Source organism: Vibrio sp. 2134-1 (genome assembly GCF_033339495.1).
Genome location: NZ_JAWOUS010000002.1, coordinates 461,372 through 518,577, shown reverse-complemented (window position 1 = coordinate 518,577; position 57,206 = coordinate 461,372). Strand labels below are relative to the sequence as shown.

At 43.4% G+C, this 57,206-nt stretch carries 42 protein-coding genes; 18 read left to right on the top strand and 24 right to left on the bottom strand.

Features of this window, described 5'->3' with window-relative positions:
• On the top strand, nucleotides 1-4,872 hold a 4,872-nt coding region (locus R7R78_RS04655), incomplete at its 5' end, for a cadherin domain-containing protein (RefSeq protein ID WP_225473166.1).
• A 160-nt stretch (nucleotides 4,873-5,032) separates the two neighbouring features.
• Here the strand turns inward: R7R78_RS04655 and R7R78_RS04650 are convergent.
• Entirely contained in the window at nucleotides 5,033-6,694 is a 1,662-nt protein-coding gene (locus R7R78_RS04650) for an electron transfer flavoprotein-ubiquinone oxidoreductase (protein WP_225473164.1), read from the bottom strand.
• A 138-nt stretch (nucleotides 6,695-6,832) separates the two neighbouring features.
• Here R7R78_RS04650 and R7R78_RS04645 point away from each other — a divergent pair, with 138 nt between their 5' ends.
• Nucleotides 6,833-7,798 (top strand): electron transfer flavoprotein subunit alpha/FixB family protein, encoded by a 966-nt coding sequence (locus R7R78_RS04645; RefSeq protein ID WP_017821214.1) that lies wholly within the window; start codon nucleotides 6,833-6,835, stop codon nucleotides 7,796-7,798.
• Nucleotides 7,799-7,865: 67 nt separating this feature from the next.
• On the opposite strand, the gene R7R78_RS04640 is transcribed toward R7R78_RS04645, so the two are convergent.
• Genes R7R78_RS04640 through pdhA form a run of 3 tightly spaced genes read right to left on the bottom strand, consistent with a single transcriptional unit; the run spans nucleotide 7,866 to nucleotide 11,081 of the window.
• The gene (locus R7R78_RS04640; protein WP_165401666.1) at nucleotides 7,866-9,014 is read right to left on the bottom strand and encodes a dihydrolipoamide acetyltransferase family protein; all 1,149 of its coding nucleotides are present in this window, start codon (nucleotides 9,012-9,014) and stop codon (nucleotides 7,866-7,868) included.
• Entirely contained in the window at nucleotides 9,011-9,994 is a 984-nt protein-coding gene (locus tag R7R78_RS04635) for an alpha-ketoacid dehydrogenase subunit beta (RefSeq protein ID WP_005375834.1), read from the bottom strand. The genes R7R78_RS04640 and R7R78_RS04635 overlap by 4 nt, the downstream gene beginning before the upstream one ends.
• The gene (gene pdhA, locus R7R78_RS04630) at nucleotides 9,987-11,081 is read right to left on the bottom strand and encodes a pyruvate dehydrogenase (acetyl-transferring) E1 component subunit alpha (RefSeq protein ID WP_213911985.1); all 1,095 of its coding nucleotides are present in this window, start codon (nucleotides 11,079-11,081) and stop codon (nucleotides 9,987-9,989) included. Before pdhA ends, R7R78_RS04635 begins: the two co-directional genes overlap by 8 nt.
• A gap of 65 nt (nucleotides 11,082-11,146) precedes the next feature.
• On the opposite strand from pdhA, the gene R7R78_RS04625 reads away from it, so the two are divergent.
• The 3 genes from R7R78_RS04625 (at nucleotide 11,147) to R7R78_RS04615 (ending at nucleotide 13,011) form a co-directional block, all read left to right on the top strand.
• The gene (locus tag R7R78_RS04625; protein ID WP_127891143.1) at nucleotides 11,147-11,341 is read left to right on the top strand and encodes a hypothetical protein; all 195 of its coding nucleotides are present in this window, start codon (nucleotides 11,147-11,149) and stop codon (nucleotides 11,339-11,341) included.
• A gap of 396 nt (nucleotides 11,342-11,737) precedes the next feature.
• Entirely contained in the window at nucleotides 11,738-12,058 is a 321-nt protein-coding gene (locus tag R7R78_RS04620) for a DOPA 4,5-dioxygenase family protein (RefSeq protein ID WP_005375836.1), read from the top strand.
• A 326-nt stretch (nucleotides 12,059-12,384) separates the two neighbouring features.
• On the top strand, nucleotides 12,385-13,011 hold the full coding sequence (locus R7R78_RS04615; protein WP_154203902.1) for a hypothetical protein: 627 nt from the start codon (nucleotides 12,385-12,387) through the stop codon (nucleotides 13,009-13,011).
• 350 nt (nucleotides 13,012-13,361) lie between these two features.
• On the opposite strand, the gene R7R78_RS04610 is transcribed toward R7R78_RS04615, so the two are convergent.
• The 4 genes from R7R78_RS04610 to R7R78_RS04595 all read right to left on the bottom strand — a co-directional run bounded on the left by R7R78_RS04610 (nucleotide 13,362) and on the right by R7R78_RS04595 (nucleotide 19,269).
• The gene (locus R7R78_RS04610) at nucleotides 13,362-15,143 is read right to left on the bottom strand and encodes a sodium:solute symporter family transporter (protein ID WP_031781211.1); all 1,782 of its coding nucleotides are present in this window, start codon (nucleotides 15,141-15,143) and stop codon (nucleotides 13,362-13,364) included.
• A gap of 685 nt (nucleotides 15,144-15,828) precedes the next feature.
• Complete coding sequence (locus R7R78_RS04605) at nucleotides 15,829-16,545, bottom strand: 3'-5' exonuclease (RefSeq protein ID WP_005388533.1); 717 nt, start codon at nucleotides 16,543-16,545, stop codon at nucleotides 15,829-15,831.
• A complete protein-coding gene (locus R7R78_RS04600; RefSeq protein WP_132936392.1) occupies nucleotides 16,545-18,407 on the bottom strand; it encodes a putative nucleotidyltransferase substrate binding domain-containing protein in 1,863 nt (620 codons plus the stop codon). The genes R7R78_RS04605 and R7R78_RS04600 overlap by 1 nt, the downstream gene beginning before the upstream one ends.
• Nucleotides 18,408-18,549: 142 nt before the next feature.
• Complete coding sequence (locus R7R78_RS04595) at nucleotides 18,550-19,269, bottom strand: FadR/GntR family transcriptional regulator (protein WP_005388529.1); 720 nt, start codon at nucleotides 19,267-19,269, stop codon at nucleotides 18,550-18,552.
• Between the two features lie 560 nt (nucleotides 19,270-19,829).
• On the opposite strand from R7R78_RS04595, the gene R7R78_RS04590 reads away from it, so the two are divergent.
• The 3 genes from R7R78_RS04590 to R7R78_RS04580 all read left to right on the top strand — a co-directional run bounded on the left by R7R78_RS04590 (nucleotide 19,830) and on the right by R7R78_RS04580 (nucleotide 23,266).
• Nucleotides 19,830-20,546, top strand: coding sequence for a FadR/GntR family transcriptional regulator (locus tag R7R78_RS04590; protein ID WP_017634231.1), 717 nt, complete (start codon nucleotides 19,830-19,832; stop codon nucleotides 20,544-20,546).
• A 189-nt stretch (nucleotides 20,547-20,735) separates the two neighbouring features.
• On the top strand, nucleotides 20,736-22,025 hold the full coding sequence (locus R7R78_RS04585) for an MATE family efflux transporter (RefSeq protein ID WP_239933141.1): 1,290 nt from the start codon (nucleotides 20,736-20,738) through the stop codon (nucleotides 22,023-22,025).
• A 197-nt stretch (nucleotides 22,026-22,222) separates the two neighbouring features.
• Nucleotides 22,223-23,266 carry a polysaccharide lyase family 7 protein gene (locus tag R7R78_RS04580; RefSeq protein ID WP_225473160.1) on the top strand — a complete coding sequence of 348 codons (1,044 nt, stop codon included), beginning with the start codon at nucleotides 22,223-22,225 and terminating at the stop codon, nucleotides 23,264-23,266.
• Between the two features lie 228 nt (nucleotides 23,267-23,494).
• Here R7R78_RS04580 and R7R78_RS04575 read toward each other — a convergent pair whose 3' ends face one another.
• Nucleotides 23,495-25,240, bottom strand: coding sequence for a hypothetical protein (locus tag R7R78_RS04575; protein WP_033906977.1), 1,746 nt, complete (start codon nucleotides 25,238-25,240; stop codon nucleotides 23,495-23,497).
• Nucleotides 25,241-25,810: 570 nt separating this feature from the next.
• Between R7R78_RS04575 and R7R78_RS04570 the strand changes: the two genes are divergently transcribed.
• Both R7R78_RS04570 and R7R78_RS04565 read left to right on the top strand, forming a co-directional pair.
• Nucleotides 25,811-26,584 (top strand): oligogalacturonate-specific porin KdgM family protein, encoded by a 774-nt coding sequence (locus tag R7R78_RS04570; protein ID WP_225473158.1) that lies wholly within the window; start codon nucleotides 25,811-25,813, stop codon nucleotides 26,582-26,584.
• Between the two features lie 76 nt (nucleotides 26,585-26,660).
• Nucleotides 26,661-28,226, top strand: coding sequence for a polysaccharide lyase family 7 protein (locus tag R7R78_RS04565; RefSeq protein ID WP_017634226.1), 1,566 nt, complete (start codon nucleotides 26,661-26,663; stop codon nucleotides 28,224-28,226).
• Nucleotides 28,227-28,695: 469 nt separating this feature from the next.
• On the opposite strand, the gene R7R78_RS04560 is transcribed toward R7R78_RS04565, so the two are convergent.
• The 3 genes from R7R78_RS04560 to R7R78_RS04550 all read right to left on the bottom strand — a co-directional run bounded on the left by R7R78_RS04560 (nucleotide 28,696) and on the right by R7R78_RS04550 (nucleotide 35,103).
• Nucleotides 28,696-30,447 carry a polysaccharide lyase family 7 protein gene (locus tag R7R78_RS04560; RefSeq protein WP_225473156.1) on the bottom strand — a complete coding sequence of 584 codons (1,752 nt, stop codon included), beginning with the start codon at nucleotides 30,445-30,447 and terminating at the stop codon, nucleotides 28,696-28,698.
• 322 nt (nucleotides 30,448-30,769) lie between these two features.
• The gene (locus R7R78_RS04555; RefSeq protein ID WP_225473155.1) at nucleotides 30,770-32,935 is read right to left on the bottom strand and encodes a heparinase II/III family protein; all 2,166 of its coding nucleotides are present in this window, start codon (nucleotides 32,933-32,935) and stop codon (nucleotides 30,770-30,772) included.
• Nucleotides 32,936-32,937: 2 nt separating this feature from the next.
• Entirely contained in the window at nucleotides 32,938-35,103 is a 2,166-nt protein-coding gene (locus R7R78_RS04550; protein WP_225473154.1) for a heparinase II/III family protein, read from the bottom strand.
• 421 nt (nucleotides 35,104-35,524) lie between these two features.
• On the opposite strand from R7R78_RS04550, the gene R7R78_RS04545 reads away from it, so the two are divergent.
• The 4 genes from R7R78_RS04545 to R7R78_RS04530 all read left to right on the top strand — a co-directional run bounded on the left by R7R78_RS04545 (nucleotide 35,525) and on the right by R7R78_RS04530 (nucleotide 39,737).
• A complete protein-coding gene (locus R7R78_RS04545) occupies nucleotides 35,525-35,860 on the top strand; it encodes a cupin domain-containing protein (protein ID WP_005450851.1) in 336 nt (111 codons plus the stop codon).
• A 34-nt stretch (nucleotides 35,861-35,894) separates the two neighbouring features.
• Nucleotides 35,895-36,827 carry a sugar kinase gene (locus R7R78_RS04540; RefSeq protein ID WP_167415983.1) on the top strand — a complete coding sequence of 311 codons (933 nt, stop codon included), beginning with the start codon at nucleotides 35,895-35,897 and terminating at the stop codon, nucleotides 36,825-36,827.
• 78 nt (nucleotides 36,828-36,905) lie between these two features.
• Nucleotides 36,906-37,529, top strand: coding sequence for a bifunctional 4-hydroxy-2-oxoglutarate aldolase/2-dehydro-3-deoxy-phosphogluconate aldolase (locus R7R78_RS04535; RefSeq protein WP_005388506.1), 624 nt, complete (start codon nucleotides 36,906-36,908; stop codon nucleotides 37,527-37,529).
• Between the two features lie 450 nt (nucleotides 37,530-37,979).
• The gene (locus tag R7R78_RS04530; RefSeq protein WP_225473153.1) at nucleotides 37,980-39,737 is read left to right on the top strand and encodes a sodium:solute symporter family protein; all 1,758 of its coding nucleotides are present in this window, start codon (nucleotides 37,980-37,982) and stop codon (nucleotides 39,735-39,737) included.
• 483 nt (nucleotides 39,738-40,220) lie between these two features.
• Here R7R78_RS04530 and R7R78_RS04525 read toward each other — a convergent pair whose 3' ends face one another.
• The 4 genes from R7R78_RS04525 to R7R78_RS04510 form a co-directional block, all read right to left on the bottom strand.
• Nucleotides 40,221-41,117 carry an NAD(P)-dependent oxidoreductase gene (locus R7R78_RS04525; protein ID WP_372051950.1) on the bottom strand — a complete coding sequence of 299 codons (897 nt, stop codon included), beginning with the start codon at nucleotides 41,115-41,117 and terminating at the stop codon, nucleotides 40,221-40,223.
• 414 nt (nucleotides 41,118-41,531) lie between these two features.
• Complete coding sequence (locus tag R7R78_RS04520) at nucleotides 41,532-42,287, bottom strand: SDR family NAD(P)-dependent oxidoreductase (protein ID WP_137282568.1); 756 nt, start codon at nucleotides 42,285-42,287, stop codon at nucleotides 41,532-41,534.
• Nucleotides 42,288-42,892: 605 nt separating this feature from the next.
• Nucleotides 42,893-43,366 (bottom strand): copper chaperone PCu(A)C, encoded by a 474-nt coding sequence (locus tag R7R78_RS04515; RefSeq protein WP_053349958.1) that lies wholly within the window; start codon nucleotides 43,364-43,366, stop codon nucleotides 42,893-42,895.
• Between the two features lie 93 nt (nucleotides 43,367-43,459).
• Nucleotides 43,460-43,921 carry a hypothetical protein gene (locus R7R78_RS04510; RefSeq protein ID WP_053349957.1) on the bottom strand — a complete coding sequence of 154 codons (462 nt, stop codon included), beginning with the start codon at nucleotides 43,919-43,921 and terminating at the stop codon, nucleotides 43,460-43,462.
• A 439-nt stretch (nucleotides 43,922-44,360) separates the two neighbouring features.
• Between R7R78_RS04510 and R7R78_RS04505 the strand changes: the two genes are divergently transcribed.
• Nucleotides 44,361-45,410, top strand: a complete 1,050-nt coding sequence (locus tag R7R78_RS04505) for a Preprotein translocase subunit SecY (protein ID WP_206949039.1) — start codon at nucleotides 44,361-44,363, stop codon at nucleotides 45,408-45,410.
• Nucleotides 45,411-45,886: 476 nt separating this feature from the next.
• Here R7R78_RS04505 and R7R78_RS04500 read toward each other — a convergent pair whose 3' ends face one another.
• From R7R78_RS04500 to R7R78_RS04485, 4 genes are all read right to left on the bottom strand, one after another.
• Nucleotides 45,887-46,165, bottom strand: coding sequence for a hypothetical protein (locus R7R78_RS04500; RefSeq protein WP_080996836.1), 279 nt, complete (start codon nucleotides 46,163-46,165; stop codon nucleotides 45,887-45,889).
• 3 nt (nucleotides 46,166-46,168) lie between these two features.
• Nucleotides 46,169-46,801: a hypothetical protein gene (locus R7R78_RS04495; RefSeq protein ID WP_225473152.1), complete on the bottom strand. Its 633-nt coding sequence runs from the start codon at nucleotides 46,799-46,801 to the stop codon at nucleotides 46,169-46,171.
• Between the two features lie 271 nt (nucleotides 46,802-47,072).
• On the bottom strand, nucleotides 47,073-47,369 hold the full coding sequence (locus R7R78_RS04490) for a hypothetical protein (RefSeq protein WP_017634219.1): 297 nt from the start codon (nucleotides 47,367-47,369) through the stop codon (nucleotides 47,073-47,075).
• A 149-nt stretch (nucleotides 47,370-47,518) separates the two neighbouring features.
• Entirely contained in the window at nucleotides 47,519-48,718 is a 1,200-nt protein-coding gene (locus tag R7R78_RS04485) for a DUF5666 domain-containing protein (RefSeq protein WP_225473151.1), read from the bottom strand.
• Between the two features lie 89 nt (nucleotides 48,719-48,807).
• Here R7R78_RS04485 and R7R78_RS04480 point away from each other — a divergent pair, with 89 nt between their 5' ends.
• The 3 genes from R7R78_RS04480 (at nucleotide 48,808) to R7R78_RS04470 (ending at nucleotide 51,756) form a co-directional block, all read left to right on the top strand.
• On the top strand, nucleotides 48,808-49,476 hold the full coding sequence (locus tag R7R78_RS04480; RefSeq protein WP_225473150.1) for a response regulator transcription factor: 669 nt from the start codon (nucleotides 48,808-48,810) through the stop codon (nucleotides 49,474-49,476).
• Nucleotides 49,448-50,689 carry a sensor histidine kinase gene (locus R7R78_RS04475; RefSeq protein ID WP_054578981.1) on the top strand — a complete coding sequence of 414 codons (1,242 nt, stop codon included), beginning with the start codon at nucleotides 49,448-49,450 and terminating at the stop codon, nucleotides 50,687-50,689. Before R7R78_RS04480 ends, R7R78_RS04475 begins: the two co-directional genes overlap by 29 nt.
• 137 nt (nucleotides 50,690-50,826) lie before the next feature.
• Nucleotides 50,827-51,756, top strand: coding sequence for an SRPBCC family protein (locus R7R78_RS04470; protein ID WP_149192222.1), 930 nt, complete (start codon nucleotides 50,827-50,829; stop codon nucleotides 51,754-51,756).
• Nucleotides 51,757-51,902: 146 nt separating this feature from the next.
• On the opposite strand, the gene R7R78_RS04465 is transcribed toward R7R78_RS04470, so the two are convergent.
• The 4 genes from R7R78_RS04465 to R7R78_RS04450 all read right to left on the bottom strand — a co-directional run bounded on the left by R7R78_RS04465 (nucleotide 51,903) and on the right by R7R78_RS04450 (nucleotide 56,664).
• Nucleotides 51,903-52,358 carry a hypothetical protein gene (locus tag R7R78_RS04465; protein WP_054578979.1) on the bottom strand — a complete coding sequence of 152 codons (456 nt, stop codon included), beginning with the start codon at nucleotides 52,356-52,358 and terminating at the stop codon, nucleotides 51,903-51,905.
• Between the two features lie 12 nt (nucleotides 52,359-52,370).
• On the bottom strand, nucleotides 52,371-54,149 hold the full coding sequence (locus R7R78_RS04460) for a S8 family peptidase (RefSeq protein ID WP_054579021.1): 1,779 nt from the start codon (nucleotides 54,147-54,149) through the stop codon (nucleotides 52,371-52,373).
• 249 nt (nucleotides 54,150-54,398) lie between these two features.
• Entirely contained in the window at nucleotides 54,399-54,740 is a 342-nt protein-coding gene (locus tag R7R78_RS04455; protein WP_017820239.1) for a hypothetical protein, read from the bottom strand.
• Between the two features lie 10 nt (nucleotides 54,741-54,750).
• Nucleotides 54,751-56,664: a tetratricopeptide repeat-containing diguanylate cyclase gene (locus R7R78_RS04450; RefSeq protein WP_086047335.1), complete on the bottom strand. Its 1,914-nt coding sequence runs from the start codon at nucleotides 56,662-56,664 to the stop codon at nucleotides 54,751-54,753.
• Nucleotides 56,665-57,206: the final 542 nt, after the last annotated feature.

Below are 57,206 nucleotides of genomic sequence, written 5' to 3'. Positions count from 1 at the left end.
GGTCAGTGGACGTATACGCTGGACCAAAGCCAGGTTCAACAGCTGGACGAGGGTGATCAGGTGCAAGACACCATCACCCTGACGGCAACCGATGGCACCCAACAAAACATCGTGATTGATATTACGGGCACTAATGATGTTCCTGAATTTGTTAGCGGAAATAATGACAACTTTGGTCTGGATGCCCAAGGTAAAACTGACATCGATAGTTACCAGTTTAACGTTGATGAAAACAGTCAATCGGGTGTAATTGGAAAAGTAAATGCATTCGATGTCGATCAGGACAGTCAGATAACGTATCACTTAAACAGTCATAGCGAACTGTTTGAAATGAACAGTCTTACCGGTGAGATCAGTGTCAAAAATGGTGCAAATCTGGACCATGAATCTATCGATAACTACCAGCTAGAAGTGGAAGCTCGTGACCAGTTTGGCGTTAAAGACACCGCTCAGGTCGAAGTGTTGGTTCGTGATATTAATGAAGCCCCTATTGCTGAAGATGATAAGGGTATTGAAAAAACAACCAAGACAATTGACCAGAGCAACTGGGATGATAGCACTGATATCACTGTCGATTACTATGTGATTGATACTCGATCTGGAAACAAGGTTTCTGATGCATCGAAAGCTGATTATATTGGTGACGGTGACCACAAATATGGCGTTAGTTCTGCGCTAGACAGCGGCTCAGACCGGGTTCAAGATGGTCAGATTCGATATGATGATGCAACTGGACAAAGTGAAGCAATGCGCTTCTCCTTTACTAAAGGTCAGGTTGCCGATCATGCTGAAGTTGAAGTGAAAAACCTATGGACAGACACTTCGAACGGTAGCTGGGAGCCTGGTATTGAGCGCGGTGTTTGGAAGGCTTACTACAAAGGTGACTTGGTTGCGACAGGTGTGTTTGAAGGTACCCGTGGTGGTAATCAAGTAGTCAACATCAATGCAGATGGGCGTTTCTTCGATAGTATTGAAATGTCTACTACCAGCTATAAAGACGGTGTCATTGATCCTAAAGGCTCAGAGTACTTTATTACTCAGGTATCAGCGGACCTGACGACCTTTGATGAAGCTTACCAGACCAACGGCTCAGGCACTTTAGAGCTGGATGTTCTAGCGAATGACAGCGACCCGGATGGTGACGCTCTGACTATTATCGACTATCCATCAGAAAGTTTCCTCAGTCTGCAAGATGGTAAATTGGTCTTTGATGCGGCCAAGTACCTAGAGTCACTGCCAGCTGATCAACAAACCCTGAAAACGGGTGAAGTGAAAGATTATACCTTCGAATACACCATTCGTGATGACGACGGCCTGACTGATAAAGCAGAAGTTACCGTTAGTGTGATGGGTGAGCCTATGTCGCTCAGTGATGCGCACGCAGCATTGGATGAATCTCAAGTTGGCACGGATACTGGCGTACATGCTGAAGGCAACTTTATCGCAAACCTCGGGTCTGCAACGGAGGCTGAATATCACTTCAACGCCGATCAAAACCTAGGTGGTTTCACCAGCGATGGTAAAGAGGTTGTGTTTGAAGTGAGTGCAGATCAGAGCACTCTAACTGGTTATACTGGAACAGGTGCCGACCGCATCAAAGTAGTTCAAGCCAACATAGATAGCAAAACGGGTCATTTCACAGTTGATCAACATATGCCTCTTGATCATTCGGAGCAGGGGGCGGACATGCTGGATATCCGCGCTAGGGTCGAGGTGGGTGCCGGAGGTCAGTCTGAGAGTGCCACCTTGCATCTGAATGTGACGGATTCATTACCGTCATCGTCTTCAGCTCACTACGAAATAAATGATGTTGATTCACAAAGTAATAGTGTTGTGATTGCACTTGATGCGTCAGAATCAATGCTCGACTGGGTAACAGATGCAGACGGACAATATGTTACTCGCTGGCAACTTGCTCAAGACTCTATTAAGTCAATGTTTGAGCAATACCAAGATTTGGGTCCAGTAAGTTTTAGAATTGCAACTTACAGCGGACAACCATCTGGCCAGATTTCTGAGTGGCTAGATTCTGCCGAGGCCATTGATGCCTTTATCTCTGGTATACATCCATATGCATCGACGCCATATAACCAGGCCGTTGACCAAATAAATGAAATACTTAGTGATCCAGAAGATGATGCATTGCTTAGTAATACCGATACCCAGCTTTACTTTATCTCAGATGGTCGACCTTCCGATTTTACCTATTGGACAAATCAAACGAACGTGGGAGAAATTCAAACCCGTGAAAACTTGATTAAGTGGTCAACATCAGATGATTTTGAAAGTGAACAGCGTTATCAGGACATAGTGAATGGTCGGGTTCAGCCTACTTCTGAAGAAGAGGGCATCATTCTGCAAAATGCGATGGAAAATGGCATCAGCAGTAGCGGTCAGGATGTTGAAAATATCTGGTCTGTCGGTATCGGTAATGGTGCGTCTCTGGAACATCTGGAGTCGATCGCGACAGATAAAGGCAGTGCTATTGTCGTTGTAGATGATTCTCAAATTGTGGATTTGCTTAGTAAAACGGTCTCAGGCCAGTTGCAAGGCAATCTTTTGGATGACAATGGCGGTGATGCTCAGTGGGTAGATCACATCACTATCGATGGCGAAATATATTACTACAACAAAGTAAACGGTGATGTCACTACCAGCGATGGAGCGAAAATATCGGATCATTCTCTCGCTCAGATTGATACCAACCACGGCAAGCTAACCATTAACTTTGAAAATGGTCACTACGACTATCAAGCGAGTAATGTTGTAGGTCACCAACAAGAGAAGCTTGACGTTACGGTTATTGATGCTGACGGTGATACTACAAATAGCGAAGTTACCATTGATATCCGAGATCGGGCACCAGAATTCATCAGTGTCGGTGATGCAGATCAAACCCACGGCACCGATGCCAACGGTATGCCAACAGAAGATACAGCAAGCTTTGACGTCGCTGAGCAAGAAGTTGGAGTATTAGTCGGCCAGGTGGAAGCGTTTGATCCGGATGGTAGTGACACCATAAAGTATGAATTGAGTGGTGGTGATGCTGATCTATTCCGTGTTGACTCTAAGAGTGGCGAGATTTGGCTGAAAGATGGTGTAAAACTGGATCACTCAACTCAGCAAACGTATCAGTTGGAAGTGTCTGCAAGTGATGGTGTGGATACCGATACAACTCAGGTTATCCTGAATGTCACTGAGAACCATGCCCCAACCTCATCTCCAGTTCAGGGCTTTGCTCAGATGGAAGACTTACCGATCAATAAAGTGACGGTAGTGTTCGACCATTCGAACAGTATGACCCGTACCTTTGACGGTGAGAATACCGTGGGTCGTGATGCAACCGCACCGAAAACTGAATCGAGAGCTTACAAAGCAGCTGCTGCGTTACATTCCATGGTTGAAAACATGACTGCCGATGGAGGAGAATCAAACACCTATATCCGCCTGGTACGTTTCGACGGTGATACATCCACACATAGCTGGCTGACCTTGAGTGAAGTTGAGTTGATGACACGCCCACCAGAGATGAATGGCCGTGATCCAAACGACTTAAGTTTCCAAAATGAAGTGTCAGAATATGTGCGTAACTGGTGTGACGTAGAATACGGTACTAATACGGATTACGATAAAGCTTTAGAAGCTGTAATGGAGCCTGGTGAGGCAAGTAATGCCGTTTACCCTTGGCAGGATGGTTGGGACTATTTCGGTCCAGAAAAACCGTCAGAGAGTAAGGACACTATATTCTTTATCTCAGATGGCGAACCTAACCCTAGCGAGGGCGCTGTTACTTCTCCTGATCTAGCCGAGCGCTGGGAGGATTACAAACAGACTCATGACGCCAAAGTATATGGAATTGGTATCGCTCTCTCTGATAATGTAAAAGCAGCAGAGGCTCTAGATGAACTTAGCGACAAAGTGGTGTTTATCGACTCAGGTGAAGACTTGGGGCAGTACCTAAACCAGTTCTCTCCCGATCCAATTGCCGGTGAGTTACTGGCGGGAAGCCAGGACGCTGATGGTGACAGCATGACCGTTTCTTTGGCAGAAGGCGATTTCACTCTGTTGGGCGCAGACCTGCACGGTGTAAGTGTAAATCAGCCGTTAGTTTCTTCGTCCAGTGAAGTAGATGGTCAGCTTCATATCCAGACAGCGTTCGGCACCTTGGAAGTGTCATCCAATGGCAGTTATAGCTTTACTCAAAGCGATGAACTTACTCTACAGGGCGACCAGCAGGCGGATTTACATTTCTTGTTTAAAGTGTCTGATGGTAAAGGTGGCATAAGTGAAAACGTCTTTACACTTACATTAAACGATTCTGGTACCGATATTGTCCAAACTGAGCGCCATGCGTCGGTGGGAGATGAGTTTGCGAATAGCATCACTGGTGGCGAAAGTATTGATATTTTGCTAGGACAAGCAGGTGGAGATACGTTGAGTGGTGGCGCAGGCGATGACATTCTGGTTGGTGGGTTTGGAAACGATATCCTGATGGGAGGTCTAGGCAGTGACATCTTGACAGGTGGAGAGGGTATTGACACCTTTACCTTTACTCAAGAAGCACTGGACATGACGCCATCAAGAGATGTGATTAAAGACTTTAGGCTGGATGAAGACAAGTTGGATTTGAGTGATATTCTTGAGTTTGTCGGTGACGACACAACGGATATGGATAACTTGTTGGAACACGTAAGCGCAGACTACGATAGTGACCAAGATACTCTGAATTTGACGATTACTGGAGAAGGCAGCAACACAATGTCAGTGGCATTAGAGAACTTTGATTTATCAGGGTTGGAGCTAGGGTCGTCATCGACATCTCATGAAATCGTTGATCAGCTGTTCCATCACCAAGTTTTTAGCGTGGATTAATATTACCTGAAGATAACGTTATTTTAGTAAACAGCACCTGATTGAATCATCAGGTGCTGTTTTTCTTTTCTGCCGCTGTTAACTACTGACTTTTTGCTTAACCACTTCAAAAATTAGCAGTAGTAAATGCACTGCTTCTGCACTATAAGTGGTTCTTCGATTACATGTTTTGATAGCTCGGTCCACCGCCACCTTCTGGTGCTTTCCACGTGATGTTTTGCGAAGGATCTTTGATGTCACAGGTTTTGCAATGCACACAGTTGGCGGCATTTATCTGAAACTTCAACTTATTGTTCACTTCCACCACTTCGTAAACCCCTGCTGGGCAATAGCGCTGGCTCGGCTCGTCATACATACCTAAATTCACATCAATTGGAATGTGAGGGTAAGTCAGAACAAGGTGACAAGGTTGATTCTCTTCGTGCTGTGTTCCCGACAAAAATACCGACGAAGGCTTATCAAAACTGATTTCACCATCTGGTTTTGGGTATGCAATTGGGTGGCACTCTTGTTTAGGTTTTAACTGCTCATGATCGTGCGAATAGTCCTTGATAGACCAAGGTAACGGCTTTTTAACCAGTGGTTGCCACAGGTTGTGTTCAAAAGTCGAAAGAGCACCGCCCAGTATGCTGCCAAACTTATGAATGTTCGCACCAAAGTTACGCGTTTCAGCGAGTTCGTCATACAACCATGATGATTCAAACAACGACTGGTAGTCTGGCTCAGAAGCTCCAGTTTGTCGGGCCGTATGTACCGCTTCTGCTGCAATGATTCCGGATTTCATTGCTGTGTGGCTGCCTTTAATTTTAGCAACGTTCAAAGTCCCCGCATCACAACCAATCAATAAACCGCCAGGGAATTGTTGTCTCGGCAGAGAGGAAAGCCCACCTTTCGCAATGGCTCTTGCGCCGTAAGCGATGCGCTGAGCACCTTTCAAATGTGGTTCAATAGCAGGATGGTGCTTAAAGCGTTGAAATTCGTCAAACGGACTCAAGTAAGGATTGCTGTAATTCAAGTCGACAATAAGCCCGACGGCGATTTGGTTGTTCTCCATGTGATAGAGAAAACCGCCGCCTGTGGTATTTGTTTCACTCAAGGGCCAGCCAGCGGAGTGGATAACACTGCCAGATACATCCTTACTGTCAGTGGGTAACTCCCATATCTCTTTTAGGCCAAGCGCGTAGTGCTGTGGTTGCTTTCCTGCGTCTAGGTCGAACCTTTGAATAAGTTCTTTACCCAGATGTCCGCGACAACCTTCAGCAAAAAGGGTGTATTTTGCCCTTAGCTCGATACCTGGTTCAAAGTTAGGTTTGGCCTGGCCGTTCTTATCTAGTCCCATATCGCTCGTGTTAATGCCTGTCACTGCGCCAGTCTGATCATAATTGATGCTTGCAGCGGCAAAGCCCGGAAAAACTTCCACCCCAAGATTTTCTGCTTGGTTAGCGAGCCAACGGCAAAGGTTGGCAAGGCTAATTACGTAATTATTCTCGCCATTTATCATTGGACGCGGTGTAAGCAAGTGGGGAACGCGAATATGGTTTTGTTCAGTAGTAAGATAAAGGAAATCATCTCGTTGAACTGAGGCTGCTAGCGGGGCGTCCATTTCTTTCCAATTGGGGAAAAGCTCATCTAAGGCACTAGTTTCAAAAACAGCGCCAGATAGAATATGTGCGCCCACTTCTGAGCCTTTTTCTACAACGCAAATTGAAAGAGCGTCACCTTCACTGTCTTGGTTGAGTTGAGCTAGCCGACAAGCGGCGCTTAAGCCTGCAGGTCCGGCCCCCACGATCACGACATCAAACTCCATGCATTCTCGTTCCATCTTTATGCTTCCTTTCTATTATCGTCATCTGCGTGACAGGTTTTTGGTTTCTATACAGAAAACTATAGCTCAGTTGACGTTAACGTGAAGTGGACTAAGCTCAAGTAATGGATCTGATGTGTTATATGAGGCATGACCATGGAAGACCGACCATTAGCAACACTTGTGCTCGCAGAGCATGACAACCAATCGTTGGCTGTAGGGACGCTGTGTGCAATTAAAGCGGCATTTGAGATTAAGGATGATGATAAATCGCTTCCTGTTTCTGTGTTGCTTATTGGTTATCAGTGCCAATCAGTTTTGGATGAGTTGAATTGCGTTCAGGGTGTTGCAGAAATTATCTGGGTTGATGCGAAGGGATATGAACATGGATTAGCGGAAAATATCGCACCTTTGATCTCACAAGTAGCCAAAAACTACTCACACATTCTTTCTCCTGCCAGTACATTTGGTAAGAATGTGATGCCTCGTGTGGCGGCGTTGCTTAATGTTGGTCAACTTTCTGACGTGATGACAATCGAGTCTATCGATACGGTGATTCGTCCAATTTATGCTGGAAATGCATTGGCGAGAGTCACGTCGAATGATCCCTATAAAGTGATGACCATAAGAAGTACGGCTTTTGATGCCGCAGAGCTATCTGACACGCCAGTTGTCCCTAAGCTTACTCAAGTCGACACGGTGATTATCAATAAACTTAGTGAGTTTGTTTCGCAACAAACGCCAGAAAGTGAGCGACCAGAATTGCCAGCTGCTAGAGTAGTAGTGTCGGGTGGTCGTGCATTCGGGAGTAAAGAGAAGTTTGTTTTAGTAGAACAATTGGCTGACAAGCTAGGTGGAGCGGTAGGGGCGTCACGAGCGGCGGTCGATGCGGGCTATGTGTCTAATGACCATCAAGTCGGGCAAACCGGCAAAATTGTTGCACCGGAGTTATACATTGCCGTCGGAATTTCTGGCGCGATCCAGCATTTGGCGGGAATGAAAGATTCCAAGGTGATTGTTGCAATTAATAGCGATCCTGATGCGCCTATTTTTGACATTGCAGATTATGGATTGGTCGACGATTTGTTTGTGGTAATGCCTGAGCTGTTAGAGAAGCTGTAGATATAGTCTTGCTTCCTAAAACAAAAGGCTTCCGGACTGGAAGCCTTTATCATTTGATTTTTATAAGTTACTTTTCGCTCGGACGTTGCAGGTGCTCTGCAAGTACTTTCGTAAACCTTGCAGCTTCACCACCAGTACAAGCGCGATGATCAAACGTTACGGATAGCGGCATTGCTTTCACCGAAATTGCCTGACCATTTCTTATCACAACTCGGTCGAGTATTCGGCCCGCACCTACAATAGCGACTTGTGGCGGTGTGACGACAGGTGTTGCGTAAATACCGGCAATCGCGCCGAAGTTGGAAAGCGTAATCGTCGCGTGCTGCAATTGCTCACGACCGATTTTTCTCTCTCTGATCCCTTCAACGGTTTGATCGAGCCAACGACGGACATCTTGTGGCTCGTATTCATCTGCGTGGCGCAAAACTGGTACGTACAATCCATGACGGCTATCTACTGCAATTCCTACATTGACCGTTGTGTGTACACAGCGTGTCATGGTTTCGGCATCAAACCAAGCGTTTAAAGCAGGCTCTTCTTGACACGCATGAACAATCGCTTGAACAAGGCGGATACTGATATCTTCGTTTGGCAGCCAATCTTCCAACAACGCTTCTTCCGTAATGGTTACGGCGGCAACATGTTCGTGCGACTCGGTCATAGACGATACCATGGTACGTCGAGCGCCTTTCAAAACTTCGGTGCCTGGACGCTGTTTTCCGGCTTCGTCGTAAATATCGGCATCTACGATAAGTCCGTTCGGGCCACTACCTGACACGAGGTTAAGATCTACCCCAAGTTTTTGTGCCAACAAGCGAGCCGAAGGCAGGGCGGTAACGAGGTTACTTTCTGTCGTGTTGTGGTTGCCACCAATCCAGAAATCATCAACGTTAACATGATGCGCTTGGTGAGAAACGCTACCGACGACGGTTGCGGCGTCAGCAGTGGCTTTTTTCTCTGCCGTTACTTCTCTCTCGGCACCTGTTTCATCAATCTCTAGCAGTAATGCACCAATATTGACGATTTCACCTTCATCACCATGACGGCTGACCACACGGCCAGAGTAGGGGGCCGGGACGTCTACCGTCGCTTTTGCTGTCTCTACGGTTAAGATCACTTGATCTAACTTAACCATGTCTCCGACATTAACGTGCCATTTGACAATTTCTGACTCAGCGAGACCTTCACCGAGATCGGGTAAATTAAACGTCTTCATTTCCAATCCTCCACGAGTTCGCGCGCCGCGGTCACAATGTCTTCTTCCTGAACCATGAAATAATCTTCGTTACGGTAATAAGGCATAATGGTGTCCATTCCAGTTACTCGTTTAGGTGGGGCTTTAAGTAAGCACATGGCGTGTTCAGCTGTTCGAGCTAATAGCTCAGATCCCACACCACAAGTTTTACTCGCTTCATGAACAACGAGTAAACGTCCAGTTTTTTCTAGTGAGCTGAAAATCGTCGCGGTATCAATTGGCTTAATACTCGCCAAATCAATCACCTCGACTTCAATTCCCTGACTAGACAAGGTTTGTGCGGCCTGAAGTGACTCTACGACGCATGCGCCCCAAGTAACGAGCGTGATATCTCGCCCCTTACGTAAGGTGAAGCAGGTGTCGAGTGGGAGTGCTTCGCCGTTATCGACGACTTCAGATTTAACGGTGCGATATATGCGCTTCGGTTCGAAGAACATGATGGGATCATTGCTTCTAATTGCGGCGAGAAGTAAGCCGTATGCGCGTTGTGGTGAAGAAGGAATCACCACTTTAAATCCAGCAGTGTGAGCAAATAGCGCTTCCACGCTTTCTGAGTGGTGTTCCGGAGCGTGGATACCGCCGCCAAATGGCGCACGGAAAACCGCGGGACAAGTGAGCCGACCGCGAGTTCTGTTACGCATTCGAGCCGCGTGGCACATTAAGTGCTCCATCGCAGGAAAAACGAAACCTTGAAACTGAAATTCGGCGACAGGTCGTAATCCTTGCGTTGCCATACCGACCGCAACCCCGCCGATTAAGGCTTCAGCGAGTGGCGTATCGATGACTCGTTTAAGACCAAACTCTTGCTTGAGTCCAACAGTGGCACGAAATACACCACCATTATCGCCAACGTCTTCACCTAGTACGACAACATTGGGGTCTTGTTGCATTTCGTGGTGCAGGGCAAGGTTTACTGCTTCAACCAACGTTAGCTCAGCCATGTCTGCCTCCCTGCATTCTCATTGCCTTGTTGATGAGTTCATCTCTTTGTGCATGAAGCTCTTGAGGTAGCGATTCATACAAATAATCGAAACCGGTTTCTGGTGCTTGTGGCGGTAAGCTCAGATAGCGTTCAACAGCTAACTCTACTTGCTCTTTACAGTAATCTAGCCATTGCTGTTCTTGTTCGTCGCTCCAAGCGCCTTGATTAAGGAGGTACGTTTTAAGACGTGCGATAGGTTCGTATTGCCATGCAGTTTGAACATCATCTTCTTTACGATAACGAGTCGCATCATCGGCCGTAGTGTGGTCACTCAGTCGGTAACTCACCGCTTCGATGAGTGTTGCACCTTTCCCTTTTCTTGCTCTCTCAAGGGCGGTTTTAGTTGCATCATAAACGGCGACGACATCGTTACCATCGACAGTAATACCCGGTATACCTGCACCTTGCGCTTTTTCTGATAAGAAATCGGCGGCACATTGGAGACTACGCGGCACTGAAATTGCCCACTGGTTATTGTTTACGACGAAAACAAGTGGAATATTCCAAGTACCTGCGCAGTTTATTGACTCAAGAAAGTCCCCTTTGGATGTACCACCATCGCCGCACATGACTAGCGCAGCTTCATGGTTACCTTGAATTTTTAGCGCGGAAGCCACCCCGACAGCATGCGTACATTGCGTCGCTATGGGTACACAGTAGGGAAGGTCTCGGCTAGGAACCGGACTTCCTTCAGGAGCAAAATCACTCCCGCGCTCATCGCCACCCCAGTATTGAAGGTTCTTTTCCATGCCAATGCCACGACACCACATCGCAGGCATATCGCGGTAGTAAGGGACAAACACATCATCGGCTTTAAGTGCTCTGCCGACCGCAATGCCTATGGCTTCCGCGCCTAAGTGTGAGGGATAGGTCCCTAGCTTACCGGTGCGTTGCAAGGCAACTGCTTTGTTGTCGTAAGTGCGAGTTAATACCATGTCTCGGTAAAACCCGACCAATGTTTCATTGTCAGCCCAGTTGGGTAGTTGGCCGACTAGGTCCCCACGATGGTCGATAAACCGATGCATGGGTAATGCCTGAACGTTCATCTCAAGCTCCTTTTGACGCTGCGGGTCTTTTGGACTGCAGCTGTTCATACAAAACCAGAGTTTGTATGGGTACTCAAACTCTGATATCAGCGCAAAGGCCATACCTAAGGTTGCGTGTGCTTTCGATAGCGGTAGGCATCTGTTCGTCCCTTAAACTATTTGTCGATAACATCGCTGCGACTATTTCACCGCAAGATACAGAGAAAGGCTTTTCTGTATCTAACCCTCTAACTAAATCGTGGTATAGCCAGATACAATAAGTGTAAACAAATTGTTAAATTATGCTTCATTTTGACTTTCGCTCAGTAGTAAAGTTTTGCTTACACCCTGATTTTGCAGAGTAATATGCTGCTATTTTGTTGGTGGTATTTTTAAACTCGAATTTAATTACTGGTTAATGAAACATATTTGCAACAAAATTTGGCTGTAAAATTTGACAAAGTGAGTCATTATTAATGAATCAACTCAAACAGTTGCTATATGATGAATTGCAAATTTTTGTTGTGCTCGAAGCCTCGACCTTATGAGAATGCATAACTTCTTCCCAACTGAGTGGAATCAAGGTAGGGTGACGGCATTACAAATGTATACCCTCGGCAGTCCTTGAGCTTATCCAAAGTAGGTGGTGCTCAAGCGGAAGTGATTATGGAGAAGTTATGTACCACGCTCATGTTTATTTTCCCCTAAGAGAACAAGATAAAGCGCAAGCCTTGAACGAGATCATCCGTCAAGAGCGTCAAGATGTGCTGCGTGTGTTTCCATTAGTTGGAAGGTTAGTTGGCCCACACAAGATGCCGATGTTTGAAATTCACCTAGAATCATTGAGTGAAGAGTTCTTGGCGTGGCTTGATACGATTCGAGGCGATTTTTCTGTGCTTATTCACCCAGTAAGCGAAGAAGAGTTGCTCGATCACACAGAACGCGCGATTTGGTTGGGCAGAGAGATTGGTGTATTTGAAGAAAAGTTAGAGAAATAGTTGCTCTTCTCGCCCATGCATGACCGCTTTGAATCCTTCTCTTCTCATTGCGGTCGCAGCTTCTGCTTAACGCCTCATCTTCATTGATGGGTGCGGAATCCCTCTCTTACGCTTTGCTGTAGTTATTTTTGTGCTAAACCTAAAAGTAGGCTTTCGAACTTCACGCACAAAGCGTGAAAATGTTGCTGTTTAGCATGCCATTAAATGAATTTTGGTGGTAATAAAATAATAAGTCTTTGATAAATCAAATAGGTATAGCAGGGAAGTGCAGTTTACGACCCCAACGCCATTGGCAGTGGCGCCGATAATTTATGAGGGGGAAGGGTATGTTTTCAATACTCTTGGTTATACTTGCACTCTATATATTTTGGCTGTTGTTTCGCAACGGGCCTGCGTTTGCCGGGCGTACCGCTCAAAAAAAACGTGACTGGGTTGGGCCTACCGCCAACAAAGAAGAGTGGCGAGGATTTTGTACGGATGTATTTCAGCCGTTCAGTTCTCAAACGACTTTCTACGCCATTGCTTATTTTGCCAATTACGTAGCAGCAGCGAACGCAATATCTTGGTCAACGATATACGAAGGCGATTATCCGGTCATCATAAGCCGATTTGGTAGCTACTTCATTTTAAGCACGCATGATGCACTGGTCGTAGCTGGGTTTATTGCGCTTGCTTTCTTTATCATTAATTGGCAACTTGCCATGCGCTGCTCTGGTATTCTTAGCCAGTATCTAGTGCGGATTCTTATTATTAATCAAAAGCGCTTTGTCGCGATTAGCTTGGTGTTTTGCAGCTACTTTTCGTACCTACTGACGCTTGGTATATTCTGGCTGTTCCATGATGGGTATTCAATCTGGCATGGATTAATGCTTAGCCCAGTGTTCCTGTTGTTAGCTTTATTGGTAGCGGTTGTTGTGCCATCTGCAAAAAGAGAAAATAGTGTACCTAAGTAATCCCGAGATGGTTTGTTCAGCGGGAATAGTTTGGCTTGTAGACTAGGTAGTGAGGTAAAGGACTAGCGAGTCTAAATCACGAAGTGGCAACAAAGTATACGAGCCGAGATCTTTACTTCATCAGATATTTGGATGGCTTTGGGGCGTTTACTTAAGCAAGGTAGGCTGCACTTTTAACTCGATCAGATTATCACGTTCTGGTTTAGCCTTATCGAATGACAAAATAAAGCTGCAATTCGATAACCCTAGACAAGATGATATGTCTTCGTAAAAGGGTGAAGTGTTCGTACTGGGAACTTAGAATTAAAAAACGCGGCCAAAGAATAGCCGCGTTTATTAGAATAAGAGATTTAACTTTCTGTCACAGGTTCAGAGGCTTGTTCAGCGCTTGAATCCACAGCTTTTACAAGTAGTAGACCAACACCTCCGACGATGGCACCACATAGAATAAACACTAAGCGCCCCCATACTGGGTTAGGTAGCAGAGCCATAAACATGACACCTATACCTGCGACCGCGATAAGTTTACCCAGCATTTGACGTTGCTTGTTATCGAGTTTTCTCTGTGCCACTGATTCCGCTACAAGAGGCGTTGATAGGTTTTCAAAGAACTTATCGACATCTGCTTGACGTTTGTCAGTTAGAGGCTTGTAGAATAGAGTCGACAACATGAAGAAGCCACCAGTTAGCGTCATGTGTCCGATTAGACCTATTGCTACTTTCACATCAGACCATTCTCGGCTAGTCAACTCCTCAAGGCCAAACGCCGATGACACCATATCAGCTGTGATAACAAACCCAACAAGGTAGGAAACGATGCCACCCACGACTAGAGTTCCCCAACCTGCCCAGTCTGGAGTTTTCTTGATAAAGAAGCCTAAAAACGCTGGAATTGTCATTGGGAATCCGATGAGCGCACCAACGTACATCATAGTGTCGAATAGACTCAGACCTTTTAGAGAGTTTATAAACTGCGCGATTAGAATAATTGCAACGCCAAATACCGCCGATGTTGCTTTAGAAACTGCGACTAGCTCTTTCTCTGATGCTTGGCCTTTACGAACGATCGGTTCATAAAAGTTCTTTACGAAAATACCTGAGTTGCGGTTAAGACCAGAGTCCATAGAGGACATCGTAGCAGCAAACATTGCAGCGACCAGAAGTCCAACCATACCTGCTGGCATGTATTCTTGAACGAAGTATAGGTACGCGAAGTCGCCTGCTTTGTTACCAGCATCTGGATAAGCTGCCGCTAAATCAACACCTTGGCCTGCAATATACCAAGAAGGCATGAACCAAATGAAAACTCCACCCAGCATCAATACACATGCTAGCAAAGCTGCTTTTTTTGCATTTTTAGAGTCTTTTGCAGCTAGGTAACGGTAAGAGTTCAACATATTGTTTGTAATAGAGAACTGCTTAACGAAGATAAAGAACGCCCAAATACTAAAGATGCTTAAGTAGTTCAGGTTGTTACCTGCAACAAAGCTCCCACTTTCTGCGACTGGGAAGTTAGAGATAATTTCAGTAACGCCACCACCTTGAACAATAGCAACGGCTGCACATGTGATTGTTACCGCCATGATGATGACCATTTGCATGAAATCGGAGGCGATAACCGCCCAAGAGCCGCCAGTTACCGACATCGCAAGTACAACTAAACCGGTAATCCAGATGGTTGCTGTCATATCAAAACCAAAAATACCTGAAGCTATAATAGCAAGGGCGTTAAGCCATACACCTGCAGAGACAACACTGTTTGGCATCGAAGACCAAGTAAATACTTGTTCGTTTGTTGTACCAAAACGCATACGAATGGCTTCTATGACAGTTACGACGCGTAACTGACGAAATTTCGGTGCAAAGTAAGCGAAGTTCATGAAGTAACCAAACGCGTTTGCAAGGAAAATAATAGCGACAGCAAAACCATCATTGTAGGCTTTACCAGCGGCGCCAGTAAATGTCCAAGCAGAGAATTGAGTCATAAACGCCGTTGCTCCAACCATCCACCAAAGCATGTTGCCGCCACCTCGGAAGTAGTCGCTTGTAGTACTAGTAAAAGTTCTGAACATCCAACCTATTGCGATTAAGAATAGAAAATAGATGCCCACAATGAGAGTATTGAGTTCCATCTTTAGACCTTTGAAGTAGTTTATTGTCCTGAGTAATAGTAACGTTCGCCTCTCTTATTTGTAGTACAATAACTCAAAATCGTGACCAGTAAGGCGTAATAAACCCTTTAATTAATCATACAAGTGATCGGTGTCAGATATTGCTTTTCTCTGAAGATGCTAAAGGTGTCGAGTTTAGGTATGGGTTCTATGAATATACTTATAAAGAATCTTAAGTCCTCTAATAAGAATGGACGCGGATTTGCATATCTGGCAGAGGGATATAACATCGATTGATGTAGGATTGTTAAAAAAAAAAGCCCATGCAAGCCTGTACTGCATGGGCCAAACGGTACTAGTACCGCGAGCTGTCGGCTGAAGTTCGCAACAGCGGCTTTACATGATTACTAACCACTTAAGATGACGTTCGAGGGGACATCACCTGAATTCGGTTGTTTATGTAACACTGCTAGATCTTCGACAATCATTGCGCACATGCAATGCTAAGCTCTCTAAAATGTAGTTATGATATGGAGCAACTAATCAGTTTACACTCGCTCTGATGTTGGCAAGTGACAATGGCTATTCGCTGCATTTTGCTAATGTCGCCCCATTAATGATATTGTATTATTAATTAAGGTAAATGCTGATGATACCAAATTGTGACAGAGAACATGTTTAGCAAATAGGCCTGTGATCTGGATGATTACAGGCTAAGCCGATAAAGGGGCCCGACTGTCGCTTTTGTCTGAGGTGCGATACGGGTTTGTTGAACTAATAGTAACTCTGCAGTTGCAATTGCATCTGCAAGTGCATTATGGCCGTTGTAAGCGGGTAACCCGTAACGTTCCCTTGTCGCTGCTAGAGTCACATCTGATTCATCGGAAGCATTGATAGCTCTTTGTAACCTTTTTTCTATTCGCAAGGTGTCTATCCAAATGAGCGGCAACTCTTTTATGTTGAAAACTCGCTGTAAATATTGATTAATAAAGCTAGTTTCGACTATACATCCGTGCGCAACAATAACTTTGTTTTCTGCTGCTTTAAAGAATGTCCGCATTGCTTCATGAATAGAGATTCCATCAGTCAGCATTTGTTGGGTAATATGGTTAACAACTATGGTTTCGGGCTTAATTTTTGAGTCGCTATGTACATAAAGGTGTTGGCTTGTTGCTAAGTCAATATGGCCTTGTCGAATCTCTACCCAGCCCATGGAAAGAATGACTTCTTCCTCACTGTCTAAGCCAGTTGTTTCAAGATCTAGAACGATGAACTCAGTGTCAAAAGCTCGTTGATTTACGTCCAGATTTGGCGAGCGAAGCAGCTTTTTAAGATAAAGAGGGATGTGCTTCTTTTTACAGTGCTTTTGTCTCTGACGATTTTTTCGTGTCAATGGATGAAAGTACTCAAGTAAGCGCTTCATTATCGGCTCCCAAAACGGAGTTTGGCGACTTCTTGTAGATCTGCAATGATGCGGAACGCGTCTTTTAAATGTTGACGTTCAAAACTACCGAACGTATTGGGGTCAATGTGGTTATTTGGCTCATCTCCACTTTTTAGTGCTTCTAATTGATGGGCAAATCGAAACGACAAGATGAATTGATATGCGTTTATTATATTTTTGTACGCGTCATGGCTGAGCAGCCCTTTTTCGTTAGCTGCTTTAAAACGCTCATCAGTTGCAGTGAGGTCGCATTCAACTGCCAGACCATAAATCCTTGCAAGATCAATGATTAGATTAATCGCGTATTTTTTTACGTCGAGCGTTTTCTTGTTCTCTCCCGATTTTTGTAATACTAGGCTATTGAATATTCCTAACGGTGGGTTTGTTTTCACCGCATCGTTAACTAACATCGTAAGGAATTCTCTATTAGCGTTGATGTTAGAGTGAAGCTCATCGCGAAGTATCTGTTCAAAGTCTTTGTTTCCATAAACGGTTCGGATTTCTAAAAAGACACTGATATTGAGGAGGCGCTCGTATTCAGGATTTGCCACCCATTTCTTATAGTACTTTTTCCAAACAGAGAGAGGCTGGCACCATTTAGGGGTCGCTGCCATAAACTTCCCTGGACACAATGGATAGTTACATTTATTCAGGCCATTACTTACTATCATTGCTAAATGTTTGAAGTAGATACGGTCGTTATCTGTTGCCGAATCATCTAATACGATGGCGCTATCTTGATCTGACAGCATATGTACTTCTTGGCGAGCATGAGAGCCTGCCACAATCCAAGAGAAGTCACAGGGAGGTGTTCCCAACTTATCAATGGCTATTTGTATTAACCTACGAGTGTACGCATCCATAATCATGGTCATCACTTTACCAATGATTTCTGGTGAAACCCGTCCTTCGACTAATGCTTCAAAAATAGCTTGGCGCTCAGACGTAAAACTAGACAAAGCTTTGACACTGCCAGCATATTTGATCTTTTCAATTAAAAATATTGCTTGGACTCGATGGTTTTGAACCAAGTGCGTTGTTGTCAAAACGCCAACGACGTTATTGTCTCTGACTAGGGGTAAATTTCTTATGTTGTGCTGCATCATAATGGAGGCTGCGTGCAGAACTAAATCGTCAGGATGAATTGTTTTAGGATCAGGCGACATGACTTCGACGACTGGTGTTGAGATGCTTAATCCTTTGGCGATGACTCGCTTTGTCATATCTCGGTCGGTAATCAGTCCAACTATTTTTTTATCACGATAAACGACAGCGCAGGGAGAGCACTTATCGATCATCTCGTTGGCGACTGACTGAATGGATTGCTCAGCGGTTACAATTGCAACTCGACCACTAGCAACTTCCTCTACACGCCGAATAAACAACCCTTTTTCTTTGTTAGACCACACGACATCTAATGCTGACTTTAGCCGTACCTGAGCTTGTGATGCAAAATGTTCAGCACATTCAGGATGAGAAGTGCACAACTTTTTCAGCGCAGCATTTGGAATTACATAAACTAATGAATTTTCGATTGCAATTGCTTTGTATTCTTTCCCGCTTTCGACTTCGTTACCAAGAAAAGTGAAGCCAAACAAATCTTCCGGACCAAGTTTAGCTCTCAATATGCCATCAGATTTACGCTGTTCGATAGAGCCAGTTCTAATAATATAAAGTGACTTTTCGTTCTTAGAAGAACATTGATCAACAACATCCCCCTTGCTTAAATAAGTGATCTTAACAGATGAAGCAAGCTCGCGAAGTGCACCTTTAGGTACCTTGTCAAACGGATCAATCTGGCTGATAAACTGTATGATATTTGGCAGTAGCGAGTCGGTCATAACACAACATTCTCAAAATACATTTGTATTACTATATATCAAAATATTGATGGTGTGCCATAAAGAATTGGAGGAAACGAAATTAAAAAAGCACGCGAGATGCGTGCTTTTGCCTAGTTATTAGATCGCCCAAGCCCTAAGCTTAACTGGCTTCGGGTAAGCGATGTTTTGACTCCAACAAGTGGTTAGCCGAAGCTTGACGTGCTTTTTCAGCATTGCCTGCCATTATTGCTTCATAAATCTCACGATGTTCTTCGATGCACGTATTGCCTTCCTCAGATGAGTGAGCAATAAAGTTAATGAACATTGTAGTCAGAACATGCCCAAACGGTAAGAAAAAGTCGTTTCCGGTTGAGTTAAAAATAATGCTATGGAAACGAATATCTACATCCATCCAGCGCGCTTTGTCCAGTTCGTCTGCTTTAGCGACTTCCAACATATCTTGGAATGCTTCTGATAGCTGAATTCGCTGTTCCGCAGTGGCATTTTTCGCTGCGAGTGCACAAGCTTCAGGCTCTATCGCGCGTCGTAACCCCAAAAATTGATGACAGAACTGATCTATCTCTGTTAGACCGTCCATCCATTCAATTAATTGTGGGTCTAAAAAGTTCCAGTACGCTCGGTTGATGACTCGAGTACCAACTTTTGGACGTGACTCGAGTAAACCTTTTGATGTTAAAAGTTTTACGGCTTCACGCAAAGCTGTGCGACTGATACCAAACTGTTCACACAGGGACATTTCTCCTGGAAGAATGGACCCTTGAGGGATCTTGCCTGACAAAATGCTACGAGCAATTTCGCGAGCTACTTGTACATGTAAGCTGCGCTTGGAACCGGAGATAGAATGAAATTCACCAGACATAAAATCACTTATCGTTAAAATTGTATTATTTAAGCTTGGACTATATCATCCAAAGTGTAGCTCACCAAGAAGATGTTTACGTAATAACAGCTGTCTTCACAAATCCATTTTGAATCTCCGACTGCTTTATGAAGCCTTCATGATTATGATACTTAGCGTATAACAGATGAGGCCACCGATTCTTACATCATTCCTTATTTATTTGTTAGCTCAATATGTTAGTTAACTCTAGTCGCGCCTACTTATTGTACTCACTGATTTTCAATACACAGCACACAATTTGAATAGAAGATCAGGTTTCTTGTTAAATAAAGTGATATTGTATTATTATATACTAAAGATCGGTGTGCATGATGTTACTACTCGACCATTCAATATTGAGTTTGGCCAATATACCTCGCGAGTAAAAATCATATTCATAAGATCGTTAGATTTTAGACGCTAAATAACAGTGCTTTACATTTACACAGAAAGTCTCCGCCTTCAAAGCGTGTTTCATTTGGCCTTTTCTAATTATTAGCTAAACAAGTCGTTTAGGCTGCTGGCAATGAGGAATATAGATGGCAGAGTTTTCACTTCTCGGGAATTCAAATCACAAGATACATGTACAAGTAGCAAGACAGATTTCTCGCAAAATATTGTCAGGAGAATTAAGTCAAAATGAGAAGCTCCCGAGTGAAATAGAACTGTGTAAGTTGTTTGGTGTTAGTCGGACAGCACTACGAGAGTCGACGAAGTTGCTGTCTGCTAAAGGCTTAATTATCTCTAAACCAAAAGTTGGAACTACGGTACTACCAAGAAACTATTGGCATTTTCTTGACCCTCAACTCTTAGAGTGGATCCAAGATTTAGAAGATACTAAGCCGTTTTTATCTCAGTTTTTAGGATTGCGTAAAGCCATAGAACCAGAGGCGTGTGCGCTGGCAGCCCAAAATGCCAATGCTGAGCAAAGAAAGCTGTTGTCAATTGTATTTCAAAGAATGACGATGGCAGCACGATGTCACGATTATGATGAGTGGATTGCTAACGATCATTTGTTTCATCAAACGATATTCCTTTGTACCGATAATCAATTCTACGTTCCCTTCAGCAATATACTCTCGACCATATTTAAGGTGTTTATTGACAAGTCAGTTGAAGGAGGGAGGTTCTGCCTTAATGAGCACCGTGCAATTTATGATGCAATTATGGTCGGAAACTCATTTCAAGCTCGTTTAGCCTCTCAAACGCTGTTAAATGATGAGAATCAGAGGCTTTCCGACGCCGTGAATAGTTAAGAGCTTGCGTACATTTTTATTGACTAAAAAGAGTTTTCTGTCGTTTCTTTTTGTCATGAACTTTGCCTAATGACAGAGCTCTTTAGTTTAAACGTTTAACCTCATTACAAAGGTTTACTAATGTTTTCCCAACCATATATAAAGAAAAACTTATCTCTTGCTTGGCCGCTTGCTCTTAATGCTTTGTTGATGCAATCAATGCTTATGATTGATACGCTGCTTGTTACGCCATTAGGTGAAGTTTCACTTGCTGCTATGGGGATTGCTACAACAATAGTTTCTTTTGTTTTAGGTATCCAAATGGCTCTAGCAAATGGGTCTCAATTGGTACTTAGCCGTGCCGTAGGCTCTGGTCATTATCTATCGTTAAATAAAGGTTTCTGGGCAGCTTTAGTTATCAACGTTCTAGTCGCATCCTTATTCTGGCTGTTGATTACTGTCTTTGATGAAGCGTTAATCAGTAAGTTGACGGATAACGTTGATCTCTATGCGGAGACAAAATGCTACCTTGCAATTGCTAAGTTCATCCTCATATTCAATGCCATTACTCAGGTTATGATTGCGGTGTTCAATGCGCTTGGACGGACCAAAGTTCCATTTAAAGGCTATTTGATTGAATTGCCAGTCAACGTGGCGATGTCTTATGTTCTGATTCACGGCCTGACTAATTTTGAAGGTATTGGCGTTCAAGGCGCCGCGGCGGGTAGTTTGGTTGCTATTAGTATTCGGCTGTTATATTTAACCATGTGCATTAAGCTTGATGATTCTATCATCTTGTCTATTAAGAAGCTTGATGCGTCATTGAAAAGCAATATACATAAGCATTTTAAAGAGATTTTCCCCGTCGCGGCGAACGTCACAATGTTACAAACTGGCGCAACGATATACATGTTGCTGTACTCGCAACTGACCTTAAATGCTTATGTCGCTATGACTATCGTGATGCCTTGGATCAAAGCGGGTACTCAGTTCATTACTGCTTGGGCGCATTCATCGGCAATCACGATTAGCCAAGCAATTGGATCAAGAAAAATGGATGAGCTGCGTAACAATGTCGATATTAGTATTGATATGGCCGTGATGATCTCGTTCGTTTCAGCATTTTTCTTTTTTGCACTTAGTTTCGTGCTTCCTGATTTGTATCCCGACTTAGACCCGAGTACTTACAAAGCGTTATCCGCGATTGCTCCACTTTACATACTGCTACCGATAGTACGTGGCTATAACACCGTTCATGGTCATATTTTGAGAGCGTTAGGTAAAACAACGGAGGTGTTTAAGATTAACTTTACCGGTCAGTGGGTAATCTCAATACCGTTATGTGCTTTGATGATTTTATACTTGGATCTTTCAGTATTTTGGGTGTTTGCAATCATGCCGTTTGAAGAAGTTGTTAAGGTATGGCCATTTAGGCATTTAGCACGTAAATCTCTGAAAGATTTCGATATTAATAAGGCAGACAAGCTAATGTACGATTGATCCTATGACTTTTGGATTAGGTCGAAAAGATTCGTAGATGCTATGGACTAAAGAGGAGTATGTCTAGCTTATCATTTTGGGGTTTATCGAGTTTATAAATTGTGATCAATAGAGCACATCATAACTTCTTTCCTCGAATCATTCCTTTGCAAACCTTATTATATGTATGACAATATTACATATAATAAGATTTGAACATGAAACTCAATCTACTCGTAGCCGCAATGGCTGTTACCTTACCAACTCTTGCTATCGCTTCTGATTTAAATAATGGCGTTGATTATCCAGTCCCTGCCGATAAATTTGATATGCGAAACTGGAAGATCACTATTCCTTCCGATATCAATGAAGACGGAAAAGTGGACGAAATCGAGGGTGTGGCGATGCTGAGTTATTCACACAAAGACTTCTTCTTCTTGAACGAAGAAGGCAACTTGGTATTTGAAGTGCAGAATAAAGCGGTAACGACAAAAAACTCGAAGAATGCACGCTCTGAACTACGTGAAATGCCTCGTGGCGCTGACTTTTCTATTCAAACCGATGATTTAGCAAACCATTGGGCTTTATCGAGCCACCCTCAGGCTGCTAAACACAGTCGCGTAGGTGGAACGTTGGAAGCGACCTTGAAAGTGAACCATGTTTCTGAACACGCCAAATTTCCAGAAAAAGGGCCTGCTCATTCTGTTGTTGTCGGTCAAATCCACGCGAAAAAAATTGATGCAAGAATAAAAGAGGGTAAAGGTTATGGACATGGAAATGAACCCATTAAAATCTTCTATAAAAAATTCCCAGAACACAAAATGGGCTCTGTATTTTGGAACTACGAGCGTAACCTAGCGAAGGAAGATCCAAATCGTATTGATATTGCATATCCAGTATGGGGAAATACTTGGGATAACCTTGAAGAACCAGGCCAAGCAGGTATCGCTCTTGGTGAAGAGTTCAGCTACAAGATAGAAGTTCAAGGAACTATGATGAACTTGACGTTTGAAACAGAACGCCACGAGACAGTGACTTATTCCATAGATCTCAGTAAGGGGATTGATAGTAAGGACTTTGAGCATGGCTACGCAGAAGACATGTTCTATTTTAAAGCAGGAGCTTATGGTCAATGTAGCGTCAGTGGGTCTCACCCTGTGTGGGGTACAGGATGTGCGGGCACCGGTGATTTTTCAGTCGACAAGAAAAACGGTGACTATAACAGCGTGACATTTTCTAAGCTCAAGCTAAATCAAAATTGAAACTAATAGAAAGCTAAGAGCTACTCGATTTCTACTTAAGCCTCATCGATTTGATGAGGCTTTTGTTTTCAGTGGAATTCTTTAAAAGGTAAGAAACAAGATAGAGCAAGCAATCACTGGGACTGGCTTGAATTTAGAGTATTGTGTTGAATTTTGTTCTTCTGAAGAGGTAAAAAAATAAAGCCAGGCTCGAAAGCCTGGCCTAGTATCAAGTGCTACAAAATAACACTAGAGTTGCTTTGAATCGATGTTATCGAAATATGCTTTTGTTGAAGCACCACTTGTGTCCCCTACATAAATAGTCAGTTGTGATGGTGTATTCGTTGCGTCTAAGCCTGTTTCGGACTGACTTGGCGCATCAACCGTTTTTCCATTAATAGAAACGTTAATCTCATCACCATCCCAAGCTAGGGACATTGAGTTCCAAGCGTCAGTCGTAATAGTGCCTATTTCTACGTCATCTGATCCTGCTTCTGCTTCAACTTTACCACTGCCCGAAATTCTCAATTCGTAGTAACGATCTGAGTTGTTTTTACCTGAGCCAACATTAATGTATGTAGTTTTTTCGTTGTCTGACGGAATGTAAACATCGAATGACACGCTACCGTTTGATGTTGCTCCGTTTGAAAACTCGCGCGTAACGTATGGTTTGTTGGTCGTATCTGTGTCGGATATTAGCAGAGAGTTAGCGCCGCTCTTTGATACGTCATCACTTACTACAGCCACGGACGTCAAGGTGGAGGAGTCATCAGCAACCGTATTGTATTCTTTCCAACTAGAGTTTGCTGAACTGATATTTGTTCCTACTGGGTATGAGTCAAAGTTTTCACTCACGTCTTCTGACGGTTTATCAGGATTAGAACTTCCGTCTGAAATGACAACCGCTTCGCTTGATGCACTGTTGTAAATTGTCGCGAGGTCTAAGCCTGGAATGTAGTTGTCAAAATCCTCTTCTAGAACCAACACTTCAGAGCCCGAATCACTAGAGTAAATCTTCAAGTTGTCTGCATTTAATTCAAAGTTTGTAGTGTTGCCATTATCACCTAGTCTCAGTGATACATAAGTTACAGCGGTACCATCAGCGACAGGTAACATTTCACCTATTTGTTTACCGTTAACCGAAAAAGAGAAGAAGTTTTCTATCCAACTGACTTCTATCGCGAGGTTTTCACCTAACTCAAACGTGTCGCCTGTTTCCGTCAAGTTTCCACTTGCATCGCGGTATTTGATTTTGCCGTTTTCAAATGCCACTTCGCCATGCAAGTTGGAATTCGAGGTTTTTGCTGCATAAAATGAGATGTAAGCATTGTCACCAGAACCGTCGGCTTCCTGTTCTGTTTCTTCATGATGCTGGTAAGTTAGATCTACAGTTAGTCGGCCTGTTGAAATTTCTGAAACACTCGTTGAATCAGACAGCTTGATTCGTAACTCACCGGTGTCTTCTTCTGTTCCACCTTTATTGGTATCCAAAATTTGTACGACGTTGTTATCGCCAGCGTCATTATTTGCCGCTGCAACTGCATCTTTCACCGCATCGTTTTCTGATTCATCGTTACCGGTGAAGTTTCCGTCATTTGTCCCTGAGATGGTTAACATGCCGTTTGAAACTTCATAAGTCCCTGTTAACTCGGTAGGGTTACCTAGATCGCTCTCGTCATAAAGGTTGAATGTAAGCGTCTCTGTATCTTTATCTTCGGTATAAGTTGAAGTGTAGATTGTGTAAGTACCGAAGTTATCATCATCGTTATAATACTTTTGCGTACCGTCTTCAAAGACATAGACGTTTGGCAGGTCGTGCTCATCATCGGATTTCGCCACAGTGGCTGGTGTTGAAATATCCCACATACCTTGGCTCAACTCAGACTCAGTTTCTGTTGGTGGGGGAGCCGATGGTGCATCCCTTAAATCAGTGTTACATCCGGTTAACAAACCTGTGGAAATAGCAATTGCTGCTGCAATTTTTGTTACTTGCATGGTAGGTACTCACTTCTATGTGTTTTTATTTATGTAATATTGTTAGACAAATAATTTCTGTCATCTAGATGGTTTTATCAATAGAATGATCCGACTCACACTAGATACAATGATTGCTCACTGAAGTGATGAATAAGTCACACAAAATAGTTGAATATCAACATCAATAAGAGCTGAACCTTTATGAGGTTGACAGCTTTCTTTATAGAGGAACAGCAAAAACTAAAGGTGATTTAGCAAGGGGATTTTGATTTCATGTCAAGATTTTTGTTTTAAGTTATTGAAATTGTTGTGATTTATATTTTTTAAATCTTCTTCTTTATCATATGAAACGAGTTAAAACATTTCTCTGTAAGTGATGTCTACAAAGGTCGTTTTAGAATCAGACATAGCTAACACTTTTGAATATATAATAATACAAATTGTTAGTTGAGGGGCACTTACATGATTAATATCACAGAACTCTCATGATGAATTAACTAGTATTTGTCATACATTAATTCAATAGTGTTGAATCAAATCCAGGGATTTAAGTGGTATCCCAAAAAATATATACAGAGAGATATAATCATGAAAGCAGTTACAACAATGTCCCTATTAGTTGCTTCCACATTAATGGCGGGAGCGGTTTCCGCAGCAACTTTAGACTATCGCGCAGAATATAAGCATGAGAGTGAAACTTATGCCCAACGTATCAAAATTAGTGGTAGTTCTAAAATTAACGATCAGACCAAACTGAACTTTGGTGTTGAACAAAAATTCCATAGTTACGACAACTCGCATTTTTGGGATCAACTCGTTGCTGGTGATTCTGAGTTTGATTGGGGAGTTCGCTACCAAATAAATAAACAATGGTTTATCCAACCAGGGATGCCTATTACTTTTGGCGATGATGACGAAAAAACCACTTATAAACCACAAGTTCGTGTTGGTTACAAATCCTCTTTTGGCTTAAGTACCGCTTTACGTTACCGACACGAATTTCAAGTTTATTCAGATGGTGCAGGTAACAAAACACTAACGGATGGTACTTCGGTAAGCGTTGCTGGAAAAACAGTTGAACAAGGTAAGTGGACACTGACAGGCTCTTACGATATGCGTCAGTTTGATAACGAGTACCTTGATAACGTCAAGCTGAGCTATGAGATCAACTACAACAAAAACTATGACGAAGTGCGTTTATCTGATTGGAAAGATTCTGAGTGGGATGCTGGCTTAATTGTTGGTTACCAAATGGGAGATTTCCGTCCTTACTTTGAATTGTGGAATGTCAAAGGTAAGGATGGTTCAACCACGGATGACCGCCAATTGAGAACACGCCTTGGCCTTAAATACAGCTTTTAACCCGAGTGTTATTGCCTAATTGTTGTTACAGCAAAAGAGCTGTTAATTCATTTTTATATTGTAGGTGTTAGATTACATGAAGCATATTTTCTTCAAAAGCTTGTTAGCTTCTTCTATTTTACTTGCTGTGGGCTGTAATAGTACGACGACCATGGTAGATCCATTTCCAAACAACCAAGAAACTGGTGCTGATATTCTGACTCCCGTTACGATAACGGCGAGTAGTCATGATGGTAATGTTCCAGAGCAGTTGTTTGACCAAGATATTATGACACGTTGGTCAGCAAATGGTGATGGTGAGTGGGCGATGTTGGATTACGGCTCGGTTTATGAGTTCGACGCAATTCAAGCCTCGTTCAGCAAAGGTAACGAACGCGTCAGCAAATTTGATGTTCAGTTTAGTACTGATGGTGAAAACTGGGTGACGGTTATTGAGGGTGCGCAAAGCTCTGGTCGTGCACTTGGCTTAGAGCGCTTCCAGTTTGAGCCTGCAGTAAAAGCACGCTATGTTCGTTACGTTGGCCACGGTAATAGCAAAAACCAATGGAACTCAGTTACTGAGTTAGCTGCAGTTAATTGCGGAATTAATGCCTGTCCGGCAAGTCACATCATTACTGATGACGTCGTTAACGCTGAAGCGGCTATGATTGCGCAAATGAAAGCGGAGCAAAAGGCACAAAAGGATTTACTCAAAAAGAATCGTAAAGGCGACTTTGGAGCACCAATCGTCCGTCCTTGTGAAACGACTGTGACGTGTGATCTTTCTAAAGCGATGCCTTACCCTACGTTACCGAAAGAGCCACTCGCTACAAATGCACCGGGTGAAAACTTTGACTTAACACGTTGGAAACTGACGACACCTTTCGACCATGACAAAGATGGTCGTGCTGATGATATTGATGAGTGGGACTTGGCTAACGGCTTCCAACACTCTGATATATTCTACACAGCAGATGATGGCGGAATGGTATTCAAGAGCTATGTGAAAGGCGCTCGAACTTCTGAAAACACTAAATACGCGCGAACTGAGTTACGTACCATGCTTCGTGCTGGTGATAAGTCTTACAGCACAAAAGGTGTAAATCCTAATAACTGGGTATTCAGTTCTGCACCAGTTGAAGATCAAAAAGAAGCGGGTGGTGTAGACGGTACGCTTGAAGCGACTCTGAAGATTGACCACGCAACCACAACTGGTCAGTCGCATGAAGTTGGCCGCTTTATTATCGGCCAGATTCATGACAAAGATGATGAGCCAATTCGTCTTTATTATCGTAAGCTACCAGACCAACCAACAGGTACAGTTTACTTTGCTCACGAAAAAACCAAAACTGGAACAGAGGATTACTACAGCTTAGTGGGTGATATGACTGGTGAAATCGGTGACGATGGCATCGCGCTAGGTGAAAAATTCAGCTACATCATTGATGTGAAAGGCAACACAATGACAGTTACGGTAAAACGTGATGGTAAAGATGATGTTGTTCAAGTCGTCGATATGAGTGACAGTGGCTATGACGAAGGTGGCAGATATATGTACTTTAAAGCCGGTGTCTATAACCAGAATATGTACGGTAATCCAGATGATTACGCACAAGCTACTTTCTATAAATTAAAACAATCTTTTGGTAAGTACCAAGGCTAGTTCTATCACTTATAGTTGATTGAAGTCCTTTGCCCTCAGCTTTGTAGCTGAGGGCTTTTTTCTATAGAAGAATAAAACAGCTCAAATATTATTTTAATTGACATAGATAAATTAATTTAAAAATTTATCACTATAGATAGGTAATAATTATTGATTGCTTTTATCTTCTGACAATGTTTATTTTTAAGTGCGAATGTATATTAGAGTAGTTTAATTGGTTAAATTTAAAATAACTCTGCGTTAGGGTAGATAAGTATCTCATGAAACTATAGAAGCTGTTTTTAAGCTGCCTAAGTGGAGGTTGATTTATATATTTATCGTAGAAGGAAACACTATGCGTGAAGCGAGTTGAATTGTGGTGTTCTAAAAGAAGAGGCCACGAGAAAATAAATTTCCCGTGGCGGCAGTATGAGCTTTGTTCGTTGCTTTAGAGCATAGTAGCAAGCCTATTGCTAAGAGATTGAAATGACTATTGATGAAGAGTGCTCAAAGCACTAAAGCTCACATCAAAGATTTCTCCTCGATATGCATTATCAGGTTTAAACTGAGGGTAAATTCCGGCTTTGAAGTAAAACGCAATATCAGGCGACGCCCATCTTTCAGTAAGAGTATAGGACTTGTTGTTAGCGGTGTCTGAGTATGCTTCTCCCCACTTCAGTGTGTGCGAGACCATATTACTGCCATCTGCATCGTAGGTGGCTAAAAACAGTCCTTCCTTATCGGCACGGATCGTATATTGCCAGTCTTCGTTTACCGCGTAGGTACCAAGCTTAACACTGAATGCGTTGCAATCAGTACAGTCTTTGTTGTTATCAAGTTTGTAGTTATCGTTCAGAATAACTCGGACTGGCTTATTGTCACCTTCCCAAAGTAGCTTCACGAGTGCTTGGCTGATTTTCCAACCATGTATCTGGCCTACCACGACTTTTGGTAATTGACCGTCGATTTTAGGGTATTCGTTGATTCTTAGTGTTGCGTTTAGCGTATGCGAAGTTGCACCGGTACGACTATCTTCAATATACCAACTTGTCTCTTCATCGCTGGTGCTGCAATCCGGGGAGTTAGTACTGATGTAGAGCTCTCGCAACTCTGAACGGATGTAACTGGAGTTGGCCGTTGACGTGCCGTAACCCATATCGGCACGGAAATGCATGCTACCGTCAATAACATTGAAGTATGATAAATCAATATCGCGTTGGTAAACGCTCTCTTCGTTAGACAGAGGATCTTTACTTGAATTACAACGCTCAGGCTCTAATTCAGCCGCGCTGTCACCGCCAAAACCATACCAATCATTTTTGCTTGCAGGAATGGTTAATTTCCAATCGTCAATATTCCAGGCTATTGAATCAGTATGGTCAGTTTTGGTTAGTCCTAGCTGCTTAAATTGTACCTTTGCTTCACCGTTTTCAAACTGGTTGTAAACTCCGGCTTTAAAGTAGCTCAGGAGGTGCTGCCAGTAGGATACATCTACATTTACCTTTTGCTCATCGTTCACTTTAATGGTTAATGTGTTTTCTCCGATTTTTACTTCGAATCGCGTGAATGCGTTGAGATCGGCTTTTCCTAAATCATAACGATCATATGATGTTGCATAACAATCTGATGCGCTAGAAGGTAGACTGCAATCTATGGCATTGTTCTTTACTACCGCCCAGTAATGACCAGTGATACTGTTTCGTTCTTGTTCCCAAACGATCCGTAACAAAGGGTGTGGGATAGCACCTATACCAGAAGTATCTGTGCCTTTGTTATGAATTTGCAGGAAAGTGACTTCATCGTGGTTTGCAGGGGAGCTAGCCATTGCAAGGTTAATCTCTGGTAATCGAACATCTGCATACAAAGTTCTAAAGACGCCTTGTTCTGAAATGTTAAAGTTTTCTCGCTCACGAACTTCTGAGCGCATTTTGTAGTTCGACATTTTAAAGACAAGGTAATTGGAATCCTTTTCTGCGTAAAAGTGGTCACTCTTATAATCCGAGAATGCTCCATTTTTGACGTCACTGTTTTTGTTTCCCTCCTCCCCATTGGGATCTGATACTTGTAAATCTGAATTACTCAATATGTTTTGAAATTTTGCTATTGAGTATGGTGCTACATGCTCTTGGTGTGGAATATTTGGTTTATCATCTTGGCTTGTAGGGGAGGTATTTCCTCCACACCCTATTAATCCAAGCCCAGAGAAGCTTATTAGAAGCAATTTAGTTGATTTTATAAACACAGTAGTACGTCTCTTACACCATTTAATATTTGTAATACAATATCATTTTAGTGTTATTGGGGAGTAGTTTAGTCATAAGTTAAATAGTAAAAGTGTTAATTAAATCTCAGAAGAGTTCTATATCTATAAGTGGTGTCTTTGATAAGGCGTAAGGTTAAGTTATGTCTGTTTTTCCTAAGAGTTATTAACGGTTTTACTATGATTAAACGCTAATTGATAAGCTCATGTAGAGTCATGTAAACAATCAAAAAAAGCCGAACATGACGTCCGGCTTTGAATTAGTTCCCGATTTTTACATTAATTTTTAGTGACTAGCTAAAGATTAAATTTGTGCGAATGCGCCTTCCCAAGTGTAAGTCACACCGTCGAACTCAACGCGATGTGCCGCGTTTTGCTTGTCTTCGTCTAGATTGCAGATAGCGAAGTGGTAAGCGTTGCCTGTGGTAGTTTGCAGACGAATCACGGTACCCACTTCGTTGTTGCCAATGACGGTTACTGACTCTACTAGGCCACGAGCGCCAACCGATGCTTCGATAGACTCGTTGAAGTAACCGTGTGTCTCTAGCACAGAAGCAAACACGTGGTTCTGACCAGATTGACGTAGGATCAGTGCAGGCTCGCTCTTCAAGTTGAAGTCTGGATCATTTGCGCCAGTGCGAGTGAAGAACACTTTGCCACCGTTTGTTGCGCTTGTGATTAGCGAGTAGTAACTGTTGTCGTGCAACCAACTAACAAGCGAGCTGCCTTGAACTTGGCCTGAACCTACATTCCATAGATGTTGGTAACCGTTGTCTTCGCCCATTGGACGCAGCGTACTTTCTACATCGTATTCAAAGTCCGTACGGATGATTTGACCAGAGTAGTGCACTGGCAGGTCGTATTGGTGCTCTTGATCTGCTTCGATGCGGTAAACATCAATCACAAGTGGTTTTTCGAATTCTGGCAATTCAGCAAGAATGATGCTGCGCTGCATGTCTACACCGTTGTAGTAACCAGAAATACGACCGCTCATGCCTTGCAGCTTTTCGTCATCAGCTTTGAAGAAGTGCTTAGAACCGAATTTGGTTTCTGCTAGTGCTGTGTCGAAGTTGTTTTGTGTCTTTTGGTCAACCGTAACTGTGTTGTGCGCGACTGTCTGCTTACAGTAAGACTTGTTCTCTGGGATGTAACGGCCGCCAAATTTAGGCTCAACGTTTACCCAGCGACCAAAGCCGTAATCGTGCAGCACTTCATGACCGCGGTTAAACACGCTTAGGTGCAGACCATCGTAGTGACCGTGGTCTAGCGCTGAGTGGTACTGGTGATCGCTGCCGTGTTGACCAAACCAGATAAGCGCCATCGTATCGTCATCTTGTTCGTCACGGTGACGAAGAATGCTTACGCCGCCTTTTTCGCCCTCTGGACCGTCAGTCACGAATAGGCTACCCCAGTTGAACGGTTTGATGTTATCTGCAGCTGTAACCGCGTCAGACAATGTTTTACCTGAGATATGAACCCAAACGTCTTGTTGGTGGTCTGCCATGCCAAGTAGCGTCTCAGACTGCTCGTAACGGTGGAAACATACTGACGTAGCCATGATTACGCCTTCATCGTTGATCGAAATCGTCTTCGATGAATCGTTCAATGCTGGCAAAGTACCATCTGGGAATGCCGTCTTAAATACTGCGTAAGACGTGGTCTTGATTACCGAGTTGTTGAACTCGTAAATACCAAGCTCTGGCTGACGACGTTCAATCGCTTCTGCGAATAGGTAGATTGGACGCAGCGAGAAACGGTGGTAGTAAGGACCTTCCATGTAGTAGCCGTCTGGCGAGAACAGTTGGTCTAACTGAGCTAGGAAGCCGCCGCTGACTTTGTCCAGTTTCAAGCCGTAAAGCGCTTTGTCTACTGCATCTTGATCGTTAATTGCGTAACCACAGATACCTACTGCTGCTACTGCCCACAGACCGTGGTTGTGTACGATGTCGAAGTCGTGACCGTAAGTAACTACGAACAGCTCAATCATTTGTTTGAACAGGTCGTTTTCAATCAGTGTTTTTTGCTCTTCTTCCAACGTGTGGTAAACGCAGCTGTACGCACAAGACGCGTATAGCATCCACATGTTCTCGTTCAGAGTTTGGTGGAAGATCTTACCCGGAGGGTTAGAGTCACGGCTGGTGTTGCTTTCTAGCGTCGGGTAAACCTTCGCATAAGCCGTTAGCATGTCCACGATGTAATCGCGGTACTTCTGTTCGCCAGTGATAAGGAATAGGCGACCCGCTAGATCAATGTGGATGTAGTTTTGCTTGTGGCGGTTGTGCTCGTAACCGCCGCCTTCGCCGTGACCTGGAACTTCAATGCCGACCTCGGCCATGTAAGCGTCAGTTTGTTTGATGTCACGTGCTAATGCATTTCCTAATAGGCTATCCGTGCCAAGTGCTTTGCTTAGTTCTGCCGCTTCTTCAAAGTTCATTAATAGCGGTTGGTAAGACTGGGTTTGGTAGCTCATTATTATTTCTCCTGCCCGAATGCGTTCACTTCTAGAGAGTAGAAGCCATTCCAGCTGTAGGTTTTACCGTTCAATTCTACTTGGTGTGGGGTTTGGTCGTCAGCGCCTAGCACATTGCTGATCATCACAGTAACCAGTGATTTTTCAGTCGTGATTTCTACTATGCTGCCAACGGCGTTGTAACCCACGACGCGGATATCTTTCACCTGACCACGCGCATTCACCGATTGTTCAAACTCTTCGTTGAAGTAGCCGTGTGTTTCTAGCACAGAAGCAAATAGTGTCGATTCGCCCTTGCTGCGCAGAATGAATGCTGGTTCGCTACGTAGGTTAAAGCTCGGGTCATTGGCGCCAGTGCGAGTGAAGATCACTTCATTATCGCCGTTCTGTTTCGCGCTGCTGCTTGTGCCTAACCAAGTGTAGTAGGTGTTGTTTTGTAGCCAGCTAACCAGCGCCGTATCTTGCACTGTGCCGCTTGCTACTTTCCAAAGGTGTTGGTAACCGAAGTCATCGCCAAGCGTGTTCAGTTCACCAAAGCTTTGGTAATCAAAGTTAGTGCGTACGATTTGACCATCGTATTGATGAGAGTAGTCGTACTGATGCTCGCCTTCACCTTCGATGCGGTAAAGGTCTAGCAGTAGCGGTGCTTCAAGCTCATCGAGGTTAAGCATGAACACACTGCGCTGCATGTCTGTATTCGGGTAGTGGTCGTTAGCAAACGCACTCATACCGTTGATTTCAGTTCCTTCTACTTTGAAGAAGTGAGGCAAACCGTGCACTGAATCAGCGCGGTCTACATCGAAACCATTCTGACATTGCTCATCAATCGTTACCGCGTTGTGCGCGATAGTTTGACGTGCGTACGATTTGTTTTCGTCTAGGTAACGACCGCCAAATTTAGGCTCTACGTTTACCCAGCGACAGAAGCCGTATTCACGCAGCACTTCTTGACCACGGTTGAAGAAGGTAATGCCAAGCGTATCGAAGTTACCATGTCCCATGCCGTGTTGACCGTAGTTCATCACAAGCTGTGACACATCACCGGTTTTATCCTGCATACGGATAAAGCCTTGTGCACCGTTGTTACCAGTTGGACCTTCGTTAAGCTCCACACTCGGCCAGAAAGGCATGCCGATTTCACGGTCTGCGATGGCTTTATCGTAGGCTTGAGAAAGCTCTAGACCACATGGGTGCATCCAAACGGCGTTTTGAATCTTCGCCATGCCTAGGATGTTGTCATCCATACCGTAGTGTTTGCTGTAAACGCTCACTGCAACTTGAACACCCATGTCGGTAATGCTCATGGTACGAGATGCGTCGTTTAGGGCAGGGAACTCACCATTCGGGTAAGCCGTTGCCAGCATCGCTTGTACAGTGTTGCCAATCACTTTGTCTTTGTAGCTGTAGATGTCTACTTCAGGCATGTGACGGTGTACTACTTCTGCAAATACACAAGTTGGACGAATCGCATAACGATGGTAGTACGGACCTTCCATGTAGTAACCAGAAGGGGCGAACAGTTGCGAGATTTGCGCTAGGAAGCCACCGGTATCATCACGGTCTTGACCGTATACCGACATCTCTAGATATTCAGGTTTGCCAATGGCTAGGCCACAAATACCAACGGCCGCCACTGCCCAGATACCGTGGTTGTGAATGCGGTCGAAATCGTGCGCGTATTTCACTGTGAACATGTCTAGCATTGGTTCGAAAATGCGCTTAACAACGGCTGTGCGCTCTTCTTCTGTCATCACTGATGCCACGCAAGAGTAAGCAAGGCTAGTAAACATTAACCAACAGTGTTCATTAAGGATCTGGTGGAAAAGACGACCTGTTGGGTTAGTGTTTTTCTGTACGTGGAAATCAAAAGTGAGGTACTTCTCTGCGTAAATAGCGAGAAGATCTTTGACGAACTGCGCGTACTTTTCTTCTTGAGTGATCAAGAACAAACGACCCGCTAAGTTCATGTAGGTATAGTTTTGTTTGTGGCGGTTGTGCTCGTAGCCACCCGCTTCGCCGTGACCTGGTACGTCTAGAGGCAGACGCATAAAGGCTTCAAGTTCCTTGCGATTCGCTTCAATGGATTTGCCCATTAAGCTCGGCTTTCCGACTTCCTTTCTTAGTAGTTCGACTTCTGCTTCAGTCAACAAAATCGGTTGTGTAGTCATTTCTTTACCACCCTCAGATGAAGTGTGTTGTTTTCTTAAACTCTCTATAAAGTAATACAATATTAAGTTTTGGTGTAGTTTTTGTGGCAAAAAGGGAGAGTGAAATCACGCGAATTTAGCTAACTTATTGATTTATATTGTTGTGGTAATCCTTGTTGTGGCTGATGTTTCGGCGTTATCAATCGTTAAGTGGAATGCTTTAACGAGCACCGTTTGATGAATATCACATATTTTTAGATATATTGTATGACAATTAAAATAGATCGGATATGCTCGTTACCAATTCGACAGCAGACCCTTTCGCTTCGCGTTTCACTTTTATCAATACGACGCTTTTTTAAGAGAACCTTTTAATAAAAGCATGGTTAAGAATGAAGTGCCGTAGGGTTCGCTTTAATAGAGACTTTTTAGGAGTATGACGATGAATTCTTTCTTTGTATTAGATGAGAACCCGTGGGAAGAGCTAGGCGGCGGTATCAAACGTAAAATTGTTGCTTACACAGATGACCTAATGGCGGTTCACCTATGTTTCGACAAAGGTGCGATTGGCGCTCCGCATACTCACGAAATCCATGATCAAATCGGCTACGTAGTACGTGGCAGCTTTGAAGCAGAAATCGAAGGCGAGAAGAAAGTACTTAAAGAAGGCGACGCATACTTTGCTCGTAAGCACATGATGCACGGTGCGGTTGCACTAGAGCAAGACAGCATTCTTCTAGACATCTTCAACCCAGCTCGTGAAGACTTCTTAAAATAATCTATAGCGCAACCTCAGTTGCTAAGGTGACAACATGAAATCATTAAACATCGCGGTCATTGGCGAATGTATGGTTGAGCTACAGAAAAAGGAAGGTCAGCTAAAGCAGTCATTCGGTGGTGATACGTTGAATACCGCACTGTATTTATCTCGTTTGACCAAAGCTCACGATATTAAAACCAGCTATGTAACGGCTCTGGGTAACGATCCTTTTAGCCAAGAAATGCTATCAGCATGGCAAGAAGAGGGCATCGATACTAGTCTGGTTCTTTCCGTTAAAGAAAAGCAACCAGGTATTTACTACATCGAAACCGATGAAACTGGAGAACGTTACTTCCACTACTGGCGTAACGAAGCGGCCGCTAAGTTCCTATTCGAGCAAAATGAGTCTCCGCAATTAGTCGACAAACTTTACTCGTACGATGCGGTTTACTTGAGCGGTATTACATTAGCGATCCTTACTGAAGAAGGTAAGACGCAACTGTTTGGCTTCCTTGAGCGCTTCAAGGCACAAGGTGGTAAGGTTATTTTCGATAACAACTACCGTCCTAAATTGTGGGAAAGCCGCGAGAATGCCATGTCTTGGTACCTTAAGATCCTTAAGCACACAGATATCGCACTGCTCACATTTGAAGATGAGCAAATGCTTTACGGTGATGAGCATTTAGAACAGTGCATCGAGAGAACCTCTGCACTGGGCGTGGATGAAATCATCATCAAACGTGGTAGCAAAGATTGCTTAGTTGTCGCGAATGGCGAAGCGCAATACGTGGCGCCAAACAAAGTCGACAACGTGATTGATACAACAGCGGCTGGTGATTCTTTCAGTGCGGGCTTCTTGGCGAAGCGTTTGACTGGCGGCAATGCAGCGGAATCGGCTTACTCTGGCCACTGTATGGCTGGCGCGGTAATTCAACATAAAGGTGCCATCATTCCACGTGAAGTGATGCCAGATCTTCCTTTGTAATTCTTTTGCGGAGCGTTGAGTAATCGGCGCTCCGCAGTGATTTATTGAACTCAAGTTAACGACGACGAGTACACTCTTATGACGACATTAAACGAACAATTAGCAAACCTAAAAGTAATTCCTGTTATTGCCATCAACAAAGCAGAAGATGCGATTCCACTGGGCCGCACTTTGGTTGAAAACGGTATGCCTTGCGCTGAAATCACGTTCCGCACAGAGTGTGCTGCAGAAGCGATTCGTGCTATGCGCGCTGAGTTCCCAGAAATGCTGATCGGTGCAGGTACGATCCTAACTAACGAGCAAGTTGACCAAGCGATCGAAGCTGGTGTGGACTTTATCGTAAGCCCTGGCTTTAACCCTCGCACGGTTCAATACTGCCTAGACAAAGGTGTGGCTATCGTACCTGGCGTAAACAACCCAAGCCTTGTTGAGCAAGCGATGGAAATGGGTCTGCGTACACTTAAGTTCTTCCCTGCTGAGCCATCTGGCGGCGTTGGTATGCTTAAAGCATTAACGGCGGTTTACCCAGTGAAATTCATGCCAACAGGTGGCGTGAGCCTAGGTAACGTAGACGAGTACCTGTCTATCCCTTCAGTACTGGCATGTGGCGGCACTTGGATGGTTCCAACAAAACTTATCGATGAAGGTAAGTGGGATGAACTAGGGACACTGGTTCGCGACGCAGTAGCTCACGTAGCATAAGTGTCGTAACACCCCGATAAAACTAGCGAAAGAATGAAAAGCGAGCCTCAGTGCTCGCTTTTTTGTGTTTGAAAGTTTGAAAGAGGCGAGAGTTAAGAATCGCATTCATATAAATCCTACTTTCTATCAAATTTTTTCGAAACATCTCATTACGTTTCCTTCAAAGAAATGCCGCGCATTTTTGATCTTCAGACAAAGCGCGAAGAAGAAAAATATTCCATACTCTAATAAATTTCAATTAGACAATTTGTATTACAATATATTGAGGTGTTCTGAATGGCAATTATCTCCTAGAAAGCCATTGGTCTAAGAAAGTAAGGGGTTTGACGTATTTTTTTCGTTGAATAACTTATGCTTTAGATCACAATTAAAACTTATTGTAGTACAAATAGAGTTATGAGGAGAGTAGTCTAGACGTTAGAAAATGATCAAACTTGAAAGGCTGAAAAAATGACTATTGATACTCTTGTTGTTCTTGCCTACTTCTTCTTCTTAGTTGCAATTGGTTGGATGTTCCGTAAGTTCACTACCTCGACCAGTGACTACTTCCGAGGGGGCGGTAAGATGTTATGGTGGATGGTAGGTGCTACCGCCTTCATGACGCAATTTTCAGCATGGACGTTTACAGGTGCCGCAGGACGCGCGTTCAACGACGGTTTCGTTGTTGTAATCCTATTCTTAGCCAACGCATTTGGCTACTTTATGAACTACCTCTATTTTGCTCCAAAGTTCCGCCAACTACGTGTAGTGACGGCGATTGAAGCAATTCGTCAACGTTTTGGTAAGACTTCAGAGCAGTTCTTCACTTGGGCTGGTATGCCAGACAGCTTGATCTCGGCCGGTATTTGGTTGAATGGTCTTGCGATTTTCGTGGCAGCGGTCTTCAACATTCCTATGGAAGCGACCATCATCGTTACGGGCTTAGTGCTAATGCTAATGGCGGTAACAGGCGGCTCTTGGGCGGTTGTTGCATCTGACTTTATGCAGATGCTGGTTATCATGGCAGTGACGATCACTTGTGCGGTGGCGGCATACTTCCATGGTGGCGGTATTGGCAACATCGTGTCGAACTTCCACGGCGACTTCATGCTGGGTAACAACCTGAACTACTTCAGTATCTTTATCCTTTGGGTTGTCTTCATCTTTGTTAAACAGTTCGGTGTCATGAACAACAGCATCAACGCTTACCGCTACTTATGTGCAAAAGACAGTGAAAACGCACGTAAAGCTGCAGGTCTTGCATGTGTGCTGATGATTGTTGGTCCTATCATCTGGTTCCTACCACCTTGGTACGTTGCGGCATTTATGCCTGATTTCGCAGAGCAATACGGCTCAGTAGGTGGTGATGCAGCATACCTAGCATTCGTACAAAACGTAATGCCAGCAGGTATGGTGGGTCTTCTGATGTCAGCAATGTTTGCGGCGACCATGTCTTCAATGGACTCTGGTCTTAACCGTAACGCGGGCATCTTTGTGATGAACTTCTACAGCCCGATTGTGCGTCCACAAGCGTCGCAAAAAGAACTGGTTATCGTGAGTAAAGCAACGACTATCGTGATGGGCTTCATCATCATTGGTATCGGTCTATTCATTAACTCACTACGTCACTTGAGCCTGTTCGATATCGTACTGAACGTCGGTGCATTAATTGGCTTCCCAATGCTGATTCCTGTACTACTTGGTATGTGGATTCGTAAGACGCCGGATTGGGCTGGTTGGGCAACACTGGTTGTTGGTGGCTTTGTTTCTTACATCTTCGGTATCTCACTACAAGCAGAAGATGTAGAGCGCCTATTCGGTCTAGAGCAAGCGTTTACAGGACGTGAGTGGGCAGATCTGAAAGTTGGCTTGAGCTTAGCGGCACACGTTATCTTCACCGGTGGTTTCTTCTTGCTGACAACGCGCTTCTACAAAGGTCTATCACCTGAACGTGAGAAAGAAGTGGACCAATTGTTCGAGAACTGGAATACGCCACTTGTGGCTGACAGCGAAGAGCAGCAGAACCTAGATACAAAACAGCGCGGCATGCTTGGTAAGCTTATCAGCGTAGCGGGCTTCGGTATCCTAGCTATGGCTCTAATTCCAAATGAATCATCTGGTCGACTACTGTTTATCTTGTGTGGTGCGATTGTTCTCTCGGTGGGTGTTCTATTGGTGAACGCAGCCCGAGGGCCTAAAAGCCCAAAGTTAGCTAACGCGAAAAGCTAACCAAAGTTAAAGACTCTCAATGAAAAATCCCGCGGTGTTAAAGCCGTGGGATTTTTTGATCAAGCTGACTGAGAAAGCGTGGCGCATCGTTTGTTGTTATTCGTTGTATTGGGGAACTCCCAATAAGTTGCGACTATATTCACATTAGAGTCGTCAGCCTAAAGCGAAAAAGCAATCTAACTTTCTTTGCATGCCGTGTTTACACTTTACACCCCAAACCTGATGCTTTGTCTATTTAAATAAATATGTGTGCCTTCTTAGCAAAGAAAAAGCATTAAATCAGACGTAGCTTTAATGAGGCGTACGCCAGAAATAGGAGAGAGGTTTTGAAGTGTGAGTGGAAAATATATAAGAGAATTGGAAGAGGCTGCCCTGCAAAACTTTAAAGGAGTGGCTAGGGTATCAAGGAGTGATGAGCGTTTGGGAAAAACAAAAAAGCCCAGCTACATTGGTTGCTGGGCTTATAGTTGCAACTGAGTGTGACTAAGCTTCTAGCTCTGCAAAGTAGTCGAAGATGACTGGAACGTCATTTTGACCAAGGCCTTTATCAACTGCCGCTTGTAGACTCTTAGAAGTGCCCTCTGCAATTAGGGAAGTTGTACCAAGCTCTTCGCATAGAGCAAGGAAGTAACCGAGGTCTTTGTTTGCGTTTGCGACAGAGAAGCCTAGTTTTTCTTCGCCATCTACGGCGTAAAACTTACAGAATTGCATAAATGGTGAGTTTGATGGTCCTGCAGACATGATGTCGAATAATTGTTGACCATCAACACCAGCACGTTTAGCAACAGCAAATGCCTGAGACATGGTTGCTACGGTTGTCATACCCATAAAGTTATTCACAAGCTTAGTTACGTGACCAGAGCCTAGTGCGCCAAGGTGGAATACGTTTTCACCTTGATCGTCCAGTACGGGCTTAACCTTATTGAATGTTTCGACGTCGCCTGCGGCCATGATGTTCAGTAAACCATCTTTTGCGTGGGCAGGTGTACGACCTAGAGGCGCATCAATCATACCAGCCCCTTTCTTAGCAAGGTCAGCGCCAATCTTCTTCGTTGAAGCTGGAATAGATGTACCGAAGTCGATGAGTGTTTTACCTTCTGACATGCCAGCTAGAACACCAGTGTCTCCGTAAACAACTTTTTCGACAACTTCAGATGTTGTTAGGCACAGCATCACGATATCACTTTTCTCTGCTAGCTCTTTACCTGAAGAAGCTTCAGAAGCGTTTCCACGAGCTAGTACTGCGTCAACAGCATCTTTATTGAGGTCCATTACAGCAACTTCGTAACCACGTTTCTGTAGGTTTTCAACCATGTTTCCGCCCATCAAGCCTAGGCCGATGAAACCAATGATAGGTTTAGTCATTTTAACTCCAAAAATACTATTGTATGATTATATTGCTTGTTAGTAATCATAATGACTATTGTGGCTTTTGCAATTGAAAATTATGAGCATAGCGGTCTTGGGATGAATTTTTTCTAAAAGTGAGATGTAAGTAAGGTTTGTGGGGGTTTTATTCATCAGTGTATATAAGAAAAGCGGATTCATCACGCTTCCATTTTATCGTGAACAAATCCTTTAGGAGGCTTAAATAACGTAAAAATAAGATTTATTGTAATACAAGTGATTTTGTTTCAGCTAGAGGAATACTGTCTATACCAAAAATGGGTGAAACGTTCCAGATGGGGTGAAAGGCGAGGTGGTATAAGGATAAGCCGCAGTACAAACATACTGCGGCCGTTATCAAATCAGTACTAAAGCGTACTTACTGATAGGTAAAAAGACTTATTGGTACTAAATGCCTAAAGCTTGACCACCACCAATTTGCAGTGTTTCTGCGGTAATGAATGATGCATCTTTACTTACCAGAAAAGAGATAGCAGAGGCGACCTCCTCTGGCTGGCCTAGGCGTCCAAGCATAATACTGTCTGCCCAAGAAGCAAATACTTCAGGCTTGGTTGCTTTGATTTGAGCATGGAATGGTGTATCGATAGTGCCAGGAGATACTGCATTGACACGAATTCCAGCCGGAGCTAACTCTTTAGCTAAAGCGCGAGTTAATGTATGAACGGCGGCTTTTGATGTACCGTAAATACCTGCACCTGGACCACCTGCATTCCAAGCAGCGTTTGAAGTGAAGTTGATAATTGATGCATTATCAGACTTTCTTAGAAATGGAATCGCTGCGCGTGATACGAAGAATGCACTATCGAGGTTTAAAGCCATGACTTTACGGAAAAAATCAGTTTCCATACCTTCAATAGGACTACGACCACCAAGACCACCTGCGTTATTAACGACAACATCGATTTTGCCGTATTTTTCACCAATAGCATTGATGTTTTCATCGACGGCATGTTCATCTGTAACGTCAAAACCGTAGTATTCAGCCTCAATTCCTGCGTTATGTAGTTTGGAGATACACTCCGAACCTTTTTCATCTTCAATGCCGTTTAGAATGACCGTGTATCCATCCTGACCAAGACGCTTTGCTACTTGGAAGCCGATACCGCCAGTAGCACCAGAAATAAATGCAATTTTAGTAGACATAATGGTGTTCTCTCATGTTTGTAGAGTTGGAAAGGATTTTTATTTAACATAGAGTATTATTGTAATACAAATAGTTTTAATAAACAGAGAAACACCAACAATGAGAAGTCGATCACGTACTTTCTTTAGATGCTGACTCATCCAGTGGCATATATCGACTTTACGGTCGTGCATGATTTGTATCTAGTCAGGATAATCGGGATATATAAACAATTGAGCTTATAGCTGCGGGCTTAGCTCGTTGGGCCGAGGTTTGTTGCAAGTAGAAAGAAAGCCGATTAACGGTGGGTCTTTGTTGCCAAACTTATGATTTCATTTAGGCTTGCCAAGTGATGGTTGGATAACTTTGTCGAGAGGTTGAGTTTTAAGCGGTTAGGGAACCTTTTTAGGATCTTAAGTCTTTCAAGGTCATTCTGAATAGCGAGGAACGAGCGTGATTTAGAATCTCTTGCCCGAGCACGCTGTTATGATATATGACGCCGTTTCGCCAAGCGTTATTTATCACCATTGTTCTGAAGAGTCGAGTTAGGACCTATTGGATAATGATTTTGACTAAGCTGAGATAAAAATGCCCGCTAAATCAGCGGGCACTTTTGTTTGCGTCATTAATGATGCATGTGTTTTTCCATGTGGCCTTGTTTCTCAACCGCCATTTCCACTTCAACCTTACCTGCGTTTTTAAAGGTTAATGTCATAGGGAAGCGGTCACCCTCTTTAAGAGTTTGTGTTGGGTTAAAAATCATTAAATGGAAGCTGCCTGGTTTAAACAACACAGATTCATTGGCTGGAACGCGCACTTCGTCAATCTTAATCATTTTCATCACACCATCTTCTTTCTTATGCGTGTGAATTTCGACATGCCCTGCGATTGGGCTTTCTGCTGCGATCAATGCATCTTCACTGTCACCGTGGTTGGTTAATTGAAAAAAACCACCGATAACAGGTGCGTTTGGTGGCGCTTCGCGGCTCCATGGATGGTCGATATGAATTTTTCCTGCTTCATAATCGTGCGCTAAACTCAGTGGGCTAGCGATGACAGCAATAAGCGCGATAGCGGCGGTTTTAAATGATTTAAGCATGTGTTTTTCCTTTTGAATGAATAGCTTCTCTGAATGGACAACAAACAGAGTCATCGTTATTTTTGAATAAAGTTGTTAATGATTAGATGCCTGTTAGGCAGGAAAAACACTCGGCGGAGAGTGCTTAGGCGCGATGTGTTTGTAAACGAGCTTATCGCATTTTGAAAAGTGATAAGTCGTCAGTGCACACTTTACTCGGCGCAGCCAATGGATGGTTGTCAGGTAAAGCCCAATCGCAACCAAAAGAAAGAATTGAACAGCTTGAAGAAGCGGGCATTCAAACTGAAAGCCGTCGTGTAAGTTAAGATCTTGGATGAGCTTAGAAGAAGATTGAGCGTTAGCCTCAATCAACGTATTGATATCCACCCATTTGAAACCATCTGCGGTACACAGTAAAACCTTTTCACTTTGGACTTTGTTGAGCCAAGTTGTGCTGTGAACTTGTGTAGGGTTAAGAGCGGCTGTGGACGCTAAATACAACTGAAACAACACCGCGATAATAACCGCAATAGCGTGCAAGCGATGGTGTTTGTGCTGTATTAGAGTGTTTTCCATACAATTGAGTGCTTATCTTCTTCGGCGCGGGATACTAACAAATTAACCAAACAATGTAATTATCAGTTTACTAAAAGGTGATGCAAGTGTGCGTTATTTGTTTTATTGTCTATTTTTAACGCTTTAATGTCTTGATTCGGCTGACATTCACAACCTCCAATTCAACTTGTCAGTCTTGCCTAGTCGCTTTTGAAGATACCGAATTAATCTCTCTTATATGTTACTGAAGCTTCGGTTAGTGGGTGTCGTGGTGGTGTTTTTACATGCTAGATTTGGCTGATATCGATTCAAAATGCCCACCGAATCTTCACTTGTTTTCCATTAACGGAATTATGACAGTAATTTAATAAAGGATACGGTATTCTGCGCTCCTTTGTACATGCCAGAAACGTCCGTCCTACTTAGTAGGAGGGGCGATTAATCTTAAGAAATTTCTCAAATGAAATACGAACAACAGATTGGATATCGATACCCTAAAGGTCGATTTGCCATGGTGAGTGTATACGCATTCACTGGTGCTGCGATTTTAGCATCGACTATTTTTTCTCTATTGCTATTTTTGTCTATCGACGAAAATCCGATGATGCAAACCTTATTTGGTGGTTTAGCGATCATTTTTGAAGCGGGTAAATTTTACGCTTGGTATGAATACGGTGAGCGCCGAGCCCATCGCAACTACACAGGAGCAGCAACCGCTCTCGTGTTTTATTTAGTCTTAGCTGCGATTTCCATTGGCGGTAGTATTGGTGGCATTAATAGTGCAACCAATAGTGCACAAAGTCATATTTCGGTAGAGCAGGCGAAAGTGGAAGCGTTTAATCGTCAGATTGCGGCAATCGATAAGCAGATTGAGCTCAACAATATGGCAGCGCAGAAATACATCGAGATGGAGCGTATCGCGACTGGTGTAACTCGCATTCAGGATCAAAACAAAACCTTACGTGAAGAGCAGCAACGCTTGGCTATGGAGCGTGATAGTTTACCGCCAGTCACGCAAGGATCAGTGATTGGTTTAATTGATAGTCTAGCTAACGCATTTGGTACCACCTCTCAGCAAGCTCAGCTTGGCTTGGTTATATTTCTTTCGATTCTGTTGGACTTCTTTGCTGCATTTTTTGTTGGCTTGATTGGTGAAGAGCAACGGTTCCGATATTTCTATCGCAGAAATGAGGGCATGATATTGAAAACAGTTCGCGATATAGACCCAGCGCCTGCGGGTTATCTTCCTCATATAAAAGAGGAAGAAGAGCAAGAAATACCAGTAGCGCCGGAGCCAGAAGAACCAAAGGAACCGAAAACCTTGTTAGAGCAAGTTAGCGATGCACTTAAAACGCATCAAATTACGTGCACCAAAAAAGCCGTTGCTAAACAGTTTAGGCTGTCTGCGGAAGAGGTAGACAAGGTATTTGAAGAATTGGCAGAGCTCGGTTTAGTGGGGAAAAAAGCCAACCACCATTATCATTGGATAGGTGAAGCAGAGACCGCATAATTGGTTATCTATTAAAGTTCGGAAAGAGCGTCAATCGGCGCTCTTTTTTGTATTAGCTCCCCATGAACTCGTTGTTAATTGTTAAATAAACTATGAGCAGTTGGTGATACAAACTACAAATTCATTTGGATATAAGTTGAGGTTAGATTTGAGATGTCCGAGACGGCTAGATATTCACGAGCAAGGTATATGTGTTTCAATACATAAATAATTTTCTATCACGGTACAGCGAATAATTCCGACGTCTCAATAGAGGGTATGAACTATGCGCATTCAGACGTCCAAGAGCTCTAAATCCCCGAGTCAAAAGGCTCTCTTTTTTTCATTAAAGAAGTCATGATAGCGGTCTCGTGCTCGAGGGTGAACGTTAGAAGATATTCGAACCGGCCTTACTCGCCAGATCAGTTATTAATAAACCAATAATAAAATAGGCACCAATTTGATGCCTTTGGTGATAGCTGGACAACCCGATACCACTAATCTCTTTCTGACTTAAAACGATACTGTTCCGACAAGCAGACCAGAAGGCCAACTAAAGCTGAGACTAAAACTACACACACTTGGTAGCTGGTTTTCTCTACATTAAGATCGTTCAAAATCTCGGTAGTCGCAATCATAGGAAGCGTTACCGTGATCAACAAGCTAAATAAGCGAGAAACCCTAGATTTCTTTCCATGTCGCTTGGTATAGAAGTAATGCGCGTAATCCGAGTACATGATAAACAAGGAAACTAAAAGACCCAGTATCCAAAACATAGCTTACAAATCCTCTATTCCAAGCATGTTACGTCGTAACAACTCTTTCTTTGCAGCTAGCGCATCTGCCTCGTTAAAGCCTTTGAGTACACTAGCGAGAATAACAGCTACAAAAAATGCTCTCGCGCCAGCTTGTTGTGCAGTTGATGAGAGGCTGAGTTTTTTGAAAGTCTCTTCAGCGATGTGCACTGAAGCCATTTCTTTAATCAATGCAGCCCCTTGACCTTTTGATAGTGCGTATATAACAGCTGCCATAAAGCCGACCTCAAGTTTAATATCGATGGTGATAAACCATGTAGAAAGGAAATTTGCAACTGCTTTATGAGTATTAAAATACTGGCGCAGCTCACCATCTGATAGGCTCCAAGGGTTCCACATTGGCTTGGCAATACTTTGCGCTACCAGCATTTGAATCTTACCGAAAAATTTCGAATTCCCTAAAGCCTGTGCCTGCTCAAGGACTTTTCTTTGGTCGCGTCTATTGAGCTGTCGATACAAAATGACACCTGTGATTATAGGCAAAACCTTTTCTCTGTTGTTTCTGATGAAGTTCAAATCGGCATCTAAGCCTGTCAGTACCGCCAATTGAACTACAGGTTCGGCTTTTAGAGTCTGTTCACTATAACCTCTAACCATCGTTAAACCTCCTTTCTTCGATATATAGTATGTGTACAATATAGCCAAGTGACTTGTATGCAAGTTGTTACATTTCTCGTTAGGCTCAAAGTCTCAAAGTTAGGAGGAATTATTACTAATTTTTGAACTTGTGTAGTAAAAATAGTGTGTGGTCAAATGCAGGTTTTTGAATATGAAAAACCAAGATTAGACGTGTGCTTCAAACAACTGGTAAATCGCCACTTTATTCTAGGAAAATGTTTTCTACGCTCAAACATCTATGATGTAGGTATCAATCTTTATTGAGCTTTTTGGTTACGTCTTTCACCGTTTTCTTCTCTTTTTCCGGTGTCATTGCATCAACAGCTTTACCCGCCATCCCTTCATCTGGCAATTTGTCTTTTCCTGCATCAACTGCGGTATCTTTCAGTGCCTCTTTAGGCGTACAGCGCCCCCCAACACCAACCACGGCTTTTGTCGCAGCGGCTTTAGCTGCCTTTTCTGCATCGCAGTCAGGATCCATCACGCTAGCTAAGCTCGTGGCTGAACCAAAAAACAAGATTAACAAAATGAGGTTGCGTTTTTTCATAGTTGTCACCAATGTTGTGAAACATAGGTAAAGTGTAACGGAGAGAAAAGGCTTTGGCTGAGAATTTGTTGGTTTGAGCTTGGGAAGCAAAGTAAGGTGAAAAGAAAAAGTGCCACCGAAGTGACACTTTTTCTTAAGCGTAGAAGGGATTAGTAGTCGTAAACGTCTAACTCCACTTCACGGGCAATATTTCGCTCGTTAATGATCACACCTTCGACTTCGACACGAGCACCATTTAGGTTAAGTTCTTCAATGCCTTGGAAGCGTGTTTGTGCATCAATCACAACGGTGGTGTTACTTAGTACTTGATCAGCATCATTCTCACAATGCTCAATTTCAAACACTCTTGAATCAGCATCGTAGTTTGATACATAGCCTTCACATTCAAACTCTTTACCTCGCCATTGGTTGTCATTGTCAAACTCCAACTGCTCAAATTCGATGACGGTAGCGGTGCGTTTGCCATTTTTCATCACAGAGGTCACTTCTACTTCTTGACCTTGTTCTAGATTAGCTTTGCTACCATCCTCAAAGCGTGTTGCGTTATCAATGAAGAAGGCTCCTCGGTAGTTTAGAGAGAACTCACTATAATCCTTGGCAACCCAAGTCACGATACCTTCCACATCGCTGTCATTTTTTAGATCGTCGTAGTCTTCAACTTGTACCTCATGTGCCATGAAGATACCGTTTTGCATTTCACCTTCTACTTCCACCCATTGGCCGATGCTAAGTTGGCTAATGTTGTCGTAAGATACGGTTATATTTGTACCAAGCTCAAACGTGCCAGCATTTTCATCGATACTGGTAATACGGCCTTCCAGTTCGTAGTCGTTATCAATTACTGGGTAATCGTTATCTACGTCGAGTTCGACCACAGACAACACTCGATAACCCGCATCCGCAGTCGGCAAGGATGACACCATCACCCAGTCGTTGATCTCTATATCATCACTTAAACCGTCAAACTGCAGATCTACGCCGTTTACCGTAAATGTTTTCTTCACATGATCAATCGCTGTGACACGTCCTGTAATGGTTGGTTCAAGTGTGACTCGGACGCCATTGTTCGAAGCTTGCCGAATATCTGACCCCACGCGAACCACCATTTTTGGTTTTACATCGGCCAATTGCACTTGTGTGTCGTCATAAACCACCTCAGACACACGATACGTATGTCCATTGACGGTTAACGTGCTTTCTTCAGCGTTGACCGCTTCAACAGAGCCAATCGCTACACTTGGTTTCACTGCTGGTTGAGTTGATGTGCTATCGCTATTGCTGCCACCACCTGAACCACCACAACCAGACAATGCCAAACCTACTACAGAAATAAGAGCGAGTTTTTTCATTGTATTAACCTCAATTTACGAGCGAGTTTAGGAAATTGCCTGTATCTTATTGGGCATATCGTGAAGAGATCGTGAAGAAATGTGATTTTATGAAAATTTTAATTGTAGATGACAACCATAACGTCTCGGAGACGATTGCAGACTATCTTGAGCTAGAAGGCATGATTATCGATTGTGCGTTTCATGGAGAGGCTGCGATTAAGTTAATCGAGGAAAATCATTACGATGTAATCATCATGGATATCATGATGCCGAAGCTCGATGGCATCAGTACGGTACAGAAGCTTCGACAAGATAAGTTATGTGGAACGCCAATTCTCTTCCTAACGGCAAAAGATACGCTAGAGGACAAAATCGCGGCTTTTAAAGCGGGGGGAGATGATTATTTAATGAAGCCATTTGCGATGGAAGAGCTCAGTTTGCGTGTTCATGCTTTGGCTAATCGTGGTCCAAGACAAGATATCGGAACGCTCAAATTTGCAGATATTTGTTTAGATGCGCGGACAGGAAAAGTAACGAGAAAAGACAAAGAAATTAAGCTGAGTCGAATTCAAACTAAAATTTTAAAATTGCTCCTCCAACGTGCTCCAGGAGCGGTCTCGCGCACAGAAGTGATCGATAGTGTGTGGGGAGACGAACCACCCGGAAGTGATGCACTTCGTAGCCATATTTACGGTTTAAGAACCGCGCTAGACAAAGGTTTTGAAGAATCACGATTAGAGACTATTCATGGACAAGGTTACCGACTTAAAGCATAACGAATATCCAAGCATTTATCGCAAGATCCGTTGGGGTTTTGGGGTCATGACGTTTGTGATGTTTACTCTTTTTTGGTCGCTGATTTATGTGGCAGAAAACAAACTGGAAGTGCTGAGTTTACATCACTGGCTAGATACTGAAGCTGCGCTTTATAGTGAGAATTTCGAGAAACAGGGCTGGGATGCGCCATTGCCAAACGTATTGGAATTCAACTCATATTGGAGTGAAGCACCGACACCCGATTGGTTGCTCTCTTTTACTTCACCTGGTTTTTACGAATATCTGCTTGGTGAAGAAGACAAACACTTTGTTGTATTGAACCATCCCTCAGGGAAGGGGCTTATGTACATTGTGTTTCAAGATGACTCAGATGATTACTTGGACGAATACGAAAGCTCGCTGCATCAGTTTACGCTACTGCTCGGTGGCTTATTTTCATTTGTTATGGTCGGGTATGGCATTTATATGGTGCGAATATTGTCTCGACCACTAGCGCAAATCGAAGAAAAAATTAGCCAAATGTCACCGGATCAACCCGCTTTCCAAGTTGAAACTAAGTTCAGCGAAACACGCCAGATAGAGCAGACTTTGCTGGATAATAAGAACGATATCGCGGGCTATTTCAAACGAGAACAAGAATTTAGCCGTTTTGCATCGCATGAGTTGAGAACGCCAATCATGGTGATTAAAGGCTCAACAGACATTCTGACGCGTCTTCCTGATCAACCTCGAGTTGCGCAAAAAGCCATCACGAGGATGCAGTCAGCTTGTGACGAGATGCGTGTACTGACAGAAGCGTTTCTCTTACTTGGTAAAGAGAAAATAGAGCCTCAACATTACGGAGAGCATCAGCTTCTTACTTGTTTACAAAAACAACTGGAAGAGCTGGCTCCTTTATTTGCCAAGCAAGATTCGAACTACGCTTTGTACGAACAACATAGTGGTGTAGTGAAGGCACCAGAGAGTTTTGTGACCATTGTTATCAACAATCTGATTAAAAACGCCTTTAGCTATAGTGTGGGAGATATTGAAATTGAGTTGAAAGGTCATGCGCTTAAGATCCTAAACCGTCACGATGGCAACGAGACGTACAACGCTGGTTATGGTTGTGGGCTTGTTATCGTACAACGAATATGTGAACGGATGGGGTGGGCGTTAGTACTGGACGATGATGGTGTTCGATTTAGTGCAAAAGTGGAGTTCTGCTCTTAGCTTTGCGCGTATTGATTCAAGTGAGAATTAACGCTCTGGATTTTTCTTGTCGTACGCATCTAACCCGTAGTCAAACAAGAAAAAACTGGAATTTGAATTAGACTGAAGTTAGTGAAGCGGAAACTCGAGGAACCGTTATGCTCTCTTATCAGGTCAGCCGAAGTATTGAAATTAATAAGAATCAAAGTGAAATTATTGGCTATCTCAAGAACTTCAATAACTGGCCCAGCTGGTCACCATGGATCATTCTTGAACCAAGCTGCGAGCTGACATTCAGTGATAATCAGGGCCACGTTGGAGCTGGTTATCAATGGAATGGTCAGCGTATTGGGACTGGCGCGATTGTACTGGAAAGTACTCAAGAGCATCGATTAGATATGGAGCTACATTTCTTTCGCCCAATCAAGAGCCATGGAAAGGTGACTCTAATCGTGACGCCGTCACAAAATGGCTGTTTAGTCGAATGGAAAATGCAATCTCGCGTCCCTTGGTATCTGTTCTTTCTGAAAAGTATGTTTAAGTCGATGATAGAGATGGATTATCAACGTGGGTTACGCATGCTCAAAAGTAAGCTTGAAACCGGAAGAGTGCATTCAGACTTAGTCGAAATAGGTAACCGAACGTTGCCTCAAATTCATTACATTGGGATCAAGGGTGTGGCTAGCTTGCAGGAATTAGGTTCGGTAATTGAGAAGCATGTTCAGCAACTAGAACAGTTAATTAGTGACGAAACCCTATCCGTGAATGGTGAATTGTTTTGTTATTACCAGTCGATGGATATGCAGAAAGGTACATTCGAGTTTATCACTTGCTTTCCTCTTCATAACTCAGTACCAGCGCCTCAAGGGGCGGTTACCGGTACCATTCCTGAGAGTGAAACATTTGTCGTTGAACACCGAGGTGAATATCAGTTTTTGGGAAATGCATGGGCTTTAGCGATGAACTTGGTTCGTCAGAGTGGTATGAAAGTCAAAACCAGTCCTTTAGGAATCGAACGCTATCTGAATAGCCCGAAGGAAACCACGGAAGAAGAGCTAAGAACGGAAATTATTTTGTTTAAGAAATGACAGGCGCAGGCGAGTAGGGTGTTTAGGTATCATACTGGTTATGCGAAATGTTATTAAAGAATAATAGCCTATCTGTTCCTACCCATAAAAATGCCTCAGCAATCGCTGAGGCATGGTTTTACAGGCCAACTTCTCTTGTTAGAGAATTATTGTGCACGGTATTTACCGCTGTTTAGTTCTATTTTAGACGCTTTTACCCGGCTGTCTGCGTTTAGGTAGTCGCTAATACTTAGCAGATCTTGATCTTGAGATGCTTTTAACACCGCTGATTCCCCCTCTGCGAAGATAACTTCTAATTTTAACTCTTTGGCGACTGCTTTCGCTTCGTTAGGATTGTTTACGGTGATGTAAACCAGTCCAGTGGCTTTGGATACGTTACTAAACGCATTCTTAAACACCTCATCACCCGCTTGAAGTTTTACGTCTTCAGATAGGGTTCTAACAGTGCTAGTTTGCACTTTTCGATAGTCTTGGCCATTAATCTCAACCGCTTCTGATGGCACAAACAGTTCTGGTGCAGGCTGTTGAGAGAGCTGTTGCTCAGCGTATACACTCGACGTCATGATAACGAGAGCCAGCATAGAAAATGATTTGTATTTCATGTTATTGACTCCTTAGTGTCCAAATATGCGCATCGACCAGTTCTTAATAACACCGGGCTGAGCGTTGTTTGCCATCGGAACGTCATAGATGGTGGAAGAGTTGAAATATGCAATGTAAGAATAGACTTCATCGCCGTTCGTATCTATTGCTCGCAACGTCCATTCGCCTTTTGCATCTTCGCCATAAAATTGGTTAGACAACATTAATTGATCTTTGTAGCCAGTAATCGATGAATCAAGAGATTGACCAACAAGACCATTGCGCGGTGTTTGCAAAACGGAACGAGTCCCTGATGGCGAAATGAGCTCGATAGCTAAGTCGGGCAGACGAGCGTGGTCCAGTGTCAATGTCACTTGAACGGATTCTACTGTCAGCTCATCGGCAATGGCGATACTTGAAGAACCACCAACTAGACTTGCATCGGGTACACTTACTTCTGTAGCGTTATTAACCCATGGCGTAATGACTTGAGTTGGCAAAACACGATTCGTCATGCGAGCACGTTGCATCGCTTCATCTAAATCTACAGCGCCGAAGCCATAAAAAGTATGGAAATCTACGCCTGCTGCGTTTTTCTGCCAAGGGGCAATAGCCTCGTAGCTAACCTGTTCACCTTTATGGTTAGTAAATTCAAGCTGTACGCCTGGATGCGCTTTATCCGTTACTTTTGCTGTTTCCGCTAGTAAAGCACGTACATCACGAGCAGAAAGTGCGTGGTTGGTTGACATGATTGCCGCGATGGCACCCGATGTGTTTGGCGCAGCCGATGAGGTTCCGTTCATCGTACTGGTATAGTTACAGTTCGGATCGAGCTCCGTTCCGCCGTGTAACCCATTAATGCCAAGGCCATCACTGGTATTTTGCCCTTCTTCACAACCCATTAAATCAGTGGTGACCATAGCAGGGAAATCTTGCCCATATTCACCTGCTGGTGCTGCAACCCACACGTTCGACCCCACCGATGAGTAACTCGCTCTCGTACCATCCGCTCGCAATGCACTAGTGACTAGATTGAAGTAATTGGCGTTATCATAAGACTGAGCAGAGTTGTGCATCGGTAAGCCTTGATTGTCTCCACCAGCAAAGAAGTTACTTGGCAATACGAAGAATCGCCCTGCATTGAAATAACGGTAACCATTACCTGCTGACTTTACAAATACAGCACCTCGACCCCATGCGTTACTCTCGCTGACGTTTTTCATCACGTCCATTTCAAGTTTTAGCTGAGGGTCGCTTTCATCAAAAGTAATCGGGTTTATAGGGCTGAAACCGTAACTTTGGTTAAATACGCGAACATCGCGTGTTGCTGGGTCCATGCCATGGGAGATTAACCAGCCTTCTAATGTCTGGTTGGCTAACCAGTTAAAACCGATGAGGGAAGAGTGATAAGCGACACCGCGTCCGCCTTCACCGTTGTTGCCGACGGCGCTAATCAAACCGGCTACAGCAGTGCCATGACCATTAGTATCAACCGGATAACTTGGTGGGAATGAAGAGTCTTCGACGAAGTTTCTGCTACCTGTAACTATATTACCTGCAAGGTCGGGGTGATCGATCTGCACTCCAGAATCAATAACAGCAACTTTCACACCAACACCTGCAATCCCCATTGCCTGAGTGAGCTTAGTGTTTAAGTCGTTCCCAGCAACAGCAGGATTAGCCGCAAACGCAGTTTGCCCCGTGTTGTCTAAGTGCCATTGTTCAGAATAGAGTGGATCAAACGCCGAGACGGCAGGTGCAATGCCTACTGCCAACATAGCAGCAAATAGGCGATTAATGCGTATTTCCATTTTTGACCTCATGTCTTTGTTTGGAATTTTTTAGTTCCTGTTTCATATTCCGCTAACAGGAACAAACAAAGCTAACGACAAAGAATAAGGACGAAAACCATTTACAACTTGTTTACATTAAAAGTTCGATGGACAACATAAGTCTTTGTTAATTTACTGAAACTATGAAGTTTTTATATGTCGCATCGAACATGCATGAAAAGTGAAAAGCAGAAAATACGAGTGTACCGTCTGCTTCAAGAGGGGGGGTTATTTAGTTGGAGCGGGTTGAATAGTTGCCATTGGTTTCTTAGGTTCGGCTTTTTCCTTAGGCAGCACGTTATCAATCCACTTTTTAATGTACAACTTATCGAATTCTTTATCACACCACTTTTTGTTTAATCCACGTCGATTGAACTCAGCACCAATCGCCACTTTGGTTTGGTTGGTTGCACGGTTGTAGTAGAGAGTTTCACATAGTTGAGTGTTACTCATTTGCTGGGCATATACATTGACACTGCTGCTGCGCATTCCCAGTTGAGATGCTTGCTGATTACTACACGCCATAAGAAATAGAGGCGCAAAAGTAATAATGATTAGATTTTTTTTCATGTGTGCTTTTTTATGATGTAGGATGAATGATGAACTGGTTTCTACCAGCTTGCTTCGCATCATACAAAGCTTGGTCTGCCAAGAAAAACCACTGATCCCATTCTTGTTTAATTGTTTGTGCCGACAGTTTGTCCACTGCTCCAAGGGAAATTGTCGCGCTTAATGGTTTAGAGTCAACCACCAATGGCGTGTTTTCAACAGTATATCTCAATCGCTCCAAAAACTTAGCGCAATCTTCAGCTCGCTGTACTTCGAATAATAGGACAAACTCTTCTCCACCCCAACGAATGAGTAGGTCACCAGAGCGAGTGGATTCATTAAATAGCGTGGCAATATGAGTCAGCATTTTATCGCCAATATCGTGTCCATATTGATCATTAAAGGTTTTAAAATGATCAACATCTAAAACTGCTAAGGCAAATGTTCTATCTGGGCTTCTACGAGCCATTTTGTCCAGCCAAATGTGAAGATAGCGACGGTTATGCAGTTGAGTTAACGGATCGGTAGTATTTTCTTGAGTGAGTGCTTTATTAATACGTCTAACGCGCAGTACGTAACGAAAACCAACGACACCAATTGCCGTAATAGCGATAAAGTAGAACATTTCTCGATAGCGCTGCGAACGCAGTTCAGACGCTTGTAGCGCATTTTTTGTTTCTAGCAATTTGAGTTCTTTCTGGGCTAACTTAGCTTCGAGATCAAACTTAATGTTAATCATCTCTTCACCATGAATATGATGAGAAAACTCAGCCTCTAGCTCTCTTAATTGGGTTAAATAATGAAAAGCAGCTTCATAGTCATTAAGAATTTGATGAGCGTTTACCAGTACCGAAAGCATATCAATACGCTGACGCAGCTCTAATTCACTGGTTGATTTGGTTTGTTCTAGAACGTTAAGTGCTGTTGTAATAGCTTTATCGTATTGTTTGTTTGCGAGGTAAGCCTCTGCAAATGCCTCGTAACAAGACGTTTTTAGCATTTCTAGATTTTTTGGAATGGGCAGGTCAACGCAACGTTGTGCTACCATTAATGCATCATCAATTTTTCCTACCGAGCTCAACATTTGTGAAAAGCTGGATAAAGAGTGGTGCTTGACTGTGTCAGACCCCGTTTGCATTGAAAGTCGAATGGCTTCATTGAAATAATATTCCGCTTTTTTGTTATCTCCGAGGCTCGAGTGAACGATGCTAAGGTTTGCGTAGATAACCCCCATAAAAAAGCTATTATCGTATTGATATTCGCTCTCTAGGTAAGTGTCGAGAGCTTGCGTTAGGTAACTGTTGGCCCGAGCCCAATCTGATGCGTCGATGTAGACCGTCCCAATGTTGTTCAGTGTCATCGCGACTTGTATTTCAAACACTGTTTTTTCTAATAACTCATAGGCATTGCGATAATATTTTAGGCCACTGCGTAGTTGATTTCGAGATACTTCTAGATTGCCTAACCAGCGGTAAGCACGGCCTTCTAATGCTAGATAACCAAGATCACGGGCTGTAGAAACAACGTCATGGAGTAACAATTCTGCGTTCCAGTTATCGTCTTGCTCAATCATTGTTACAGCCTTATTGAGCTGTGCTTCAGCGACGACCCATTCCAAATGGTGCTTTTTACCGAATTCGATTAAATCGGGCATATCTTTCGGTAATGGAACACCTTCGTAACGCTTAAGGTACTTTCGTGCAAAGTAATACAGAGCAAGAGACTCTGCTGATGCATTCTGTGGCGTATTTAACTCATCTTTTTGAATTGATCGCGGCTTACCCATCGAGCGAAAGTAGAGTTTTAACATGGGCTTGCTTTCTGCTGAAATGTGTTCTTCCAGATAAGCTTGCTTTTCGGTACTCGCCAGTACGTTGGTCGGATGCAAGAAAAGTCCAAGTGCAGTACAAAGTGCGCAAGCCAGTTTTTTAATTGAGAAGTGCATGAGCGTATTAATAAAATGTGATCTCTTAGCCGAATACCAGTTAAGTCTACCATTTCTTGTTGGTTAAGTGCGGATGGATTCCCAGTGGTAAAGTGTTTTGGGAGTGAGAGACGAGAAGGCTCTCTATAATATTATGATTTATAAAACAAAATCTATTGAAAACTTATGCAATGATTAGACGATGGTATAGACAAGGTAACGATGACAGGTAGGCGAGCATATTGGGTGGACTCAATCTAATGATTCAAGCCGCGGATTCATCGCTCAAAATCATGGCGAAGTGTAAAAAATTACGTTTCTGTCATAAATATTTAATGTTTGTATGGGTTGTTAAAAAACTGGATATTAGACATAGTGTTATTAAGCCAATAAAAAATGGCTTTTATAATAAATAGGAGATTAACTATGCATAATGAAATGATTCAACCTTCGCACTTCGGTATTATCGGCCGGACCTGCATCGCTTCAGTACTTATGATTGCGGGTGTTTTCGCTCTTATTTAAGAGTCAAGGGTAACGATGATTACCTTTTAAAGAGTAAG

Bases quoted from the DNA above. Each gene is read 5' to 3' on its own strand.
- R7R78_RS04545 (WP_005450851.1), top strand. From the start codon at position 35,525: ATGAATTCTTTCTTTGTATTAGATGAGAACCCGTGGGAAGAGCTAGGC.
- R7R78_RS04605 (WP_005388533.1), bottom strand. From the start codon at position 16,545: ATGAAGCGCTTACTTGAGTACTTTCATCCATTGACACGAAAAAATCGT.
- R7R78_RS04580 (WP_225473160.1), top strand. From the start codon at position 22,223: ATGAAACTCAATCTACTCGTAGCCGCAATGGCTGTTACCTTACCAACT.
- R7R78_RS04555 (WP_225473155.1), bottom strand. From the start codon at position 32,935: ATGAGCTACCAAACCCAGTCTTACCAACCGCTATTAATGAACTTTGAA.
- R7R78_RS04650 (WP_225473164.1), bottom strand. From the start codon at position 6,694: ATGGAACGAGAATGCATGGAGTTTGATGTCGTGATCGTGGGGGCCGGA.
- R7R78_RS04455 (WP_017820239.1), bottom strand. From the start codon at position 54,740: ATGAAAAAAAATCTAATCATTATTACTTTTGCGCCTCTATTTCTTATG.
- R7R78_RS04640 (WP_165401666.1), bottom strand. From the start codon at position 9,014: ATGAAGACGTTTAATTTACCCGATCTCGGTGAAGGTCTCGCTGAGTCA.
- R7R78_RS04490 (WP_017634219.1), bottom strand. From the start codon at position 47,369: ATGAAAAAACGCAACCTCATTTTGTTAATCTTGTTTTTTGGTTCAGCC.
- R7R78_RS04565 (WP_017634226.1), top strand. From the start codon at position 26,661: ATGAAGCATATTTTCTTCAAAAGCTTGTTAGCTTCTTCTATTTTACTT.
- R7R78_RS04475 (WP_054578981.1), top strand. From the start codon at position 49,448: ATGGACAAGGTTACCGACTTAAAGCATAACGAATATCCAAGCATTTAT.
- R7R78_RS04510 (WP_053349957.1), bottom strand. From the start codon at position 43,921: ATGGAAAACACTCTAATACAGCACAAACACCATCGCTTGCACGCTATT.
- R7R78_RS04610 (WP_031781211.1), bottom strand. From the start codon at position 15,143: ATGGAACTCAATACTCTCATTGTGGGCATCTATTTTCTATTCTTAATC.
- R7R78_RS04535 (WP_005388506.1), top strand. From the start codon at position 36,906: ATGACGACATTAAACGAACAATTAGCAAACCTAAAAGTAATTCCTGTT.
- R7R78_RS04585 (WP_239933141.1), top strand. From the start codon at position 20,736: ATGCAATCAATGCTTATGATTGATACGCTGCTTGTTACGCCATTAGGT.
- R7R78_RS04530 (WP_225473153.1), top strand. From the start codon at position 37,980: ATGACTATTGATACTCTTGTTGTTCTTGCCTACTTCTTCTTCTTAGTT.
- R7R78_RS04600 (WP_132936392.1), bottom strand. From the start codon at position 18,407: ATGACCGACTCGCTACTGCCAAATATCATACAGTTTATCAGCCAGATT.
- R7R78_RS04550 (WP_225473154.1), bottom strand. From the start codon at position 35,103: ATGACTACACAACCGATTTTGTTGACTGAAGCAGAAGTCGAACTACTA.
- R7R78_RS04480 (WP_225473150.1), top strand. From the start codon at position 48,808: ATGAAAATTTTAATTGTAGATGACAACCATAACGTCTCGGAGACGATT.
- R7R78_RS04620 (WP_005375836.1), top strand. From the start codon at position 11,738: ATGTACCACGCTCATGTTTATTTTCCCCTAAGAGAACAAGATAAAGCG.
- R7R78_RS04515 (WP_053349958.1), bottom strand. From the start codon at position 43,366: ATGCTTAAATCATTTAAAACCGCCGCTATCGCGCTTATTGCTGTCATC.
- R7R78_RS04505 (WP_206949039.1), top strand. From the start codon at position 44,361: ATGAAATACGAACAACAGATTGGATATCGATACCCTAAAGGTCGATTT.
- R7R78_RS04615 (WP_154203902.1), top strand. From the start codon at position 12,385: ATGTTTTCAATACTCTTGGTTATACTTGCACTCTATATATTTTGGCTG.
- R7R78_RS04520 (WP_137282568.1), bottom strand. From the start codon at position 42,287: ATGTCTACTAAAATTGCATTTATTTCTGGTGCTACTGGCGGTATCGGC.
- R7R78_RS04595 (WP_005388529.1), bottom strand. From the start codon at position 19,269: ATGTCTGGTGAATTTCATTCTATCTCCGGTTCCAAGCGCAGCTTACAT.
- R7R78_RS04485 (WP_225473151.1), bottom strand. From the start codon at position 48,718: ATGAAAAAACTCGCTCTTATTTCTGTAGTAGGTTTGGCATTGTCTGGT.
- R7R78_RS04450 (WP_086047335.1), bottom strand. From the start codon at position 56,664: ATGCACTTCTCAATTAAAAAACTGGCTTGCGCACTTTGTACTGCACTT.
- R7R78_RS04470 (WP_149192222.1), top strand. From the start codon at position 50,827: ATGCTCTCTTATCAGGTCAGCCGAAGTATTGAAATTAATAAGAATCAA.
- pdhA (WP_213911985.1), bottom strand. From the start codon at position 11,081: ATGAACGTTCAGGCATTACCCATGCATCGGTTTATCGACCATCGTGGG.
- R7R78_RS04500 (WP_080996836.1), bottom strand. From the start codon at position 46,165: ATGTTTTGGATACTGGGTCTTTTAGTTTCCTTGTTTATCATGTACTCG.
- R7R78_RS04575 (WP_033906977.1), bottom strand. From the start codon at position 25,240: ATGCAAGTAACAAAAATTGCAGCAGCAATTGCTATTTCCACAGGTTTG.
- R7R78_RS04625 (WP_127891143.1), top strand. From the start codon at position 11,147: ATGGGTACTCAAACTCTGATATCAGCGCAAAGGCCATACCTAAGGTTG.
- R7R78_RS04590 (WP_017634231.1), top strand. From the start codon at position 19,830: ATGGCAGAGTTTTCACTTCTCGGGAATTCAAATCACAAGATACATGTA.
- R7R78_RS04635 (WP_005375834.1), bottom strand. From the start codon at position 9,994: ATGGCTGAGCTAACGTTGGTTGAAGCAGTAAACCTTGCCCTGCACCAC.
- R7R78_RS04460 (WP_054579021.1), bottom strand. From the start codon at position 54,149: ATGGAAATACGCATTAATCGCCTATTTGCTGCTATGTTGGCAGTAGGC.
- R7R78_RS04465 (WP_054578979.1), bottom strand. From the start codon at position 52,358: ATGAAATACAAATCATTTTCTATGCTGGCTCTCGTTATCATGACGTCG.
- R7R78_RS04495 (WP_225473152.1), bottom strand. From the start codon at position 46,801: ATGGTTAGAGGTTATAGTGAACAGACTCTAAAAGCCGAACCTGTAGTT.
- R7R78_RS04540 (WP_167415983.1), top strand. From the start codon at position 35,895: ATGAAATCATTAAACATCGCGGTCATTGGCGAATGTATGGTTGAGCTA.
- R7R78_RS04645 (WP_017821214.1), top strand. From the start codon at position 6,833: ATGGAAGACCGACCATTAGCAACACTTGTGCTCGCAGAGCATGACAAC.
- R7R78_RS04570 (WP_225473158.1), top strand. From the start codon at position 25,811: ATGAAAGCAGTTACAACAATGTCCCTATTAGTTGCTTCCACATTAATG.